Genomic DNA, 57,671 nt, shown 5'->3' with positions numbered 1-57,671 from the left:
GCCACGTCCTGAGTTCGGGGCTCCTGACGGCGTCAGCGCCGCGAATCCGCCACTGAACCGGCTGTCTTGCGGCTGACCGTCTTGCACTGGGGTGCAGCGGTCTGGGAGAGGGACCCCTCTATGCCGACGGTCGGCGTACCACGTCGTCGTCCGTCACCTCGTACACGTCGATGCGCAACAGCTTGCGAACATGCGCCGGAACGCGCTCGACGGCCTTCACGGACGAGGACGGCACCACCAGCGCGTACCGCGTGTGGGGTTCCTGGCTCGTCATCCGCCGCAGCAACTGTCCGTAGGCGATGTCGGCGTCGATTCCCTTCTCACTGGTGCGGCCCTTGGCTTCGCATATCAGCCGCTCATCGCCGCGCACGGCTTCGAGATCGGTCCAACGGTCCGTGGGATCAACCAATGTCCAGCCCTGGGCAAGAAGCCACGTACGGAAGGCGTCGATGACCCGGTCCTCGTCGCTGTGGCGTGCCAGGATCCCCTTCAGCGCAGCCAGGTCCGTCTCCCGGTTACGGCGCAGTCGTCCGCGACCGTCCGCATCGAGGTCGGCCGGCCGGATCACGATCAGCCGCAGTCCGTGCGCGGGAATCTCCGTATCGCGCCGGGCGTCGTACAGCGCTCGCTGCTCGCCCCGGTGGACGCCGCTGACGGTGAGCCTGTCGGGCTTGTCGAAGTGGGGCATGGGCTGGTTGTGCTGGAGTTCCCGGTATTCGACCACGAGTTGGTGGCCGGGCCAGTAGGCGTCGACTGGCAGTTTGGCCCGCCGACCGCCCGCCCCGAGGTCACCCTGCAGCCAGTCGAACTTGTGCTGGGGCAGTGCGGTCTCGCCGAGCACCTGGTTGCACAAGCCGACGACGTACGCCTCATCACTGTCGTCTCTCGTTCCCATGAGCGCGCATCATGCCAGCGTTCGCAGTCGTCGAGGCGGGTCCTTCGAGGCGGCTGTCACACCGGAACGAACGGATCTCAGAGATCGTCTTCATCGACGGGCTCGGGTTCGCGGATGTAGGCGAGGTCAAACACGTAGCGTTCGGTGACGGGGCAGTCGTTCCACGCCTGGGTCAGGTGGTCTTCGAAGGTGTTGTCCGTGGGGTGGTCGAGGCTGCTCTCGTAGTAGTCCGCGGTCGCCTGGCGGCCGACCCACCAGGCTTGGCCTTCGTAGACGCCAGGGCGGGGCAGGGTCATTTCCCCCGCGGGCCCGTACTCCAGTTGGTTGACGACGAGGACGCCGGTTTCGGACTCGATACTCACGGAGACTTGGCCTTCCGCGTCGGCGGGCGGGGCCGGCGGGGTGTCCCAGACGCGGATGGCGACCTCGACGTCGATGTCGGGTTGCAGACTGCGGAGGTACAGGTGGTAGCCGTTGCCGGCCACCACCTGCCTGCGGGCAGCGGCCATGGCGTCGTCGTCGCCGATGTAGGCGTCGGCGTCGTAGACCTCCACGACGCGGCGGGCGGGTGTGGCCTTGCAGCTGTATTCGGCCAGGAGCGCCATGATGCCGCTGCCCTTCTGCTAGTTGGTGATCTTCATGTAGAAGGCGTCGCCGTCCAGGATCCGGTTGAGGGTGTACATCTGGTCGAGCCTGCGACCGCCGGTCTCATTGTCGGCGCCGTCGATCAGCCGGACGGAGAACCGGTTGTCACCCTTGGTGGAACCCTCCTTCGTGGAGGCGAAGGGGTACTCGTCGCACTGAAGGTCGGTTCCCGCGTAGTCGCCCCATACCTTCCCGCATTCCTTGATCGAGCGGGTGCGGTTGTTCTTCTGCTTCTCCTTGTCGACCAGCCGGTGCAGCGGTTCCTTGACCCCTGGAACGCTCTTACCGGGCCAGGAGGGGAAGGTCCGCTCGGGGCGGTTCAGGGCGTCGTAGATGTGCAGGGCGCTTTCGTTGACCGCCGGCTTCTGGCTCATCACGAGTTCCACACGGGCCTTGGTGAAGACCGTTCCCTTGAACGTGCCCGCGATTTTTCCGGCGTAGTCGTAGCGAACGCTCGAGTTGTAGACGCTGCCTCCCCCAGTGAAGGGGGCAGCATTGGGGGAGCTGGCACTCAGGTCCATCGAAACGGTCGAGAGGGCGCGCTGCTGATTGCCCTGATCGTACAGAGCGCCCTTGTCCGGGGAGGTGTACGTGAGGGTCCAGTGAGGCCTGCTGTCCCACACGCCGAGCAACTCGTCACGGGCCTCGGTCTGAGGCGCGGTCACCTTGGGGTCCGGATCGCTGTCGGATGCGTTGATGCTGTGGCGGAAGTGCTGGCCGAGCCGCCATTTCGTGGCATCTTCGCTGGGTATGGGCTGGACCCATATGTTCTCGATGCCGGCGGCGTAGTCGACGCGCCGACTGCCGTCGTAGGCGAAGCCGAGGACCCATTGGTCGAACTTGAGGCGGCCGAGCGTGGTGGTGCCCCTGATGTCCCTCAGGACCAGATCGAAGGGGCGCTTCTGGCAGCTTTCGAAGCGGGACTTGATCCACCCGGTGGCGGTCTTGGCCTGCGCCGCGTAGTAGTTCATGGCTGCGAGTGGGACGACACCTGGCGAATGGTCCGGGCACCCGACGCCGAACCCGGCGCCGTCCCGATCACCACCATGCGACACCCAGCCGCATCGGCAACCGCCGCCGACATCCCCAACCCCGACGCGGGCAGCCCCGCCACCTGGGCAGCCTGACGCGGCTGAGCTCGCGCAGACGAGGGCCCTGGCCTCCATCGCTTTGGAGGCCAGCGCCCTTTTCGCGTTACCAGTGGAAACACGCGACACCCGGGCCAACACCGAAGCATCAGCGCGGCGTTGTCGATCCACCCCGCCATCCAGGAGCGAGCCACCTCCCGCCGTATCCAGCGCAAATTCTGGGCGGGGAAGGGTCCGGAAACGCTAGCCTCGCCCCCCGTCCCACTGCAGTCCTGGAGATCTCATGGCAGGCGAGCTCCCGCGGCTCAAGCGTAAAAGCGCCGAGTCCAAGCCCGAAGTGGCTCCCGAAGAGGTCCTGTACACCGACACGGACCGCAGCGAGGACACCCTGGACCCGGATCTGTCGTCTTGGTGGTGGTACGACTCCGGCTTCCGCCCCAAGGGCCGGAACTGGCCCCTCATCTGGGCATACATCATCGAAGGCGGCGGGTCCACCAAGACCACCAGCGCCACGTCCATGGCCGTCATTGCCGCCCTGGACGGCTACCCAGGCGTTGTCTTCGACCTCGACAGCAACATGTCGTCGACCACCGTCCTCGGCTACGACGAGACCGCCCTCAAGGGCAAGAAGACCGCGATCGACCTGTTCTACGGCAGGGCCACCCTGGACGAGGTCGCGCTGCCCGCCCGCTACCGCATCGGCGACGGCGACGACTCCGAAGAGGACTTCGAGCCCATCGAGAACCTGCGCGTCGTGCCCGGCAGCCCCGCCATGGCCGACGCGGACCGCGCCATCGCAGAGGACGCGGACCGCAACGACTGGTTCGCCGAGATCCTGCACTCCTACAAGGGCGACGAAGCGGTCTTCTACCTGGACTTCCCGGCGAGCTACGGCAAGATGCCTTCCTCCGTGCTGCGCATGCTGGACGAAGAGGACTCCGTTATCCCGTCGATCAAGGCCGACCCCAAGGCCGTCAAGCTGGTCAAGCGGCTCACGGACGAACTGGAGCGAGTCCGCGACAAGAACCGCGGCAGCCGGTCCGTCCCCGGCCGGCCGACACTCAAGCGCTTGATCCTCACCGGCACGTCGCCGCTGACCTGGAAGGACCAGGTGGCAGCCCGCCGCGGCACGGCCGCGGCGGAGGCGATGTACAGCTCCGTGCTGTTGCCCTACATCCGGTACTCGGCAGACGCCGAGAAGATCTACGAGGACGCGGTTCCCCTGCCGATCCTCCTGCCCGACTCGGTGGCCTCCGTGGACTACCGGGAGGTGACGAGGTGCATGTGGACTGTCCCGTATCTCAACGAGTGTGGATGCGACTACTGCGAGGATCCGTGACCGCCTCGACGGCCTCTGCAGTGACGGGGACTGCACCGTCTGGTACCCGCGTGACGGCCGCCCTGAGCTCTCACCCGCCCAGTTCGCCACCGTCTGCGTGCTGCAGTACATGATGAACCTGTCCGCCTTCCGCGACCGACTCGCCGAAGGCGACCGCGCCGACCGGCTACTGGGCCTCGCACTCACCCGGATCCGACGGGCCGGCCTGCTCAACGGGGCGCGTCACGCAGCGCACCGACCCCGCCCACGTCCTGTCCGCCGCACGGGAGCTGACCCGCCTGGACCTGGTGACCGAGGCGGTCCGCGCCGTGCTGGAAGAGGGGGCCCGCGACGCACCAGAGGTGCTGGATGAGTTGGTCACCGCCGAATGGGCCCAACGCTACGGCCGGCCGGTTCGCCTGTGCTCCCAGCCCAGCCACCCCGTCGCCCGCCTGGAGCAGGTGGGCAACGAAGCCCGCGAACTGCTGCAACGCCCTGACGACCGGTTCCCTCGGGTGGCACGGTGCCGGCAGCCCTTGCCGATCTCCCGCGGGCTTGCACGGTGTCCCCTTCTGCATGGGGCGACCACAGCGCGCTGTCGTTCGACGTCTTCGGGAACCGGCGTACCCGGTGGCCGTACCGGGCATGGTGAACCGCCCGGCCATACCAGCGCCGCGCAAGTGTCCCTTCCCGTAAGCGACTTAGAAGTCATCTCATTTGGTGAGTCTGCGGTAGCAGATGAGGGTGCAGGCGATGCTGGTGAAGGCGAGGAAGTGGTCGGCCTTGCGTTCGTAGCGTCGGTGGAGGCGGCGGCAGCCGGCGAGCCATGCCATCGTGCGTTCGATGATCCAGCGGTGGCGCCCCAGCCGTTGTGAGGACTCGACTCCCTTGCGGGCGATGCGGTGGGTGATGCCGCGCTTGCGTAACCATCGCCGCAGGTGGGCGTAGTCGTAGCCCTTGTCGGCGTGGAGTTTGCCGGGCCGGCGCCGTCGTCGGCCTCGGCGCGAGCGGATCGGCGGGATGCCCTTCACGAGCGGGATCAGGGCCTGGCTGTCGTGCAGGTTGGCCCCGGAAATGGCGACAGATATGGGCAGACCTGTCCGTTCGGTGATCAGGTGGATCTTCGATCCGTACTTGCCCCGGTCGACAGGATTCGGACCCGTCAGGTCCCCCTTTTCAGGGCCCGCATGTTCACCGAGTCGACCGCGCACCGCGACCAGTCCAGCTCACCGCGGGCACCGAGTTCGTCGAGGACCAGGCGGTGGAGCCTGGCCCACACCCTTGCCTTCGTCCACTCGGCGAACCGCCGGTGGGCGGTCGCTCCGGAGGGGCCGAACGACGCCGAAGGCAGCTGCTGCCAGGTACAACCCGACGTAGCCACGAAGACGATCGCGGCCAGTACTTCCCGGTCGCCGTGCCGACGCCGACCACCGCCCTGCGGCCGCGACGGCGCCTCCGGCACCACCCGCTGGAACAACTCCCACAACTCGTCCGGCACCAGCCGCTCAACGATCCCCACCATGACCCACAGAATACCGAGTCATCCAAATGAGATGGCTTCTTAGCCGCCCTTCACTCGACCTATGCTGCGGGTCACATGAAATGCGCCTCGTCATTTGAGGCGGTCGTGGGCTGGAGAGGCAAAGTGACGTCCGAGGGTCCGGTAAAGGAGTGCGTGGCCTCGATTTAGGGGCGCGCGGAGGCGCGCAACCCCCGAATTGGTCTAGATAAGAAACAAACCCCAGGCCACTGACCTGGGGTTTCATTATGGAGCGGGTGACGAGAATCGAACTCGCGCTCTCAGCTTGGGGAGCTTGGGGAGCTTGGGTCTCTTGGGGCGGTTGCTGCGCTGACCTGCGGCGGAGTGCTGTTGTAGCCCGGTTTGCACCCACATCCAGTCCCCGCTGTTCCCCGTGGTTCCCCGCCGGATCTGGCACGCGAATGGCACGGCCTCTTCGCCCCGGAGTGTCTGAGCCTCAGCCGACGACAGTCAGCCACGACGGCGGGCGGAGCCATTGTCAAGACTTGTAGATCGAGTCGTTCGCGTCGGTGATGCTGTCGCTCGGGTCGAGGAGGTAGGCACCCCTCGCGACGCCTCGCAGGATGCTGTCGGCGGTTGCCTCAGAGGTCAGGGTGGTGGAATCCAGGACATGGGCCTCGTAAGCGGCCAGGTTGCTGAACTGGCCGTGCAGTGAGCGAACCGGCTCGGGGTCGGTCAACGCGTCGCCGGCCCGGCTCGTTGCCCGTTCCAGTGTGGTGTGTTTGTCCGGCCGAAGGATGACGTAGCTCAGCGGCAGGGCCCGCTCCCGGGCCGTCACGCGGAAGAAGTCGATGAACCAGGGCCCGACGATGCCGTCGCAGATCACCTGGTAGCCGCCCTCGGCGTAGCCGAACGCTGCCGAGACCAGTACCTGCAGAACCACCTGGTTCTGCTCGTGCGCTTCGGGCAGGTAAGGCGCGATCCAGCCCCGCTTGATAGAGCGCCAAAAGTCGTCACTGTGCAGGTGAACGCTGGGGGTCAGGTGATCGGCCAGCAATTGCGCCACGGTGCTCTTGCCGGCTCCGGGCGGCCCGGTCAGGACGATCACCTGACCGTGGTGAGGAGATGTCCGAGAGAGGGGCGGCGGGTTCATGCCGCCACCGTGCCAGGTTCGACCAGCACACCGCTTTCGAATTTGGCTCCCGCGCGAACAAGGGACACCAGGTGGGCGCCGGTGATCGCGCCTCCAGCGGTCGGATCGGAGGTCACCGCACATCCAAAGCTACGACCGCCGACCCGGCGAACCTGTGCGGTCACAGCACTGGAGATGAACGAAGCCACCGGCAGCTGGTCTGAGCGGGTTCGCGGACCCATTCTGCTGTTACTCACTTTCGGGTGACGGCCCGGAATCCCAGCAGGGTGGCGCACCATGGCGGAGAGAGGCCCTGCCCCAATCCCCGCAAGACCTCCCGCGACCTGTGGGTACGTCAACGCGACCATATGCGACATAAGTGAGCGTTGCATTTGAGGGTAATGGAAATGTGGTCAGCAGGTAACAGAGGTCATGTTCTGCCCGTGGGTGTCCGGTGGTGTGGACAAGGTGTGTGTGCGGCCAGCCGGTCGCCGACGCACACCACACCGGATCCCGGGGCCTGTTCAGGCTGTCGGGGATGGTGTCCGCACCCTGAGGGGGACTCATGTCCGCTTCCGCTTCCGCTTCTGTCACCGCCCGCAGCCTCGTCGCCGCCGCGCTCGCCGCCGGCGCCGTGGTCTCCATGGTCACGCTGCCGGCGTCGGCCGCCGACCACGCCCGTCCTGAGCGGTCGAGGGTGACGATCTCGGACGTCCAGTACAACTCCCCCGGCCACGACGACGGCTCCAACCGCTCCCTGAACCGGGAGTGGGTGGAGATCACCAACAACGCCCGCCGCAGCGTCAACCTCGACGGCTGGACCCTGAAGAACGAGGACGGCAAGACCTACACCTTCGAGGACTACCGCCTGGAAGGCCGTACCACGGTCCGTATCCACACCGGACGCGGCCGCGACACCGACACCGACCTCTACCAGGACAGCCGCCGCTACATCTGGGACAACCGCGACACCGCCACCCTCCGCAACGACCGCGGACGCTACATCGACAGCGACTCCTGGGGCCACCACCACGGCGGCGGGCACCACAACAACGGTGGCGGGCACCACAACAACGGCGGCGGGCACCACAACAACGGTGGCGGGCACCACAACAACGGTGGCGGGCACCACAACAACAACGGTGGCGGCCGCCACCACTGACCCCACACCACGCGCACACCCTGACAACAACACGGGCGCGCCCGGCCACCCACGGCCGGGCGCGCCCCTGTCAGTGCAGCCGATGGCCACACTCTGGCCCTTGCGCGGTCAGCCGCATGGCCTTTGACACAGCTCGCACCACTCCTCAGACGCTGGGTAGTCGGGCGGACCTCCGGGCATGGGGCAGGCGAAGAGGGCAACGACTCCGGTCCGGTATCGGCTCTGCCGGCCGCATGGTGGGGTCGACGGCCGGACCGGAGCTACCACCGACTACTCGTAGGTGGTCGCAGCTCGTAGAGCTCGTGTCTGCTGCCGACGTGATCAGCAGAAGCGGTCATGAGAGGCACCCTACTTGGCATGCCTGCGGTAAGGCCGAGCCTGATGAGCACCGGCTTAGAGCTCGTAACACGATCTTGCTGGCGTACCGCAGCAGGTCGGGGGCACTGGGTTGAGTAGGTTGCCGCTGCCGAGGCCATACACGTGCTACGCCGGAGTCATGCTGGGATGAAGCTCGGCCACCAGGGTGGGACGTTGCCCGGGCACAACGGGGCGGGGTAGGAGTCCGGCATGCCGAGCCATGTGACAAGGAACCAGGTGAACCACAGGGTGAAGATGAGCCCTGCAGTCAGGGCTGTCCTGCGATGACGTTTTCCTAGGGTGCTGTGCAGGACCACCCACGGAACCGCAGCAGCGATCCATATGAGAGGGACAAGAAACAGCAAAGTCATGCCGTTGGTCACGCCGTTGCCGATGTCACAAGCAGCCCATGCATTCCCAATGGCAGCAATGGACACCACCGCAGTCAGCCCACCGAAGAGGACACCAAAGCCAGTTCCTCTGAACCAGCGGCTCGGAGGACTCGACGGCGCTGCTCCCACGATCATCTCCCCTCCTCGCCGTAGATGCGGAGAGTACCAACGTGCTGAAGCAGCCTGCTGGTGTCCTGGCCTGCCCTGACACCGGTCAGCCGTTCTTGAGCTTACGAAGCCGTCGCCAGCTGCCACCGTCGCCCAGGTCGATGCCCTCGCCGAGGCGGTGGGGATGCGGTGGCGGCTCATGGTCCATCTCGGCGCGTACGGGCCGATGCGGCCCGAGGAAGTGGCCGGCCTCCGCCGCCGGGACGTCGACCTCTCGGGACGTCGGAGGGCTTCCGGTTCTACGACCTCCGGCACACGGGGCACACGCTCTCCACACGCTCCGGGGCCACGCTCAAGGGCACCATGGTGCGTGCCGGCCAGTCCTCGGAGAAAGCGGCGCTGATCTACCAGCACTCCGATGACGAGCGGCAAGAAGAGGTCGCCGCCGAGCTGGACGCGACCGTGCGGAAGGCTATGGCTGCGGCCAAGGGGAAGGAGCGCGACCAGCCTTCTGGCACGAATCTGGCACGCGGCGAGTGATCGCAGCGGGCAGCAAAACGGCCCAGGTCTTTGACCTGGGCCTTCTTCATGGAGCGGGTGACAAGAATCGAACTCGCGCTCTCAGCTTGGGAAGCGACGGCGCTTGAGGAGCCGGATAGCGTCTGACCTGGTCATACGTGATCTGGAATGGCAGCCGGGAGCGCACGGTCGCACCGTAGTGCACGGAGCAGTTGCGTGCGCCCAGCTGACCCCTCAGCTGCTGCCCGGGCGCGCACCTTTTCCCGGGACCCTCGGGGTCTTCTTGCGCACCCCGGCCGCGTGTCGCCGGGCCCGGCAGGTGGTGGAACCCGGTCCGCCCTTCTTGCCGTTGACGACCTGGCGATGCCGGTCCACCGACCGTCACGCACCCGGCCTTCGGCAGATGCCAACGCCGTATGGCCTGCCGAACGGTCGTAGGCCGGCCGACCATGCCTAACGATCGTAATATTATGAATATCAGGTCACTGACCAGCCTTGAAGGCGAGGCAACGGCCTTACGGAGTGATGGAGGAAGCTCGTGGCGCGCTATGCCAAGGAGCACAAGCAGGTTACGCGGCGACGGATCATCGAGCAGGCCGGCCACCGGTTCAAGCGGGACGGGATCGACGGATCAGGCGTCTCCACCCTGATGGCGGACGCCGGGCTCACCAATGGAGCCTTCTACGCCCACTTCGATTCCAAGGACGATCTCGTCGCCCATGTCGTCGCGGCCGAACTGCGCTCACAGGTGGCGAGTTACGACACGTTGCGGCCAGGTCGCCTCGGACTCGAGGACCTGGTTCGCGAGTATCTGTCACCCGGACACCGCGACCAGCCGGGCACCGGATGTCCCTCCGCCGCCCTGCTCGACGAGATCGGCCGCTGCGAAGGCGCGACCAAGCAGGCTTACACCGAGGGTGCGAGCGCCATCCTGGACGAGATCGCCGCCCGGCTGGCACCTGGCGATCCGAAATCCGCTCGCGGCAAGGCCATCGGGCTCTACACCATGATGGTGGGAACGCTGCAACTGTCCCGCGCTCTCTCCGACCAGAGCTTCGCTGACGAGGTTCTGGAACAGGGAATCGAGAACGCTCTCACGTTCATGAGCTGAGAGTGAGTCGGTGGGCGGTGGGCGGTGGGCGTCCGCTCACGCGTCGGCGCTGAGCCCTTACGCCCGCTCGAAAAACTCGAGGGCTGCCGACACGAACTGCTCGTGGAACTGGAAGATGCCGCCATGGCCGGCGTCGGGGTAGATCACCAGCTCGGCGTTCGGCAGTCGCCGCGCCAGATCCGCCGAGTTCGATGTCGGAACCATCCTGTCGCTCTCGCCGTTGGCGACTAGCACTGGCTGGTGAACGCGGGACAGATCGTGGGGCCGCTCCAGGCCCCAGCGGTGAATGGCCTTGAGCTGGGCGCCGTACGCGGTGAGGGAGATCGCCTTGTCCCGGCCTTCGGTGCGCTCCTTCAGCCGGGCCAGGAACTCCTTTCCGGCTCGACGCCCGTTGGCGGTGCGCGTGAAGAACAGGAACTGCTTCGGGTCCTGGAGGGTGAACAACGCCCGGAGGGTGTCGAGATGCGACACCCGCGTCACGTTCTTGATGCCCTCGCCGCCCGCCGGACCGGTGCCCGCGAGGATCAGCCTGCGGACGAGTTGCGGATCGGTCTGCACGATCACCTGGGCGATCATGGCGCCCATGGAGAAGCTGAGGATGTCGACGCGATCGAGCCCGAGCGCCTGGATGAAGGTGACGGCGTCCTTCGCCATCTCCTGAATGGTCTTCGGAGTCGATCCGGTGGTGGCGCCGACGCCCCTGTTGTCGAAGGTGATGACCCGGTGCTTGGCGGCTATGCCGTCCACGACACGGGGGTCCCAGTTGTCCAGGACCGCGGCGAGGTGGGTGATGAAGACCACCGGGACGCCGGTCCTGGGACCGAGGTCACGGTAGGCGAAGGTGACGCCCCCGGTGGTGAGGGTGCGGTTCGGTGCGTTCTTGTACGAGGTCACCACGTCGCCTCGTACGCCTTGTGCGTCGTTCACGGCTGTGCCCTTCGGTTGGAAAGTGCGCGCAGTTCCCCGGGTCGCCTGGCTGCGGCTGCGATCTGCTGGTCGTCAATTGAAGTATGACCGTAATTTCATCGGGTGCAAGTCACCGGGGCGGTCGCCCTTGTCCCAGGGGGTGGCGTCGACACGGCTCGGCACCCATGGATGAAGCGGGTCGAGCGGGGCAGGCCGCTCGGGCCATCCCCGCGAGGCGGCACCTGTCCCGGTGGGCCGTCGGCCGTCACCTCCCGGCGGGTGCACTCGCCTCCCGACGCGAGGGCCGAGTTGCGATCCATCGACCCGGTCCTTAATATTATGTTCGTAATTTAATTTCTCGGCGCGTGCCTCCCCAGAGAGCATCCAGCCGTCGAACAGACGCCGGATCGAGAGCTCCCGCTCCTCATGCGCACGATGTGCGGCGGCCCGGGGCTGCCTGCGGCAGGAAACGGAGACGACGATGAGGGCCTTCCTGGTCGACCACTACGGCAGCCGGGCCGGGCTGCGCGCCGGTGAGGCGCCGGACCCGGAGCCGGGCGCGAACGACGTACTGGTCCAGGTTCGTGCCGCGAGCATCAACCCGCTCGACCGGATGATCCGGGACGGGAAGATGAAGACGGTCCTGCCGTACCGCGTCCCGTTCATCCTGGGCAACGACCTGGCCGGGACGGTGGTCAGGGTGGGTGCGGCCGTCACGCGGTTCACGGTGGGCGACGAGGTCTACGCACGGCCCGACAAGGACCGCATGGGCACCTTCGCCGAGCTCATCGCGGTGCACCAGGACGACCTGGCGATCAAACCGGCCACACTCAGCATGGAGGAGGCCGCCTCCCTCCCCCTGGTCGCCCTGACCTCGTGGCAGGCGCTGGTCGAGCGAGCCCACGTCCAGCCGGGCCAGAAGGTCCTCATCCATGCCGGCTCCGGCGGCCTGGGCACGATCGCCATCCAGCTGGCGAAACAGCTGGGTGCGCAGGTGGCCACCACCACGAGCACGGCCAACATCGACGTGGTGAGGAGTCTGGGCGCGGACGTCGTCGTCGACTACAGGACGCAGGCATTCGAGACCGTCCTGCACGACTACGACCTGGTCCTCGACGCGCTCGGTGGAAAGACCCTGAAAAAGTCTCTGGACGTACTCAAACCGGGCGGAAAGATCATCAGTGTCGCGGGCCCTCCCGACGCCGCTTTCGGCAGGGAGCTGGGCGCGAATCCGATCATCCGGCTGGCGATGTCGGCACTGAGTTACCAGACCCGACGACGCGCCCGGCGACGTGGCGTCACCTATTCCTTTCTGTTCATGAAGGCCAGCGGAGACCAACTTCGTGAACTCACCGGGCTCATCGACACCGGGAAGATCCGACCCGTCGTCGACACTGTCTTCCCATTCGAATCGACCCCGGAAGCGCTGGAGTACGCCGCGGCAGGGCGCGCGAAGGCCGGAAAGGTCGTCGTCAGGATGCCGTGAGGGACCCCTGTCCTTCCCTGCCTGCGCCGACGAGAACTCTGCGAAAACCGCACGCCGTTGTGAACATGAGCAAGTCCCAGAAGCACATGATGGCAACGAAACGACCTGTAGTGCTGGTGACAGGCGTGTCCTCCGGCACCGGAGAGGCCACGGCCCTCGCCCTTGCCGAAGCGGGTTTCGAGGTGATCGGAACCAGCCGGAACACCTCGAAGGTCACCCCCCCCGCGACGGCGTGACCTTCCTCGACCTCGACGTGAGCAGTGACGCCTCGGTCGCCACGCTCGTCGAGCAGGTCATCGATCAGTTCGGCGGGATCGACGTCCTGGTCAACAATGCCGGTATCGGCTCGGCGGGCGCCACCGAGGAAAGCTCCCTGGCGCAGCACCAGCACGTCTTCGACATCAATGTCCTCGGCGTCATCCGCATGACGAAGGCCGTCCTGCCCCACATGCGCGCCCAGGGCTGCGGCCGCATCATCAACCTGTCGTCGATCTACGGCTTCATGCCCCAGCCCTTCATGGCCGCCTACATCGCGTCCAAGCACGCGGTCGAGGGCTACTCCGAGTCCGTGGACCACGAGGTCCGTGAGTTCGGCGTACGGGTCCTGCTCGTCGAGCCCGGCGGGACCGACACCGCGTTCGAAGGCAACCTCGTACAGCCCGACACTCCGCTGCCGGTCTACGTGCAACAGCGGCGCCTCGTCGACCGAGTGGTCGCCGAGGCGGTCACCGGCGGCGACGCCCCCACCGTCGTCGCCCGCGCCGTCGTCACCGCGGCCACCGCACACAAACCACGGCTGCGCTCCACCGCCGGCCCGGCCGCCCGGCGCATCAGCCTGCTGCGCCGCATCGCTCCCACCCGACTCTTCGACCAGCAGATCCGCACATTCAACAAGCTGGCGGCCTGATACCCCAGCCGCCCATCGGAGCGGATCACGCTCCGGCCCCGATCCCGTGAAGCCTCGACCAGGTGACTCCCAGCCGGATCCGCCGACGAGCCGCCGAGCTTGGGAAGCGAGCTTCGGCCGGAAGAACGCCGTCTCGGGAACGCCTGCCCGATCGGCTTCCCCGGCCGAGGTCCAGCAGGCCCGCTGACGGTAGACCTCAGGCTGTCCCAACGAGCCCGCGGCGGCCTGGGCCACGAGAGAGGTGTCCGGCGTGCCCTCCACGTGCCCGATCTTCGTGCGCCCAGTGGCCTGTTGCTGCGGAGAAACCCTCGCCAACGCACAAGCCCCAGGCCACTGACCTGGGGCTTCAAGAAGAGCGGGTGACGAGAATCGAACTCGCGCTCTCAGCTTGGGAAGCTGATGTTCTACCATTAAACTACACCCGCGTAAGACGCCGGTCGGTGCCGGTGTCGGAACGCATCGTTACTTTACCTCATGTCGGGCCCCGCGCGCTGAAGGCGTGGGGCCCGGTTGTGTTCGTGGGGTGGGGACAGGGCTGCGGGGCGCGGGAGTTGGGGCGTACGGTGGAGGCGCGGAAGAGGGTCCGGGTGGGCCTTCGGCGGGATCGGAGTGCCGCCTGGAGGGCCGTCCCAAGTATCCCGTAATGTGGCGGTTCGTCGTCAGGTCGACGTAGGTCGACAGCCAGACGCGCCTCTTGGGGAAGGGACACTTGGACTTGATGGAGCGCACCGTCGTCCGCTGTGCCGATGGGCACATGTTCAGCACCGCTTCGTTCCCGATGCAGCAGGCCGAACGCCTCGGCCCCGGTCGGCTCATGCGCTGCCCGCGCTGCGCCCGGCTGCGCAGTGTCGTACCGGTGGCACTGCAGAAGCGGTGACGGAAGCAGCAACAGCAGTAGCGAGCGGTAGCAGGCCGTAGCAGGAGAAGTGGCGGAAGCGGCCGGTCGCGGTCGTGGACGCTGTGGAAGCGGGCAGGGCAGGGACAGGCGCGCGGGTACGTCCGGCTGGTTAGGGGCGGCCCGCGCGCCTTGCGTATCCTCGGGGCGTGCTTCTCTCAGACAAGGACATCCGGGCCGAGATCGACTCCGGACGGGTACGCATCGATCCGTACGACGAATCCATGGTGCAGCCGTCGAGTGTCGACGTGCGTCTCGACCGGTTCTTCCGGGTGTTCGAGAACCACCGGTACCCCCACATCGATCCGTCCGTCGAGCAGGCCGACCTCACGCGGCTCGTGGAGCCCGAGGGCGACGAGCCGTTCATCCTGCACCCGGGCGAGTTCGTGCTCGCGAGCACCTACGAGGTCATCACCCTCCCCGACGATCTCGCCTCGCGGCTGGAGGGCAAGAGTTCCCTCGGGCGGCTCGGGCTCGTCACCCACTCCACCGCCGGGTTCATCGATCCCGGCTTCTCCGGGCACGTGACCCTGGAGCTGTCGAACCTCGCGACGCTTCCGATCAAGCTCTGGCCGGGCATGAAGATCGGGCAGCTGTGCCTGTTCCGGCTCAGTTCGCCGGCCGAGTTCCCCTACGGCAGCGAGCGCTACGGCTCCCGCTACCAGGGGCAGCGCGGGCCGACCGCCTCCCGCTCCTTCCTCAACTTCCACCGGACCCAGGTATGAGCACCGGGCGGTCGGCCGGGACCGGCGGCGACGCGCCCGCACGCGAGAACCTCACCTACGAGGCGTTCGGCACCGCCGTACGCGAACTCGCGCAGACCGTCGCCGACGACGGGTACGAGCCCGACATCATCCTCTCCATCGCCCGGGGCGGCGTCTTCGTCGCGGGCGGGCTGGCCTACGCCCTGGACTGCAAGAACATCCACCTCGTGAACGTGGAGTTCTACACCGGCGTCGGCACGACCCTCGACATGCCCGTCATGCTCGCGCCGGTTCCGAACGCGATCGACTTCTCCGACAAGAAGGTCCTGATCACGGACGACGTCGCCGACACGGGCAAGACGCTCAAGCTGGTCCACGACTTCTGCCTCGACGCCGTGGCCGAGGTCCGGTCCGCGGTGATCTACGAGAAGTCGCACTCGCTCGTGAAGTGCGAGTACGTGTGGAAGCGGACGGACGACTGGATCAACTTTCCGTGGAGCGTCCTGCCTGTGGTCCGTAAGGCGGGGGAGCCTGTCGTGCCGTCGAAGGAAGCGCTCTGACCTGGCTTCTGTCCGGGCCGCGGACGTCACTTCACAGCGAGGTTGTCCTCGGACGACGTTGACGGCCCGGTGGCGTTGTTGCGCGGGCACCGCGACCTCCTTCGACACGCCGATCGCCACCGGCTACGACGACTTGCCAGAGCTGCTTCCCCACCTGATCCCCTGTCTCCTTGGGGCGTCGAGCGGGCTGACATGGGGTCAGGTACCAGGGTTCGATCAGGGTTTGATCAGGGGTCATCCCTGATGAGACGGGCAGCCGGTGCGGATGAGACTGGTGGCCGGGCCGGTACGTCGCCGGTGCCCACGCCACGGTTTTGGGGAGCCCCATCATGCACAGCTCTGCCCGTCGGACCCGTCGGACCCGCCTGACCCGTTGGACCGCCACGGCCGCCTGCGGAAGCCTGCTGACAGCCTTGGCCGCCGGAGTGGCCGTTCCCGCCTCCGCCGCCGCTTCGGGCCCCACGCACGCCACCGCCCCGGCGTCCTTGCCGGGGCTGGATCCGGTCGCGCTCAAGGCGGCCATCGGCGGGCTGCCGAACGCGGACGTCACCGGTGCGCTGCTGCGGATCACCGGGCGCGCGGGCCACTGGTCGGGCACGTCGGGTGTGGGCGATCTGGAGACCGGCCGGGGCGTGCCGCCCGACGCGCACATCCGGATCGGCAGTATCTCCAAGGTCTTCACCGCCACGATCGTCCTCCAGCTCGCCGCCGAGCACCGGATCGATCTGGACGAGCCCGTCCAGCGGTATGTGCCGGGTGTCCTGCCCGCCGGTCTGCCGCCCGTCACGGTCGGCCAGTTGCTCAACCACACCAGCGGTCTTCCGCGGGGTGCCGACAGCCCCGACTTCGGGGACGACAGCCCCGAATGGTTCGCCGCCCACCGTCTGAAGAGCTTCACGCCGCAGCAGGTGATCGACCTGATGGCGGGCCAGCCCATGCAGTTCACGCCGGGCACCGCACAGCAGTACAACGGGATGAACTACTACGTGGCCGGCCTGCTGGTCGAGAAGGTCACCGGGCACGGCTTCGCCGATGAGATACGGTCCAGGATCACCCGGCCTCTCGCCCTGCGCGACACCTATGTCCCCGACGCCCGGGATCCGCGCCTGCCGAGCCCGCACTCCCATGGCTACCTGATGACCAAGGCCGCGGACGGCACCACACGTCCGGTGGACGTCACCGACCAGAGTCCCTGGCCCTGGGCCGAGGGCGGCATGATCTCCACCCCGGCCGACCTCGACCGTTTCCTGACCGCCCTCTTCCGGGGGCGCCTGCTTCCGCCGGCCCAGCAGGCCGAGCTGTTCACCGTTCCCGACGTCCCCAGTGTCCGCAACAGCCAGTGCCGTACCGAGACCGATGCCGGCCGGGCCTGCATGGCCATGGGGCTGATGCGGGTCAAGGCGTCCAACGGGGTCGTGGTCTGGGGCAAGACCGGCTCCCGTCCCGGCTACACCAGTGGGGTGTTCTCCACCCGCGACCTCTCCCGCAAGATCGTCTACTCCCTCAACCCCACCGGCTTCGACGGCGCCGAGATGCGGTACATACAGCAGATCGCCGCCGCCTCCTTCGGCCCCGTGGTCCCGGCCGGGGGCTGACCCTCGACGAGGCCGTGGCGTCGAGGAGGGGTGGGCCCCGATCCGGGCGGCGGGACGCGGGGCCGGGAGTGTGGGGCCGGCCGACGCCGCCCGGAAGGACCGGGAGGGCAGAGGGTGCGAGGGGTCAGGGGGCCGGGCGGGGGCGGACGCCCCAGGGCTCGAAGTCGTAGATGGTCTCGTTGATGCGGAGGCCGTCGACGGCGCCGATCCACATGAAGTCGCGGCCCTTGCCGACCGCGGCGCTGTAGATGGTCGCCGGTTCGCCGCCGTCCTGGAGCGCTGCCATCACCGCGTCGAAGTCGCACAGGTCCGACTGCTCGCAGTTGGTCTGGACGCCCGCGGCGCCCGTGAGGAACCAGGTGCCGGTCTCGGTGGCGTCGAGGTAGTCGGTCCAGCGGTTGGTCACCGGGGCGGCGGCCGGTACCCACACGAGCGTGGAGTAGGTGATGCCGGCGTTCGGGGCGGCCAGGTTCGGGTCGATCTCGAACCTGATGTTCGGCATGTTGGTCGGGCCGCCGTAGTCGACGTTCTCGCCCGTCTGGAACACATGGAAGCCGACCTCCTTGAGGCTCGACACCGGCCTGCTGAAGAAGTCGACCTCATTGCCGAAGTCGACCTTCTCGTTGGTGGCGGGCGTGGTGGTGGTGCTGCCCGCCACCTCGATGCCCAGGCTGCCCCGGCCGTACGGCGGTCTCCCCTCCGGGCCCAGCACGCCGAACGAGCCGAACGGGCCGTTGCGCAGCTCGGCGACGGGGGAGCCGATCGTGTTGCGGGTGATCACGCCCCAGTGGTCCGAGCGGCCCTGGTGGCCGTCCCCGTGTTCGTCCCCGTCGCCGTTCCCGTCGGCGGTGGCGGTCCCGGGGAGGATGGCGGCGGACAGGGCGACGAGCAGGGTGGTCAGGAGCACCGTTCCCCGGCGGATGCCAAAGCGAGCTTTCACACGCACTCCTTGTGGAGGTTTGAGTGGTTCAGGTCGCGATGACGTTATCCGACGGTATGTAAATTAATGATGATGATGTGGCTCTTATATGAGTATTTGGTCCGTTTGGGCATGCGGTCCGTTTGGGCATGCGGTCCGGTTTGGGTATGCGGTCTGTTCGGGGAAAGCGGCAGGGCCCCGGCGCGGTGACCGCGTCGGGGCCCTGTTCGTGAGCGTCGGGAGATGTCCCGCCTAGAAGGTGCCCAGCTTGATCAGCGACAGGATCGCCACCAGCTGGATCGCCGACGCGCCCAGGGCCTTCGGCCACGCGAGGTCGTGGGACTTGGCGACCATCAGGGTCAGGAGGGCACCGGCGGCGACCCAGGTGATCCAGCCGAGGATCTGCACGAACGGGGCGTCACCGCCCGCGAACATGGCGACGACCAGGCGGGGCGCGTCCGTGACGGACATGATCAGCATCGAGAGGCCGACCGTGGGCTGCCAGGCGCCGTCGCCGCCGAGCTGGCGGGCCAGGGTGTGGGTGACCACGCCCAGGACGAAGGTGCTGACCACCATCGTCACGGCCGTGACGAGGACGATCGGCACGGCGTTCGAGAGCGTCGCGTTGATCGCGTCCTCGCGGGCGCCGTCGAAGCCGAAGACGGCCAGCAGGCCGTACAGGAACGTCACGATCAGGGTGGGGCCCCACACCGCGTAGTCGCGCATCACCAGGAACGTCTGGTTCGGGCTGGTGACGATGCCCTTGAGGAGCGCCTTCCACGGCAGCCGCGGGCCGAGCGGGGCCGCCGGGGCGTTGCCCGCCCGGTAGGTGTCGCCCTGCTGGTACGGGTCCTCGCCGACGGAGAACATCTGCGTGTGCCCCGGGTTGTTGGCCGCGTACGGGTCGACGCCGCCCTGGGGGTGCCCGCCGCCGTCGCCGAAGTACTCCGGCTCGCCGTGGTTGCCCTGGCCTCCGTGGTTCCCGCGTCTTCCCTGGGCGCCGGGGTGCCCGCCGCCGGGCGTCTGCGGCCAGCCGCCCTGACCGCCGCCCCGGCCGCCGCCGTGCGGTGGCCCCGGGGGCGTCTGGGGGTAGCCGTACGACGGGCCGCCGGCCTGCGGGGCCTGCTGTCCGTACGGAGGGTTGTGCGGTCGCGCTTGAGGAGCGCCGTTGTCCCGGCCGCGTCCGATCCTGAATCCAGCCACGTCATCGAACGTACCTGGTCCCGGGCGGCAGCGTGCCGGGCCGGGGCCGACCGGCCCGGCTTTGCGGCCGAGCTGTGACATCCCCTAAGGGATCGTCAGGGACGCGTAAGGGGTGCGGGCGGACGGCCCGTTGCGCGGGTTCGCGCAGGTCGGCCCGGCCGCCCGCCGACACGTCACCCGGCGCCCCCACCAGCGCCTCACTGCTGCCTCACCACTGTCCCCCCGGGATGTCAGTGGCTGCTCAGGTACCTCCCGTACGACAGGGCCGAAGCCGGGGAGGGCAGGCCGAGGTTCTTCGGGGTGAGGGCGCGGGAGTGTGTCACGGAGGCCCTCGGGAAGACCCAGACGCCGCCGGAGCCCGCGTTCTCGCCCGGCGCGCCGACGGCCATGTCCGGGACGCCGTCCTTGTCGTAGTCGCCGGTGGCGAGGGCGGTGCCGAAGGCGTCGTTCTTCTCCGCCACGCCGGGGACGCGGGGACGGTCCTGGTGGTACGGGACGGACGTCGCCTCGCCGAACCGGTCGACGATGCCGCCCTCGTGGCCCAGCAGCAGGGTGGCCGCGCCGGCTGCCTTGCGGGTGCCGATCGCCTCGCCGGGTGCGCCCGCGACCAGGTCGTCGCGGCCGTCGCGGTTCCAGTCCAGTACGGCGAGGGAGGCGCCGAAGCGGTCGCCGGGCTCGGCGACGCCGTACACGCCGATGGTGTCCTGGTTGAGGGTCTGCGAGCGCAGGCCGAAGGACTTCTTGTCGCCGTAGAGGAGGTGGATGCCACCGCCCTTGGCGTACGACTCGGGGCCGCACGGGTCGTCGATGTTCTCGTCGGCGATCTCGCGGCACTCGCCGAGGGCCAGGTCGTCCAGGCCGTCGCCGTCGAAGTCGCCGACGGCGAGTGCGGAGGCGGCGCCGTTGTCGGAGTTCCAGATGTTGGCCATGCGCCGCTCGGACTCGTCCCACGACCACAGCCGGACGTGCGACTGCGTGAAGGGGGCGTCGACCGTGTGGTAGGCGAGGGCCAGGTCGTCGACGCCGTCGGCGGTGAAGTCGCCGGTGGCGAGGACCGGGGCGCGGCCGCCCATCGGCGTGGTGAGGACGGTGGTGATGACGTCGTTCTCGCCGTTGTCGACGACCGCGTGCACGGCCACCGTGTCCCGGCCGCCGACCACCAGGTCCCTCTGGTGGTCACCGGTGAGGTCGGCCGCGGCCACCGACATGCCGTACGCCGACTTCGCCGACGGGCCGACCATGGTGTTGGACCCCGGGCCCGTGCCGCTCTTGGCGCCGCCGACGACGATGATCACGCCGGCGTCGGTGCCCGGTCCGTTGTCGAAGTCCTCACCGGGGGTGCCGACGATCAGTTCCGCCATGCCGTCGTTGCTGAGGTCCTGCAGCAGGACGGACGCGCCGAAGCGGTCGCCGGTCTCCGGTGAGCCGGGGACCTCGGCGGTGGCCTGGCTGACCCGGATGCTCCCGTGCGCGCCCAGGCCCTTCTTGCCGCCCCAGACGAGGTTCACGTAGCCGGCCTTCGCCTTGCCGTTCACGGTCGCGTCGGGCATGCCGACGGCGAGGTCCGCGTAGCCGTCGCCGTTGAAGTCGCTGGTCACGGCGGTGGGGGTCGGGGCGGGTTCGGTGCGCGGGGCCGCGGCGGCGGTCGTGGCGAAGGTCAGGGCGAGGGCGGCCGTGGTGGCGGTGGAGGCCGCCACGGTGGCGGCGGCCAGGGCGTACGTCCGTCGGTGCGTCCGTCTGTGCACGGGTGGCTCCAGGTGGGTGGCCGAATGTCGAGGGTGTGGCTCGTTCACCTGTGTGACACCTGGAGGCCGTGCGGGGTTGTGCGCGCGGGGCCGGAAGTCTCGCCGCCCCGTGCGGATTTTCGCGGCAGGGGTTGGGCCCGGCCGGAGCCGGGCCTACGACCGGAGCCGGGCCTACGACCAGAACGCGGCTTCCTTGTCCAGGTCCTCTTGGCACTCGTCGATGTCGGTGATCTTGTCGCCGACGATGCGGAAGACCAGGCAGCCGTTCTGCTCGATCCGGCTGCCGCCGCGTTCGGCGGTGTAGCGGTGCACGGAGACGGCGTGGCCCCGGCCGTCCACGCAGATATGGCTCAGCTCGACGCGGAACGTCCCGTCGGTCTCCTCGAAGAGCCGCTGGTAGACGCCGATGATCGCGTCCTGGCCCTTGTGGTCGCCCGACAGGAGGTGGCTGCCGGGGATGTGGTGCGTGCAGTCCGAGGCCATCAGGCCGCGCAGGGTGTCCAAGTCGCCGCGGGTGAAGGCTTCGTAGCCCTTGCGGACGAGCGTCGCGTTCGGATGTTCGGCCATGGGGATCGCCGGCTTTCCACTGCTTGTGACGGTTTCCTGCTGTGGGGGTCATTGTCTCGCGCGGCCGGGGGCCTTCGCGAGCGCGCGCGAAGGCCCCCGGCCGGTGCGTCGACCGTGCCTGCCGCACGGGCGGCCGGCGGCGGTTACTGCAGCATCCCCCGGATCGTGTCGCCGTCCACGGCCGTCGCGCCGGTGGTGGTGACACCCTTCGACGAACCCCGCAGAACCAGGGAACCGTTCTCGGCGAGCACGTACAAGTCGGCCCTGCCGTCGCGGTCGGTGTCGCGGAGGCGGATCGTGTGGCCGAAGTACTCGCCGGCGGTCACGGCGCCGGGGACACCCGCCGTGCCGCGGGTGAGGAACTGGGAACCCTTGGCCGTCAGACCGGACGGGCCGCCGTAGAGGACGTGGACGGCACCCGCCCCGTCCTTCCCGCCCACGCCCTCGCCCGGGGCGGCCACCGCGAGGTCGCGGTAGCCGTCGCCGTTCACGTCACCGGCGGTGACCGAGTCGCCGAAGGCGTCGTACGACTCCGGGGTGTCGGCGATGCCGGACGTGGCCTGGGTGAAGCGGGCCGACGCCGACGGGCCGGAGGCGGAGCCGTACCAGACCGTCACGCGGCCCTTGGACCGGTCGTAGACCGGTGTGCCGATGGCGATGTCGCCGTACCCGTCCTTGTCGAAGTCGGCGATGACGCCGTCGCCGCCGCGTTCGGCCTGGCCGCCGTTGCCGTTCACGCGCTCCAGGCGGAGGGTCTTGCCCGGGGAGAGCTTCGTGCTGCCGCCCTTGATGAACCAGGCGTCGGAGGCGATGTACTCCGGGGTGACGACGTCGCCGATGACGACCAGGTCGGTCTTGCCGTCCTTGTCGATCTTGCCGGAGACGACGGCGGTGGAGTAGAAGCTCGACGTGTCCTTGTCGAGGACCGTGACCGCGCCCTTCACGCCCGACCTGGTGAACGCGCCCCGGTAGACGTACGTCTTGCTGTCGCGGACGAGGGCCAGGTCCGGGGAGCCGTCGCCGTCGAAGTCGCCGGTGGCGAAGTCCCGGGCCTCGCCGGAGACGCCCTTCGGGCCCTTGAACGGGACGGTCGTGCCGCCGGACAGGCCCTTCGGGCCGCCCCAGAGGACGGTGACCGTGCCTTTGTCCTTGTACGTGCCGACGTTCTCGCCGTTGGCGGAGACCGCGAGGTCGCCGTAGCCGTCCTTGTCGAAGTCCGCCGCCGTGCGGATCTCCCCGAAGAAGTCGTCCGTCTCGTCGGCGCCGGGGACGCCCGCGCTCGCCTGGTCGATGAACTGGGTCTTCGTTCCGGGTCCGTCGGCCGTGCCGAAGGTGACGAGGACGCCGCCGCCCTTGCTGAAACGGGTTTCGGTGCCGTACGAGAAGACCGCGGTGTCGCGGTGACCGTCGCCGTTGAAGTCGTCCGCGTACTTCGCGGGCGCGGCGGCGGCTGGGCCCGCGGAGAGGGAGAGCGCGAGAGGGGTCACGGTGGCCGCCACGAGCGTCGCGGCCAGCGTGGCACTACGGAATCGCATGCATGTCCTTCGAAGGGGAGAAGAGAGGGAAGAGCGAGGAGAGGGAAGGGCGGGGCTACTGGGCGAGCTGCGCGCCGAAGCTGTACGCGGTCTCCTCGAGCCCGACGTTCGTCGCCGTGATGCTCCTGGCGCCCTTGGTGGTGAGGCCGGAGGCCGTGCCCTTGAGGACCAGGAGGGCGCCCCGGGTGTTCTCGCCGGGGGCCGCGACGACCAGTTCGGCCCTGCCGTCGCGGTTCAGGTCGATCAGGCGGACGGCGCCGCCGAAGCCGTCCTGGGTCTCGGGGGTGCCGGGGACGCCCGCGGTGGCCTGGTGGTAGGACCGGGCGCCCTTGGTGGTCAGACCGGCGGCCGAGCCGTACAGGACGGTGACCGAGCCGGCGAACGGTGTGCCGCCCACGCCCTCGTACCGCGCGCCGACCGCGAGGTCGGCGTACCGGTCGCCGTTGATGTCGCCGACGGAGAGCGAGCCGCCGAAGAAGTCGCTCTCCTCTCCCGTGCCCGGCACGCCGGGGGTGTCCTGGTTGACGACCGTCGGGGTCTGCGTGAGGTCCGGGCCGCCCTTGCCGCCGTACCAGATCTCCACCTGGCCGCCCAGGTGGCCGGTGCCCTCCTGGAGCGCCGGGTCCTCGGGGTTGGCGAGGACGAGGTCGCCGTAGCCGTCGCCGTTGATGTCGCCGACCGTGACGCGGCCGTCGCCCTCGGCCTTCGGCATGTCGACGACGGTGGTCTTCCCGCCCTTGTACGTGTGGTACCTGACCCGGCCGCCGGGGTCGGCGGCCGTGAACTCGGTGTAGACACGCTCGGCGGCCCTGTCCCCGGTGAGGTCGCCCGCGCCGACGTCGCGCGTGGAGCCGACGGTCTTGACGTAGCTCGCGCTCGCCGCCGCGCCGGTGGTCCTCTTGAACGGGCCGTGGTAGATCCGGGTCTGCCGGAGGCCGGTGACGGTGAGGTCGGGTGAACCGTCACCGTTGAAGTCGGCCGCCGCGAGGCCGTGGCCGTAACCCTGCTCGGCGGCGATGTCGGAGGGCTGGGGCAGCGCGGTGCCGCCCGAGAGGCCCTTCCTGCCGCCCCACAGGATGGTCACCTGGCCCACGTACGTGTCGACGCCGACGCCCTCGCCGGTCGCGCCGACGGCCAGGTCCGCGTACCCGTCCTTGTCGAAGTCGGCGGAGGCGAGGCTGGCGCCGAAGGAGTCCTGCCGCTCGGCCTTGCCGGCCACTCCGCTCGTGTTCTGGGTGATCACGCTCCGGTTCGCTGCCGAGACGCCCGACTTCGAGCCGTAGAGCACGATCACCGCGCCGGCCGACGACGCGCCGTCGACATCGGTGCCCGGCGCGCCCACCGCGAGGTCGCGGTAGCCGTCGCCGTTGTAGTCGTCCGCGAACCTGGCGACCGCCGCGCTCGCGGGAGCGGCCAGGGCGAGCGGCGTCAGTCCGGAGGCGAGGAGGGCCGCGGCCAGGAGGAAGGGGCGAGTGCGCATGGGGACTCCAGGAGGGAGGAGGGCCGTGGCGGGCGGGGCGCGCCCTTCGCGGGCAGGACCCGCACCCTTGCCGGATGCGGGTCCTGCCCGGCGGACCGGTGCGTCAGTTGGCCGCGTTCGCGCCGAAGACCGGCTGGCCGGCCGTGGAGACGCCGACCGCGGACGGGGCGAGGGAGCGGGAGCCGGTGGTGGTGATCTTCGTGCCGTTGGAGGGCAGGTAGAGCAACGAGCCGTTGTAGTCGTTCTCGCCGTACGCGCCGGCCGTGAGGTCCGCCTTGCCGTCGCCGTTGACGTCGGTGAGCTTCACGTCGCTGCCGAAGTGGTCCTCCGTCTCGTCCGAGCCGGGGACACCGGCCGTGGACTGGGCGAAGTACTGGTAGCCGGACGTGGTGTTCAGGCCGGACTCCGCGCCGTACAGGATCGTCAGGGCGCCCGCGTCGACGACCCCGCCGAGGTTCTCGCCGGGGGCCCCGGCCACCAGGTCGGTCCTGCCGTCGCCGTTGATGTCGCCGAGGGACAGCTCGCTGCCGAACCAGTCGCCGCGCTCGGAGGAGCCGGGCACGTTGCCGGTGTTCTGCGTCACCGCGACCGTGGTGGCCGGGCCGTCGGCGGAGCCGTAGGCGATGTGCACCTTGCCGCCGGTGGAGGACTCGGGCACGGAGGGCTCGCTGCCGTCCTTCGACGGGTCCCAGTCCTGGCCGGTGACGATGTCGCCGAAGCCGTCGCCGTTGATGTCGCCGATGCCGGTGATGATGCCGCGCTTCAGCTCCTGCGCTCCGGCCGCACTGAGGCCGGAGGCGGTGCCGGGCACGTACCAGTTGGTGTTGTAGCCCCAGTCGGTGTCGGTCTCGAAGCCGTTGACGACGAGGTCGGTCCGCTTGTCGCCGTTGACGTCGCCCGCGCTCATCACCAGGGTGCCGGTGTTGCCGCCGGAGCGGATGTCGGTGGTGAAGCTGTAGCGGCCGCCGGCCGTGCCGGACTTGGTGATGCCGCCCTTGAAGACGTAGACGCGGTTCGAGGAGGAGCCGACCGCGAGGTCTTCCGTGCCGTCGCCGTCGAAGTCGCCGGACGCGAGGGCCGTGCCCCACTCGTCGTGCGAGGAGGCGGCCGGGTCCTTGACCGTGGTGGCGCCGGACAGACCCTTCGCCGAGCCCCAGACGATGAGGACCGTGCCGCCGTCGGTGTCGCCGTCGACGTCCTCGCCCGGTGCGGACACGGCGAGGTCGTCGAAGCCGTCGCCGTTGTAGTCGCCGTAGGCGCTGACCCAGCCGAAGCCGTCGTTCTTCTCCGCGCTGCCGGGGACACCGGTGGTGTTCTGGCTGATGGTGGTGCGCTTCGACGAGGTCACGCCGCTCGCCGAGCCGTACAGGGCGACGATCTGGCCGGCGCCGCTCTTGCCGCCGACGGTGGCGTTGCCCGCCGAGTACGCGACATCGCCGAAGCCGTCGCCGTTGAAGTCGGCCACGGGGTGGTGGACCGAGTCGGCCGCCGTCGCCGTCGCGGCCGAGAAGGTGAGCAGACCGCCGGTCAGCGCGGCCGCCGAGGCCGTCGCGAGGGCGAGTCGCAGGTGCTTGTGCATGCGGGAATCTCCTGCCGCATGCGGGACGCCTGGCAGACGTCCCGCAGTCAAATGGGGTGCTTTCTGTCCGTGTTCGCCCGGAGTTCGCCTGAGCTTCACGTGAAAGTTGGCGAACAAGAGACCGGTGAGGCGGCAGGAGGGTTGTACGGGAGTTCGAGAAAGTTTTCGCATGCGGTGCACGCGGTGCACGCGGTGCACGCGGTGCACGTGGTGTGTGCGGTGCGTGCGGTGTGTGCCTACGGTCAGTCGGCCGCCTCGCCGCCGAGGTTCGGCGAACCGTGGGTCGACACACCCACGGCGGACGGGGCGAGGGTGCGCACGCCGGTCGTGGTGATCCTCGTGCCGTCGGAGAGCAGCTGGACCACGGACCCGTTGCCGCCGTTCTCGCCGGGCCTGCCGACCGTCAGGTCCGCCCTGCCGTCGCCGGTGACGTCGGTGAGCTTCACCTCGGAGCCGAAGCCGTCGTACGTCTCGTTCGTGCCGGGGACGCCGGCCGTGGCCTGGGTGAAGTACTGGAAGCCGGACTGCGTGTCCAGACCGGCGGCCGAGCCGTGGAGGACCGTCACCGCGCCGGTGTCGACGACCCCCGACAGGTCCTCGTCGGGCGTGCCCACCACCAGGTCCTGGAAGCCGTCGCCGTCGATGTCGCCGAGCGAGACCTCGGAGCCGAAGCCGTCGCCGCGCTCGGAGGTGCCGGGGACCCGGCCGGTGTCCTGGGACACCGCCGTGGTCGAGGCCGTCACCGGTCCGGCGGCCGAGCCGTAGGTGATGTTGATCTTGCCGCCGAGGACGGAGCCGGGCGCGGAGAGTACGTCGGGGTCGTCGATCGGGTCCCAGTGCTGGCCTGTGACGATGTCGCCGTAACCGTCGCCGTCGATGTCGCCGATGGCGCTGACGAGGCCGGGCTTCAGTTTCCGGGCCGAGGCGACGGACAGGCCGGTGGCCGTGCCGGGTAGGTAGAAGTTGACGTTGTGGCGCCATGCGCCGCCGGTCACGATGCCGCTGACGATCAGGTCGGTCCGCCGGTCGCCGTTGACGTCGCCCGCGGTGAGGTCGAGCGCGCCCGTGAACTCCTCCGACCTGATGGGTGCCTTGACGGTGCGGTACGAGCCGGGCTTGCCCGACCTGGCGATGCCGTCGCCGAACACATGGACCGTGCTCGACGCGGTGCCGACCGCGAGGTCCTCCGTGCCGTCGCCGTCGAAGTCGCCCGCCGCCAGCGACTTGCCCCAGCCGCCGTGCGCGGAGGGTGCCGGGTCCGCCAGTGCCGTACCGCCGGACAGGCCGCGCGGTGAACCCCACACGATCGTGACCGTGCCGGTGTCCCGCACGCCTGCGGTGTCCTCCGTGGACGCGGACACCGCGAGGTCGTCGAAGCCGTCGCCGTCGAAGTCGCCGTACGCGCCGACCGAGCCGAAGCCGTCGCCGACCTCGGCACTGTCGGGGATGCCGGGCGTGTTCTGGCTGATCGTGGTGCGGTCCGCGGCCGTCACCCCGCGCGGCGAGCCGTACAGGGCGACGATCTGACCGGCGTCGGCCTTGCCGTCCACCGTGGCGACGGCGGCCGAGTACGCGACGTCGCCGAAGCCGTCGCCGTCGAAGTCGGCCACGGGGTGGGGGACCGGGTCGGCGGCCGTGGCGTTCGTGGCCGAGAAGGTGAGCAGACCGCCGGTCAGCGCGGCCACCGAGGCCGTCGCGAGGGCGAGTCGCAGGTGCTGGTGCATGCGGGATCTCCTGCGGCTTGCGGGACGTCCGGCAGCGGGCGCCACCGGCGATGGGGTGCCCGTTCCGTCCCGTGCGCCTGGGTGCGGCAGGGGCCGGGAGAGCGTCGGCGAACAGGAGACCGCCGAAGGGGTGAGGGGGTTGTACGTGAACTCGGGCGACAGACAGCGGGGTTGGGCGGGCCGCGTGCGCCGAACGTTCTCCGGCACTCGTGCGTCTGCGGTGCGAGGCCACGACAGACGTGCCGTCGAACGGTGGGAGACATGATGCTGAGCGGTACCCGTGCACGGATCGCCCTGACCGTCCTTGCGATGACACCCCTGGCCGTCGGGTGCGCGGCACTGGAGACCGGGGGCACGAGTTCGGCCTCGTGCGTGTTCGCCGTCGACTACGACGACCGGACCTACGTCGACGCCGGCAAGGTCCGCCACACTCTCGGCGCCGAGGTGGGCACCGCACGGGACTCGGTCTGCGAGGACCAGGGCGGCGGCGAGGAGGACCGGGTGGCCCCCGGGGACCTGGGGGACTACACGGCCTACGCCATCAAGGGCGTCGACACCGAGGACGCGATCGCGGTCCGCGACTCCCCGGAGGGCGAGGTGCGCGTCGTGGTTCGCATGGGCGGGGACGGAGGGGTGAGGGAGACGGCCGAGCGCCTCTTCGGGAAGGACGCGCGGGGCGGTGACGGCGAGGGCACCGACGTGAACGACGAGCCGGGGGACGACACGGGCGACGGCGGTTCGGACAGCGGCGACGGCGGCGGCGCGGACGTGGGGAAGTGTGCGCTCGTCGTGGAGTACGGGAACGAGGAGTACATCGGCCGGGGCGACGCGAGGATCGAGCTGGGGGCCCGGGCCGGGCTCGCCCGTGCGGTGCCCTGCTGGGACACGCCCGGCGAGGTCGACCCCTCGGCCGAACCGCAGGCGTACCGGGCGTACGAGATCAAGGGGCTGGACCCGGCCGACGCGATCGCGATCCGCTTCTCGGCGGACGAGAAGCCGTTCTTCATGGTCCGCGTGGGCGACGACCTGCCGCCGGAGGTCGAGGCCCTGCTCGCGGCCGAGGAGGGGTAGCGGCGCGGGCACGAGCCGTACGTCCTTCTGAGCAGTCCGTCCTTCCGAGCAGCACGTCCCGAGCAGCACGTCCCGAGCCGTGCGTGCCGAGCCGTGCGTGCCGTGCCGTGGCGTGGCGGTGCCCCCGGTCCGAGCGGACCGGGGGCACCGTACCGAACTGCCGTGCGCGGAGCGCTACTCGACCGGCTGCGGCTCCGGCTCGCTCTCCGCGTCCGTCGAGCCCGCCGGGGGCTCGTCCTCGTCCGGGACGGGTGTCTTGACGGACTCCAGCAGCAGCTGGGCGACGTCGACGACCGTGATGGACTCCTTGGCCTTGCCGTCGTTCTTCTTGCCGTTGACCGAGTCGGTCAGCATGACGAGGCAGAACGGGCAGGCGGTGGAGACGATGTCCGGGTTCAGGGACAGGGCCTCGTCGACGCGCTCGTTGTTGATGCGCTTGCCGATCCGCTCCTCCATCCACATCCGCGCGCCACCGGCACCGCAGCAGAAGCCGCGCTCCTTGTGGCGGTGCATCTCCTGCTGGCGCAGGCCCGGGACGGCCGACATGATCTCGCGCGGGGGCGTGTAGATCTTGTTGTGACGGCCCAGGTAGCACGGGTCGTGGTAGGTGATCAGGCCCTCGACCGGGGTCACCGGGATCAGCTTGCCCTCGTCGATGAGGTGCTGGAGCAGCTGGGTGTGGTGGATGACCTCGTAGTCGCCGCCGAGCTGCGGGTACTCGTTGCCGAGCGTGTTGAGGCAGTGCGGGCAGGTGGCGACGATCTTCTTCGCCGACTTCGGCTTCGCGGACTCGGGCACGACCTTGCCCTCGTCGTCCGTCTCCTCGCCGAAGGCCATGTTCAGCGCGGCCACGTTCTCCATGCCGAGCTCCTGGAAGAGGGGCTCGTTGCCGAGGCGGCGGGCGGAGTCACCGGTGCACTTCTCGTCGCCGCCCATGATGGCGAACTTCACGCCCGCCATGTGGAGCAGTTCGGCGAAGGCCTTGGTGGTCTTCTTGGCGCGGTCCTCGAGGGCGCCGGCGCAGCCGACCCAGTACAGGTACTCGACCTCGGACAGGTCCTCGATGTCCTTGCCGACGACCGGGACCTCGAACTCGACCTCCTTGAGCCACTCCAGGCGCTGCTTCTTCGCCAGGCCCCAGGGGTTGCCCTTCTTCTCCAGGTTCTTGAGCATCGTGCCCGCCTCGGACGGGAACGCGGACTCGATCATCACCTGGTAGCGGCGCATGTCGACGATGTGGTCGACGTGCTCGATGTCGACCGGGCACTGCTCGACGCAGGCGCCGCAGGTGGTGCAGGACCACAGGACGTCCGGGTCGATGACGCCGTTCTCCTCGACGGTCCCGATCAGCGGGCGCTCGGCCTCGGCCAGGGCCGCGGCGGGCACGTCCTTCAACTGCTCCTCGGACGCCTTCTCCTCGCCCTCCATGCTCTTGCCGCCACCGGCGAGCAGGTAGGGGGCCTTGGCGTGCGCGTGGTCCCGCAGCGACATGATCAGCAGCTTCGGGGACAGCGGCTTGCCGGTGTTCCAGGCCGGGCACTGCGACTGGCAGCGGCCGCACTCGGTGCAGGTCGAGAAGTCGAGGATGCCCTTCCAGGAGAACTGCTCCACCTGGCTGACACCGAAGACGTCGTCGTCACCGGGGTCGGTGAAGTCGATCGGCTTGCCGCCCGAGGTCATGGGCTGGAGGCCGCCGAGCGCCGTCGCGCCGTCGGCGTTGCGCTTGAACCAGATGTTCGGGAAGCCGAGGAAGCGGTGCCAGGCGACACCCATGTTGGTGTTGAGCGACACCGTGATCATCCAGATCAGCGAGACACCGATCTTGATCATCGCGGTGAAGTACACCAGGTTCTGCAGGGTGCTCGGGTCCAGGTCCCGGAAGGCCGTGACCAGCGGGTACGAGGCGAAGTAGCCGGCCTCGTAGTGGTCCACGTGGTGGATGGCGCCCTCGAGACCGCGCAGGGTGTAGATCGCGAGGCCGATGGTGAGGATGACGTACTCGACGAAGTACGCCTGCCAGGCCTTGGAGCCCGCGAAACGCGACTTGCGGCCGGCCCGGGAGGGCAGGTTGAGCAGCCGGACGGCGATCAGCACCAGGATGCCGAGGATCGTCATCACACCGATGAACTCGATGTACATCTCGAACGGCAGGAAGCCGCCGATCACCGGCAGCGTCCAGTCGGCCTGGAACAGCTGGCCGTACGCCTGGGCGAGGGTGGGCGGCAGCGTCAGGAAGCCGATCGCGACGAACCAGTGGGCGAAGCCGACGATCCCCCACCGGTTCATCCGGGTGTGGCCGAGGAACTCCTTGACCAGGGTGATCGTGCGCGCCTTCGGGTCGTCCGTGCGGCTGCCCGCAGGCACCGGCTGACCGAGCTTCACGAAGCGGTAGATCTGCGCCACGGCTCGGGCGATGAGCGCAACGCCGACCACGGTCAAAACCAGCGACACGATGATCGCGGCGAGTTGCATTGGGGGCTCCTCGGGCCTGCGAGGGTTTTCCTCCGGGGTGCCTGCCCGGCTCCTCGGAGATCATGAGAGGTCATTACTAAGCGGTAACTTATGCAGTCCGTCTGAGACTACCCAGTTCTCCAGCCGCACTGTAGCCAGGGGGGCGGTGATCTGCGTCGCTGAGGGTTGCCTGAGTGCGGGCCTGTCGCGCGGAGGGTGGTACCGGGGTGAGGGGACGGGGGCCTGCGCCGGGTCCGGCGGCGGACGCGGGGCCGAGGGTGGTGTGGGCGCGCTGTTTCAAAACGATCGTGTTATTCATGAGAAATTGTGACATTCGCACCTAACGTGGACCCGTGCTGTACGGAATCCTCGCCGCCGCCTCCGCCCTGTTGCTGACCGCCGTGCTCTCGGCGGCCGTACGCCTGCCCGCGCTGCGGCTGGGGATCGTGGAGCGGCGGCGCGGACGCCGGGTGCCGGTGCTCGGCGGAGTCGCGGTGATGGCCGGGGTGGGGGCCGTGGCGTGGGTGGGGGAGTGGAGCGGGGTCGCTCCGCTGGGGCAGGAGGCAGGCCGGCTGATCGTCGCGGGCGCCGGTCTGGGGCTGCTCGGCCTGGTCGGTGACGTGTGGCGGCTGCCGCCGGTGCTGGCGGCGGCGGGGGTCGTCGCCGCCGCCGCGCTGGTGGTGCCGTACCACGAACTGGGCGTGCTGGGCGGGGTCTCCGGGATCGCCTGGATCGCTCTCGTGGTGCACGGGTTCAAGGGGATGACGCGGTCCGACGGGGCGCTCGGGGTGGTCGGTGCCGTCACCGCGTTCGCGCTGAGCGGGTGCGCGGCGGCCGAGGTCATGGACGGTCTGGCGACGCTGTTCAGCGTGCTGGCGGCCGCGCTCACCGGGTTCCTGATGCACAACTGGCCGCCCGCGCGGGTCGTGCTCGGCACCTGCGGGGCGCTCTTCGTGGGCTTCGTGCTCGCGGGGGGCGTCCTGCACGTGTACGCCGTCGGGTACGGGGCGGGTGTCGGGGCGCCCTTCGCCCTCACGGCCGTGGCGACCGTCGACGCGGTCCTCGTCCTCGTCTCGCGGAAGCGGGCGGGGCGGGAACTGTGGCGGGGCGGGCCGGACCATCTCGCCCACCGGCTGCGGAGGATCGGTCTCACGCCGCCGGGGGTGGTCGTCGTGCTGGGGATGCTCGCGGCGGGGTCCGCCGGGGTGGGGCTCGCCATCCACATGCTGTGGACGGAGCCGGGGACCGCGTGGTGGGTGGCGGGGGCGGCCGGGCTGGTCGTCCTCGGGATGCTCTTCGTGCCGGTGGGGCCGCCGCGGGGTGCGCGGGCCGGTGCGGGGGCCGGTACGGGGGTTGTTCCGGCCGCCGCTGGTGCCGTCGCCCGGCGTGCGCGGGCCACCGGCGCCCGGGCGGTGCCGACGGGCGTCCACCGGGTGCCGGGCGCCGCCGCCCGTCGGTCCATCCCGGGGGGCCGCGCCCCCGGCCCCTCGCCCCGGCCGAGCCGCCTCGGCCGCCAGGAAGCGGCGGAGCTGGGGCGGCGGGGGTGGGTGGGGTAGGTGGAGTGGGCGGAGTAGGTGGGGTAGGTCGGGTAGGTGGGGTACCGGCTCCCCTGGCCCCGGCTCCCCTGGCTCCCGGCCCCGCCCGGCTGTCATCACCCTTGTGCACACAGCCGCCACCGTCCCGTATTCGCAGGTCAGCGCGTGGTTGCGTATAAGGAAAACATAAGAGTTGAGCCTACTCGACTCAGCTCTGTTGACCCATCGGGAGCCGTCGTGCACACTTGAGTCCGTTCCACTCAAGTCATTGTTGGAGGAATTGAAATGGCACGTGCGGTCGGCATCGACCTGGGCACGACTAACTCCGTCGTCAGCGTTCTTGAAGGCGGCGAGCCCACCGTCATCACCAACGCAGAGGGCGCCAGGACCACGCCGTCCGTCGTCGCCTTCGCCAAGAACGGTGAGGTGCTCGTCGGCGAGGTCGCCAAGCGCCAGGCGGTCACGAACGTGGACCGGACCATCCGGTCCGTCAAGCGTCACATGGGCACGGACTGGAAGATCGAGCTCGACGGGAAGCACTTCAACCCGCAGCAGATGAGCGCCTTCATCCTGCAGAAGCTGAAGCGCGACGCCGAGGCGTACCTGGGTGAGAAGGTCGCGGACGCGGTCATCACCGTCCCGGCGTACTTCAACGACTCCGAGCGCCAGGCGACGAAGGAGGCCGGTGAGATCGCGGGGCTGAACGTGCTCCGTATCGTCAACGAGCCCACCGCCGCCGCCCTCGCCTACGGCCTCGACAAGGACGACCAGACGATCCTCGTCTTCGACCTCGGCGGCGGCACCTTCGACGTGTCGCTCCTGGAGATCGGTGACGGCGTCGTCGAGGTGAAGGCCACCAACGGTGACAACCACCTCGGTGGTGACGACTGGGACCAGCGCGTCGTCGACTACCTGGTGCAGCAGTTCCGTGCCGGCCACGGCGTGGACCTCGCCAAGGACAAGATGGCCCTGCAGCGTCTGCGCGAGGCCGCCGAGAAGGCGAAGATCGAGCTGTCCTCCTCCACGGAGACCTCGATCAACCTGCCCTACATCACGGCTTCCGCCGAGGGCCCGCTGCACCTGGACGAGAAGCTCACCCGGGCCCAGTTCCAGCAGCTGACGGCCGACCTGCTGGAGCGCTGCAAGACGCCGTTCCACAACGTCATCAAGGACGCCGGCATCGCCCTCTCCGAGATCGACCACGTCGTTCTCGTCGGCGGTTCCACCCGTATGCCCGCCGTCGCCGAGCTGGTCAAGGAACTGACCGGCGGCAACGAGGCCAACAAGGGCGTGAACCCGGACGAGGTCGTCGCCATCGGCGCCGCGCTGCAGGCCGGTGTCCTCAAGGGTGAGGTCAAGGACGTCCTGCTCCTCGACGTGACCCCGCTGTCCCTCGGTATCGAGACCAAGGGCGGCATCATGACCAAGCTCATCGAGCGGAACACGACGATCCCGACCAAGCGGTCCGAGATCTTCACCACCGCCGAGGACAACCAGCCGTCCGTGCAGATCCAGGTCTACCAGGGCGAGCGCGAGATCGCGGCGTACAACAAGAAGCTCGGGATGTTCGAGCTGACCGGTCTGCCGCCCGCCCCGCGCGGTGTCCCGCAGATCGAGGTCGCCTTCGACATCGACGCCAACGGCATCATGCACGTGACCGCGAAGGACCTGGGCACGGGCAAGGAGCAGAAGATGACCGTCACCGGCGGCTCCTCGCTGCCGAAGGACGAGGTCGACCGGATGCGCCAGGAGGCCGAGAAGTACGCGGAGGAGGACCACGCCCGCCGCGAGGCCGCCGAGAGCCGCAACCAGGGCGAGCAGCTCGTCTACCAGACCGAGAAGTTCCTCAAGGACAACGAGGACAAGGTCCCGGGCGACATCAAGACCGAGGTCGAGGCCGCCGTCGCCGAGCTGAAGGAAGTCCTCAAGGGTGAGGACACCGCCGAGATCCGCACGGCCACCGAGAAGGTCGCCGCCGTCTCGCAGAAGCTCGGCCAGGCCCTGTACGCCGACGCCCAGGCCGCGCAGGCCGCGGGTGGCGAGGCCGGCGCCGGCGCCGGTGACGCCAAGGCCGACGACGACGTCGTGGACGCCGAGATCGTCGACGAGGACCGTGAGCGCAAGGACGGTGCCGCGTGACGGAGGAGACCCCGGGCTTCGACGAGCAGCAGCCGCAGTCGGCTCAGCCGCAGCAGCCTGATGTCCCCTCCGGCTCTGACGACGCCGAGCCGAAGGCCGCCTCCCAGGAGGGGGCGGCCCCGGCCGGGGACGCGGCTGCGACAGCCCAGGTGGCCGGTCTGACGGCACAGCTGGACCAGGTGCGTACGGCGCTCGGTGAGCGCACGACGGACCTCCAGCGCCTCCAGGCCGAGTACCAGAACTACCGCCGACGGGTCGAGCGCGACCGGATCACGGTCAAGGAGATCGCCGTCGCGAACCTCCTGACCGAACTCCTGCCCGTGCTCGACGACATCGGCCGGGCGCGGGAGCACGGCGAACTCGTCGGCGGCTTCAAGTCCGTCGCCGAGTCGCTGGAGACGGTCGCGGCGAAGATGGGCCTGCAGCAGTTCGGCAAGGAGGGCGAGCCCTTCGACCCGACGATCCACGAGGCCCTGATGCACAGTTACGCGCCCGACGTCACCGAGACGACGTGCGTGGCGATTCTCCAGCCGGGGTATCGCATCGGCGAGCGCACCATCCGCCCCGCGCGGGTGGCCGTGGCCGAACCGCAGCCCGGTGCGCAGACCGCGAAGGCAGAGGAGGCCGAAGGTGCCTCCGGTGCCGACGACAAGGAGAGCGGTGGCCCGGACGAGGGCTGACGCAGGCGGCCTGCGGGACGAGCGGAAGGAGGGACGTCGCGGATGAGTACCAAGGACTTCATCGAGAAGGACTACTACAAGGTCCTCGGCGTCCCCAAGGACGCCACCGAGGCCGAGATCAAGAAGGCGTACCGGAAGCTCGCCCGCGAGTTCCACCCGGACGCCAACAAGGGGAACGTCAAGGCCGAGGAGCGCTTCAAGGAGATCTCCGAGGCCAACGACATCCTCGGTGACCCCAAGAAGCGCAAGGAGTACGACGAGGCCCGCGCCCTCTTCGGCAACGGCGGGTTCCGCCCGGGGCCGGGCGCCGGCGGCGGCTCGTTCAACTTCGACCTGGGCGACCTCTTCGGAGGCGGCGCCCAGGGCGGGGGACAGGCGGGCGGCTTCGGCGGGGGCATCGGCGATGTCTTCGGCGGCCTGTTCAACCGGGGCAGCTCCGGCACCACGCGGGTGCAGCCCCGGCGCGGCCAGGACATCGAGTCCGAGGTCACGCTGAGCTTCACCGAGGCCATCGAGGGGGCGACCGTCCCGCTCAGGATGTCCTCGCAGTCTCCCTGCAAGGCATGTTCCGGCACCGGCGACGCCAACGGCACACCCCGGGTGTGCCCGACGTGCGTCGGCACCGGCCAGGTCGCGCGGGGCTCGGGCGGCGGCTTCTCCCTGACCGACCCGTGCCCGGACTGCAAGGGCCGGGGCCTGATCGCCGAGGACCCCTGCGACATCTGCAAGGGGTCGGGCCGCGCCAAGTCCTCCCGCACCATGCAGGTCAGGATCCCGGCGGGCGTCTCCGACGGCCAGCGGATCCGGCTTCGGGGCAAGGGCGCGCCCGGGGAACGGGGCGGACCTGCGGGCGACCTGTACGTCGTCGTGCACGTCGACCCGCACCCGGTGTTCGGCCGCAAGGACGACAACCTCACGGTGACCGTCCCGGTGACCTATGCCGAGGCGGCCCTGGGCGGTGAGGTCCGGGTCCCGACCCTGGGCGGACCGCCGGTCACCCTGAAACTGCCTCCGGGCACCCCCAACGGCCGTACGATGCGGGCCCGGGGCAAGGGCGCCTTCCGCAAGGACGGTACTCGCGGGGACCTGCTGATCACCGTCGAGGTGAGTGTTCCGAAGGACCTGTCGGGGAAGGCTCGTGACGCCCTGGAGGCGTATCGCGAGGCGACCGCGGACGAGGACCCGCGGGCGGAGCTGTTCCAGGCCGCGAAGGGAGCATGAAGGTGATGGACGGCCGCCGTAGACAGAACCCGTTGGGCAGAGCGTACGAGCTGACGGAAGAGACACCGGTGTACGTCATCTCGGTGGCCGCCCAGCTGTCCGGTCTGCACCCGCAGACCCTGCGCCAGTACGACCGCCTGGGTCTGGTCTCCCCGGACCGCACCGCCGGGCGCGGCCGTCGCTACTCGGCCCGTGACATCGAACTGCTGCGCACCGTCCAGCAGTTGTCGCAGGACGAGGGCATCAACCTGGCCGGCATCAAGCGCATCATCGAGCTGGAGAACCAGGTCGCGGCCCTCCAGTCGAGGGTCGCCGAGATGGAGGCCGCCCTCGACGGCGCCGCCGCGACCATGCGCCAGCGCGAGGCCGCGGTCCACGCCTCGTACCGACGCGACCTGGTGCCGTACCAGGAGATGCAGCAGAGCAGCGCGTTGGTGGTGTGGCGGCCGAAGGGGCGTCCGGCGCCGTCGGACTGACCATCCCGCGTACACGGAAGATTTTTTTGTACGCGGAAGGGCCCGGAGGTTCACCTGAACCTCCGGGCCCTTCCGTGTCGAGTGTCGGGTCCCGGGGCCAGTTCGGTCGGGGGCGGTTGGTGAGGCTGCCGGGCGGCTCGCGTGAGCCGAACAGAGCCTAGGATCAAGTGATGTTGACAGCGCGCTCATCCGCCGAAGCACATCTGTACATGGACCTGCATCGCTGTGAGTGCGGGTCGGGCGAGTTCGACCGTCGGCATCGCCTGGAGCTGCGCGGCGATGCTCTGTTCGCGGTGTACGAGGGTGCTTGTGCGCCGTGCGGACGGACCCGCCGTTTCGAGTTCCGTATGACGGAAGAGATTCCGCCGCCCCCGCCGGCCTTCGGTGGGGCAGAGCCTTCGCAGATCATCGATCCCGCGGAGTTCGAGGAAGTGGCGGGCCGACTCGCCGAATCCGCGGGAATTCAGCTCCTCAACACCCCTGAGTCGGAGCACCACAAGTTTCGGGGAGCGATAGCCTACGTCGTCGCGGCGTACGAGGAGATGCTCAAGTTCCTTCCTCCGGACCAGGATGCCATTCCGGCCGGCGCGTTCGTGTCGGAGGTGGGTAGGGCCCGCTACCGGCATGATCCCCGGAACTACGAGCGCGGCATGTTGGAGATGAACGTCCGCGACGCCCGCGCGGTCCTCGACGACATCGACGAGGTCAGCGCCAAGGGCGCAGCCGCCACCTCCGGCGCCTGAGGGAGTTGATTTCCTTGCCAGTTGTGAACAGCGAGCCGGTATCCGGACCCAAGGTCCGCACGACACCGCGGGAGTTGGCGACGGAGCTCGCCGTACTGACCGAAGTGGACTGGCGGAAGGTCTGGCCAGGAGCAGGTGGTGGCTACCGGCCCGACCCCGCGTGGCTCGCCCAGTTCGACTGGCAGGTGATCGACTTCCAGTGGCGCACCAACGACTGGGGGCCGATAACGGTGCAGACCCGCACCGGCAAGCGGCATGACCTGGTGACCACGACGTCCCACTCGCGGGATTACGCCCGGGCCTCTCATCGGCTGTGGTCCGGCGGCGATCCTGACCGGCACAAGGGGGTGCACACCAGGGAAGCGGCTGAGGCGGCCACGGCGTGGGCCGACTACCTGGCGGCCGCTCGGAGTGTTCTCGGCGCGCCCACGTGGGACGGCGCCTGGGACGGTGCCGGATTTCCGGTCAGCTTCGGCCGGAGGTTCGGAGCCGATGACGAGCGGCGGCGGTACAACCCGTACCGGCTGGCCGTGTGGAATCCGCAGGAGCCCGGGGCCGCGGTGATCGCCCTCGAGATTTTCGCCGACGCCTTCGGCCGGCACTCCGTCGACCTGAACCTGCACGACCCCGCGCGTATCGTCCTGGACGACAGTGACGCCGAGGTGGAGAAGGTCGTCCAGGTCACCAGGAGAGGCACGGCCCCGGGCGCCCCGCGAATCCTCGGCGATCCGGACCCGGTGGACATGCCGGACACGACCTGGCAGGACGTGGGCACACAGCTGCGAGCGGTCGCGAGCTGGGACTGGGACGCGATCTTCGGCGCCCACGAGTGGAACCGGGCATTCTCCTCGGTCGACGAACTGGAGCGCTGGGCGCGAAGGATCGGCTGGACCGTGTCCGGCGTCGACACATCACAGTGTGTCTCCGTCACCACCGGGGAAGACCTCACGCTGTGGCTGCCACCGGTGCTCCGCTACCCCGCACGCGTGAACTGGCTGGAGGCCAAGCTCTGGAGGATCAGCTCCGAGCCCTCCTCGCGCCACCACACGAACGTGCTCGACCCCGCGGCAACCCTGTGGACGGACTGCGTGGCTGCGGCCACCGAGATCCTGGGCGAACCCGGGTACTGCGGCGACCCGAACGGACGGGGGTACCCGAAGGAGTGGAAGAGCCGGAGCCATGGCCTGAGTCTCAAACTCGACACCCGCTGGGTGGCGATCTGGCCCTCAGCGGGCGAGCCCGCTCCCGCCATCGGGCTCTTCATGCGCGGCGGATTCCTGGAGCGGGGCTACGAGAGCGAAGCCGCACAGCTCGACCTGCGGATCTGGCGCCCGGCCACGCCCCGCCCCATCTGACCACCGCGCCGCGTGGCCGGACGGATCAGATCTCGGGTGGGCGGCAGGTGATGTTGATCAGCGGTGTTCGCAGTTCGCCCGGTTCGGGTGCGAGGCCCAGGTTCACCTTCAGGACGGTGATGCGGTCCTCGGCATGGCGCTCCCGCCAGATCGTCATCCGGTACGGGCTCATGTGCTCCAGCCGGAGATCGCGGGGCATGAGCCAGTGGTGTTCGTGCCAAGGCTCGGGGAAGTCCGCATCGTCCCAGGCGCCCGAGTACTCCGGTTCACCGAGGAGGGGCCGGAGAGCCGCTTCGTAGGCGCTCCAGGCGTCGACGGCACGGTCGAGGACGGCGTCGTTCTCGGTGGTGTTGTCGGCGCTCAGACCCCAAGGGGTCCAGCTGACGAAGTGCACCGGCGCCCAACCTCGCTCCTGGACGGGATAGAGCGCCATGCCCTGCCCGGTGGGGCTGCTGACGTCCAGGACCCATTCGGCGGACCGCGGCGTCCAGCCGAACTGGGCGCACCAGTCCTCCAGCGGCCGGCCCGGAGCGGGCGGCCCCGCCCACACCGTGGGCCAGTGCACGCGCTCGAGTGCCCGGAACTCGTCGACCAGTTGGGCGGGAGTCCGGTTGCGTCGTGCCGTCGCCACTACCTGTCACCCCTCTCGGAAACCCTTCTCGAAGTCTGAGTCAACGGTGATCCCCCGCGTGGTGGGCGTGCAGTTCGATCCGTGTGCTCGCGAGCCGGGGCTGTTCCTCGGACCCCATGCCGAGCAGCACGGTGAGTTCGATCGAAGGCGACCCCGGGCCGTCGAGGTGCCACAGCGCCAGGCGTCGGGGTCGCTCCGCGCCGCCCCGGGAAGCGTTCCGCGGCACCACGGGGAAGTCACCGGAGTTCAGCGCACCCTGCCACGAGGGCGCTCCCAACTCCGCGGTGACGGCCTCCGCGTAGGCCTGCGAACGCTCGAGGGCCAGGTCCCGCAGCCGTGGGTTCTCGTCGAGTGTCTCTCCGCGGAGCGCCCAGATGGTTGAGCTGATGGATGTGATCGGCTGCCTGGTCCTCCCGTGCCGGACGAAGTGGAAAAGCCCTCCAGGGGCCGTACGCACGTACTGCCGGTGGTTGTGGTGCCAGAGCGGCTCCCAACCGAGGCCTCCGTACCACTGCTTCAGGTCTTCCTCGCCCTCCGGCATCGCGGACCAGCGCCCGGGCCAGCCGCTGATCTCGAGCGCGAGCAACTCGTCGAGCACCTGCCGCGGACTGCGGCCGGCGATCTGGTGGGCCATCGATACGCTTCCCGTCCCGGGTTGTCGGTGTCCTCTCGAACCTGTGGCTACTGCTGCCCCGGCCAGTTCGGCGGCGGCCCCTGGGTCCAGCCGCCCGGAGGCTGCTGGGGCGGGGTCGGCTGCTGGGGCACACCCCAGGCGCGGGGATCGGCCGGCTGACCCGGTGACGGCGACCACGGGGTTCCCGGGGTATGCGGTGCCGCCGGAACATACGGCTGGTGGGGCGGCATCGCCTGAGGAGCGGCGGCGTACGGCTGCTGCAGCGCTGCGGCGTACGGCTGTTGCGCTGTTCCGGGCTGCACCGGCGGGTAGTGATGCTGTGGCTCCGGGTGCGCCTGCTCCGCGGCGATGGCGGGGGCCGGGCTGTGGTGCGGCAGGGCGTCGAAGCGGGGCAACGGCTGTGTGCTCACCCGGTCCAGCAGGACGACATTGGGGTTGCAGTCGGCGGCGTGCACCTGCACGGCTCCGCCGGGCTGCCGCTCCACCACCAGCAGGTTGAACTCGGCGAGCGACTGGAGCTGCGTGGGTTCGAGGGCGTACTCGTAGACGCGCTGCCGCCCGGTCGCCAGGCTTGTGCTGTCGCTGTCACCGGTCGTGTGGGTGGTGGACTCGTTCGTGGTGTGCGTGGTGCTGGTGGAGGTGCCGGTGGTCTCGCTGTAGCTGCCCCCGGAGTTGGCGGAGTCCGAGGTCGAGAGCGGGTTGAACCAGCCCTGGTAGGTGGAGGATCTGCTGCTGCCCCAGTTCCTGCCCTCGGTGACCGAGTGGCTGGTCGTGGTGGATCGGCTGAGGGAGGATCCGAGCGTCTTGGCGACCGACGTGTTGACGGTCCGCCCCTCGGTGTCCGTCAGGGAGTGCAGGACGAAGGAATGGTGGCGGCCCAGGAAGTCCGCGGCGACCGTGGCTTCCTGGTGATTGCCGAGCCGCATGAAGGCGACCGTTCCACCGCCGATGAGTTCCTCGCCCGCCTCCCTCAAATGCGAGTGCACGAACGTGAGTTGTGCTCCGCGCCGCTCGCAGAGCTGGGCTAGGCTCTCGAGATGGCGTCGCTGGAGGCCCTGCTCGCCGAGCACCACGACGACGCCCGGGGCCTCCTCCTGGAACGAGGAGAGCCGCCGCATCACGCTCTGCATGGCGAGGTCGGCCAGCAGTTCCGTGCTCGCCGAACCCGCGCTGAAGTCCAGGGCGACACACGTCAGATAGCCGGGCCCGCGGCCCTCACGGGCCGTCCCCAGCTGCTCCAGCGGGTGGACGAAGGACGCCAGCCGGATGAGGCTGTCCCGCATCTGGTCCTTGTTCTTGTCGGTGAACAGGTCGTCCGCGATGCGGTTGCGCTCCTCCCTGCTCAGCGCCTTGGCGTCGTCGGTCTCACCCACCAGGACCCGCAACCCGGCACCGATCCGCGCAAGGGACACGTCCTCACCCAGAGCGCCGCACAGTTGCGTGAGGATCCGGGTGTACACGGCCCGCTCGGCCCGGCCCGACTCCGGGCTGTCGCCGTGCATGGCCTCGACCAGGGCCTGCACCAGTTCGTGGGGCGCGAGCCCGCCCACGATGCCGCTCTCCGTCATACGACTGGGCAGCAGTTGCACGTCCACAGGGACGCCGCCCGCCTCGGCGAGCACGGACAACTCACGGCACACCAGGGCCTGGGTCAGGTCCAGCACGATCAGTGGCCGGTCGCGCAGCGTCGACGCGCCGAACACGGTGAGGAAGCCCTCCCGCCCGCGCTGGCTGCCCCCGAAGACGTCCAGCCGCCGGGTGTCCGCTCCGAAAGGCAGGGCTCCCCAGGCGTCCAGGCCGGCGACCCACTGCGTCTGCTGTCCCTCGTGGAGCGTCCAGCGCTGGTGCCATGACTGCCAGTCGTGCTGGAACCTTTCCTCCAGCGCCTTCTCCTGGGCGGTGCGGGCGCGGGTGGCGAAGGAGAACCGCAGCGAGGCGTAGAGGGCCCGCGCCACCTGGATGCCGATGACGACACCGCCGAGGGTGAGCATCACCGTGAAGAGGAGGCTCAGCAGGTAGGAGACCACCGCGACGGGGATACCGATCCTCAGCGCGGAGCTGATGCGGTCCTTGCGGTCCAGCCGGGCGGCCTGTACGCGGTTCTCGTAGCTGCCGTCCAGCGCCTGGCGTTGCGGCTCGGCTTCGACGAAGGGCTGACGCAGGGACTCGGGGTCGCGGTAGACCCAGCCGACGCGCTGTCCGGGGTCGAAGAGTCTCAGATACGGGCCGAGCGGCCCGGCCTCGGTGTTCTCGATCGTCATGGGAGGGCTCCAGGCCGGTCAGGCGACGAAGGTCTCGATCGCGCGTATGCGCTTGTGGATCGGCGGGTGCGTGGACATGAGGCGCGCCATCGGCCGCTGCTTCCGGCGGGCGTCGTCGGCCCCCTGCGCGTGCCATCCGGTGAACACGGCGACCAGGAGGGGGCCGTAGCCGATCAGGCCCGCGAACCGGTCGGCCCGCAGTTCGCTCTGTCGCCCGGACCAGGCGAGCAGGAACGGTACGGCGTAGAGGGCCAGCGCGGCCGGGAAGGTGAACAGCAGGGCGATGGCCAGTATCCCGAGGAATATCACGAACAGCCCTGCGAGGATCTCGGAGATCCGGGCGAGGACGCGGATCACGAGCCGCAGGGCACTCATGACGAGCCGGGCGGGTACGGCGTACCAGTGGCCGAGCAGCCCGGCCCACGCGTGGCCGCCGACATGATGGCCCAGCTCGTGCGCGAGTACGGCGGCCAGGTGCTGGGGCGGAAGGTTGCGCATGGCGCCGCGGGTGACCCCGACGATGTGACCTGCGGCGGCGGAGGCGTTCAGTTCGTCGGTGTCCTCCATCCACAGGTCGTACCTGGACCCGTCGATGCCGGCGCGATGGGTGACCTCGTCCCAGATCGGCTGGAGAACGGCGAGTTCGCTGCCCAGGGGTTCACGCATCTTGAAGTACAGCTTCGCCAGGCCGCGTTCGGCCGGCCGGTTGAACACCAGGACGCCCGATGCCAGCCAGGTGACGACGAACGCCACGTCCACACCGCTCGGCATGGACAGCGATACCAGGAACATCACCAGCAGGCTGCCCAGGAAGAGGGGGATGTTGAGCAGCAGGGTGGTCACGGACGTGGAATCGGCACCCCGGCGGACCTCGGGTGTCCCCGCCGGGATGTGGGCAGCGGGAAATGAGACACCGGGGGCGGTGGTGGGCGGGGCCGGGGGAGGCGGTGCGTACTGCTGGTACTGCGTCGTCTGAGGAAGAGCCGACGGCGGCTGGGCGGGCTGTGCGTACTGCGGCTGGGCGGGCTGTGCGTGGGCCGGGGCCTGCGGAGCCGCGTACAGCGGATGGTGGGGTGCCTGGGGCGGCGGCATCTGCTGCGTGGCGTAGGGGGGTTGTGGTGCCTGCGGAGGCGCCGGGTAGTGCTGCTGGGGATGCTGCTGTTGCTGGTACGGCGGCGGTGCGAACTGCTGGGGTGGAGCCGCCTGGTAGGGCGGCTGCGCCGGAGGCGGATGCGCGGGGCCCTGCGCGTACGCCTGCGGAGGGTGGGCCGGGCCGCCGTACTGCGGCATGGTCGGCGGCGCACCGGGAACCGGGTACGCGGGCGGTGCCTGGTGCGGCCCGCCGTGGGGAGGTTGACCAGCGCCGACCGGCCGGCTCGGTTGGTGCGGATCGACAGGATGGGTCACGTGAGAGGTCCGCCCTGGGGAGAATGCGTGCCGAAGAGGCAGTCACATATGGACAGTTGAGAAATGACCGTCCCGAGGGCGGCAGCACGTACGCCTCTGATGATTGAACTCGCCCCCGTGACCGCCGAAGCGGACAGCCAGTCATTATTCGCAGCCGAAACATGCTGCACGAATTCGTCCCCCGAGTCCAGTTGGAACCACGGGAAACGACGTCACAGTTGCAAGGCTTGGCCTGGGGCGCGGCCGGGCCTAGGGTGTAGCCGCAAGATCGACAACGGGGGAGACGTTGCCAACCGCACTGCTTGCGCATGATCCTGGTCAAGTGGGAGCCGACGTCCCTTTCTTCGCGGCGTCGGACATCTCGGGCATCAAGGGTGGTTCGCTCGTTCGCTGGAGTGAAGCCGGCCGAGGGGCGGTCTGACCCCATGGACACCACGTCGTACGCCGGCGCATGGCAGCGCTTCGTCGGCATGGAGGCATGTCTGCTGCGCGAGGTTCCGCGCCGGCGCCTCACGGACGACCGGCCGGGCGGCCCCGGTGACGACCTGCACGCGCAGCGGTTCGCCGCACTGGTCTCCGCGCATCACGCACGACGCCCCGAGGACCCGACGGGCGGCGCGGTGTGCGTCGGCTGGGCACGCCGGGCGGCGGACCGGCCGATCGACGTGATGGTCGGGGGGAGCAGCCTGCTCGGCGGTGGTGCCGACGCGGAGGGCGGCACCACGCTGCTACGGCTCCCCGCCGGCGCGCGTGGGCTGGCCCGGCCGACGGGGACCGCCGCATCCCTGTTCGCGGACTTCCCGCACTGGAGCGTCGTCGCCGGTGTGACCGACGGGCTGCTCGTCGACGCGGAACCGAACGCCACCGGGACCGGCGCCGCACGACAGCGGCCCAGCCTGGAGGACTGCCTCCTTGCGGTATGGCAGGAGCCCTTCGCCTGGATGGTGTTCGCCGAACCGGTGCCCGCCACCGAACTGGACGATCTCACCGGCGACATCGCCGACGAGCAACGGCGGGCGATGTCCAAGGCGGACGGTTCGCCCGAGTACGCCATCGCGGCGGCCCGATTGGAGCGACGGCACAAGGATCTGGCCAAGGCGACGGCCACCGGACTGTGGCGGATACGCCTGCTGGCGGGTGGCCGCACGCCGGAGGACGCGACCCGCGTCGCCGCGCTGGTCTGCGCGTCCGCGGACCTGGAGGGGCTGCCCTACGCGCTCCGGCCGACCGGGCACGTCGGAGACCTGCCCACGGCGCTCGGCGGAGTTCTCCCCACCCCCCAGGAGTATCCCTTCCACGCAGGATCCGACCTGCTGGCATCCCTGGCACGGCCGCCCGCGCAGGAGATACCCGGCGTACGGTTCGCGCTGCGCCCGGAGTTCGACGTCACTCCCGAGACCACGGGCCGTCCGGCCGCGGCCGACACCCCGCCCCCGGTCCGGCTCGGGTCCGTGCTCGACCGCAACCGCAGCCCGGTGGGCGACCTGGAACTGACCCGCTCCACCCTCAACCGGCACACCTTCGTGTGCGGGGCGACGGGCGGCGGCAAGTCCCAGACCGTGCGCGGTCTGCTGGAAGCGGCGACACATGCGGGCATCCCGTGGCTGGTGGTGGAGCCGGCCAAGGCCGAGTACCGGTTCATGTCGGCGCGGCTCGGCGACACGAGCGAGGTCGTCGTCATCAGACCCGGCGACCCCGACGCGCTCCCGGCCGGCCTGAACCCCCTGGAACCCTCGGCATACGCGAACGGCGAGCGCTTCCCCCTCCAGACGCACCTGGACATGGTGCGCGCCCTCTTCCTGGCCTCCTTCGACCCGCAGGAGCCGTTCCCCCAGGTCCTGAGCGCCGCGCTGACCCGCTGCTACGAGGACCTGGGCTGGGACCTCACCCTCGGCGAACCGCTCCTCCCGGGCACCGAGCCCCGCTACCCCACCCTCGAGGACCTGGAGCACACGGCCCTGAAGGTCGTGACCGACATCGGCTACGGCAAGGAGGTCGCCGACAACGTCCAGGGCTTCATCAAGATCCGCCTGGCCAGTCTGCGCCTCGGTACGACCGGCCGCTTCCTGGAGGGCGGCCGCCCGCTCGACTTCGGTGAACTCCTGCGCCGCAACGTCGTCTTCGAGATCGAGGACGTCGGCGACGACAAGGACAAGGCGTTCCTGATGGGCACGATCCTCATCCGGCTCGTCGAGTACCTGCGCATGGAACAGCGTGTGACCCGGCGACTGTCCTTCCCCTTGCGGCACTTGAGCGTCTTCGAGGAGGCACACCGGCTGCTCCGCCGGGCGGAGGAGGGCGGCGCGAGCGCCCACGCGGTGGAGATGTTCGCGGGTCTGCTGGCCGAGATCCGGGCCTACGGCGAGGGTTTGATCATCGCCGACCAGATCCCCTCCAAGCTCCTTCCGGACGTCATCAAGAACACGGCGGCGAAGGTGGTCCACCGCCTGCCGGCCCAGGACGACCGCGAGGCGGTCGGCGCGACCATGAACATCACGGCGGCCCAGTCCGAGTACCTGGTCACCCTGCGGCCGGGCGAGGCCGCCGTCTTCACGGACGGCATGGACTACCCGCTGCTGGTCCGGATGCGGGACGGAACGGACCGCGAGGACGCGGGGGCGATCCGGCCTGCGTCGGCGGCCGCGCTGACGGGCGAGCGCAGTCGGGCGTGCGGCCCCTGCTGCACTCCGGAGCCGTGCACTCTGCGTGATCTGCGCAGGGCGCAACGGCTGATGGACCAGCCGGAGCTGCGGATCGCGCTGTGGGCGGAGATGGCGGTGGCGGCGCATCTGCTGGGGTGGACCACGCCGTTGCCTGGTGAAGCGATGCGGCGGGAACTGGAGGTGTACCGCGGGCGGGTCCTGGACTGTGCCATCGGTCAGGCAGTGGACCGCGCGGTGCACAGCCGGGTGGGCGCGCCCGCGGCTCCGGGAGCTCTCGCGGAGCATGTGGCGGGGATGATGCGGGCCCAGTTGGCGGACCAGGACCCCTGTCCCGTGGGCGAACCGAGGTTCAAGGCGCGCAAGGGGACGAAGACTCGGGAGTACTACCACGGGCGATGCACACCCTCCGTGCTGGAGAAGCTCGTCGGTTGCCCCGATCCGTCGGAGGAATGGAGAGAGCGCTTCGGGCGGGCGCTGGGCCGCTTCGAACGAGTGACCAGGAAGCCGCGGACAGGACAGGACGAAGGAGGGAAGCGATGAGTGAGATCAAGGGCGAGGATTCTCACTCGTCGACGGAACACACCTACGAGGGAGCTGACGGTCCGCCGTCCTGGCAGATCGACGAGACGGGCGAACCCGCTGAACCTTCCGAGACCGACGCCGCTCGCGGCCCGTACGAGGGTGGTGATGGGGCGTCGGACGAGGGGGAGCCCGAAGAGCCACCCGAACCGGATCGCCTGGCTGTGGCCACGGACCGCGATGTGGATCTGAGCCGCCTCGGAGTGGATGTCGTCTGGCGCGAAGGCCGGGAACCCCTTTACCGTAGCGACAACCGTGAGCCGGCCGAGGTCTTCGCCAATGGCTTCGAGGCACGTGACCTTTCGAATACGGATCTGCGCGAGTACGTGCGGGAGGACGACCCGTCCGCGTTCGTGAGCACGTCGTACCGCGAGGATATCGGTGATGATTTCGGAGGAAAGTACACGTACGAAATCGATGCGCCCGGTGGGATCGACGTCAACAAGACGCTGGGAGACCATCCGCTCTCGTACGAGGAAGAGGTTGCCTTCCCTGGCGGGGTGCGCGGCGAGTACATCAAGTCCGCTGCTCCCTACGACTACAGAACGAGTGAACTCGGCGAATCCGTTCCCAATCCACACTACATACCAGAGGGTGAGCGTGTCCGAGACAACTGAGATCTTGTACGACAAGGAGATCTCTTTGGTCGCACAAGACGGAGAAAAGACCGGCAGGCTCTTGGCCGAGTTCACGGGATCCGATTACACCGTCCACGTGACGTGGGGCTCAATGTCGTCGCGCCACACGGCGTGGAATCTCTTCCAGGCTTTGGCACAGGTCCGGGGGGACCTGGAGAAGTACGGTCTGCAGCCGGCTGTCGAAGGTGCCTGCATCGATGTCTATCCCAGCCGGATGGCCCTCGAGATGGGGGGCGGTCGTCGGGCCTACCACTGGGCCGGCGGTGGCCGTCCGGTGACCGTGGACATCTTCGACGACGTACCGGTCTCGGATCACGCACGGCTGGCATCGGTCAACGCACAACGGACGGCCCACGAGCAGCGTCAGGGGAACGGCAATGAATGAGGACGGGGCGGTGCGGATTCCTCCGGTGACCGACGAGATGCGTGCGCAGGCCGCCGCTCAGCCGGACGGATGGGTCTACGCCATCGACGCGTACTTCGACCCGAACGGAGAGGTTCCGCCGTACGGCGTGGTCGGTGCCTGGAAGGTTGATTCGCGGGGCCGGCTCACCGGAGAGTTCACGAACAACCCCAACTACCGTCCTTCGCCTCGCACACTCGGGATGGCGGAGCCGACCGACGACGTCGACGCGGCGATTCAGCTGGCGGCGGCCGGCTACGGCTCCGAGGCCGATCTGAAGCGCGCCTTGCTGGACGCCGTCGTATGGGTGACCCGTGACGCGCAGTACGTCTCCCCGGTCGCCCTTCACACGAGTCCTGCCCAGGCGGCGAATTCGGCACGAGAACTGCATCGGACCGCCTTCGGTGAACTCCTGGCGCACCTGCCTGAGGGTGCCGTCCTCAGGCTGAACCCTGGTGGTTCGGCGTCCGTCGACATCCCTGTGGCCGACCTGAGGAGTGCGACGTGAGCACCCTGACCACTGGCCTGCTCGGATCTGCCGGCGGGCGCAACGCCAGGCGGCAGTCGCGTGTATCGGCTGACATGGGTCGACGGGGCGTTCCACTGCGGGCGCGGAGGCGCGCCGCTCGCTGACGGCGGGCGATGTCTTCCCTGTCCAGAACCAGCAGCGCAAGCTCGACCAGATCGGCACGGGCGGCGCGACCGGCCACGTCACCGGCCCCCACTTGCACTGGGAAGTTCTCGTCCCCGGCGTCGACAGCCCCTTCGTCGGCGGCCAGGACACCCCGACTCTGACGACCCGGTGCTGTGGTCCGCCGCGAACGTCCGCGTCCACGGCGGCGGCGTCTCCGGCCTCGGCGCGATGCGCCGGCCGCGCCGATGAGGGAGTGCGGTGTCCGCGCGTCCGGCACGGAGCGTGCGTATGGCCCTCGGCCGCTGAACCATTCGTCGTGGGGCTACGTCTCACCAGGGGAAACGCAGAAGTCGCAGAAGTCGCGGAAGGGGAGGCACGCATGGCCATGGTCGGGCTGTTCTGGATCGCCGAGGACGGTGGGGTGTACGTCGGGGCGCAGCCGGAGGGGTTCGGGCCCGGGGTGCGGCTCACGCGGGACTGGGTGGAGGGGCTCGGGACCGGGCAGAGCGCGGTGTGGGGCTGGTCGGAGATCCGGTCGGTCGCCGTGCGGTACGTACGGGTCCGCTCCAGCGCCCGGCTGCTCGCCACCTCGGCCGTCGACCTCGTCACCAACGCCGTCGTGGGCGGCGGGGACGCCGCGGCCGCGTTCGAGGTGCACCTGGAGACCGCCGACCGGACGGTCGAGCTGAACACCCAGTCCGCGGCCGCCCTCGGCGGCTACGTCCAGTCCGAGTACGACCTCTCCGTCACGTTGCTGGAGCGCATCGTGGCCGGTACGGCGGAGGTGGAGACCCTGGCGGACTGGGGCCGCGCCCACGCAGCCGAAGGCACACCGCGACGCGAGGACCGGGAGGCCCTGCTGCGGGAGTGGAGCGGGGGCTCATAGCCGGGGGGCCGAACGGCGTGTGGGCCCAACCGCCGACGGGTTCACCGGCGTGGGCCTGACCTCGGTGGTCGTGCGCTCTACGGAGGCCATGGGCGTTCACGCCGCCGGCACCGCAGACCCACGAGGCCCCGGCGAGCCCGGCCCGACCGGCCCTGCCGATGCACGACCTGTACGGGCCCGGGGGTGCCCGAGCCGCCCGTGCGTGATCGATCTCGCCGAGGTGGAGCACTACAGGCTGTCCGACGCCGACAACCGGCGGACCCTTCGCGAGCGGATCGTCCCCGGTCCCTCGGCGAGCCGCGTCGGGAAGGAGACGCCCATCGTGGTGTTCCTGATCGGCCGGCCCGGCGCCGGCAGGAGCCGGTCACCGAAGTGGTGGCCCGGCGCCCTGATCCGCCATGACCGTTTCGCGGACGTCGACAGCGACCTCCGCAAGCCGCCCCGGCCGACGCGGCAGACAGCGGCCCCCACCACGACCACCCCTGCCCTCCCGCCCCCACCACGACCACCCCCGCCCCGCCCCTCCCGCCCCCACCACGCCCGGCGTGAGGTCCGCCACCCCCCACCCCCGGGCCCCCGCCCGGACCGGCCCCCGGCACTCCGCCGGCAGGCCCGGCGAACCGGCCCGGCCCCCGGCGCCGGGGCGGCCGGCCGTGGCCGTCCAGAACCCGCGGCCCCCCACCCCGCTGACCTGCCACCCCACCCCCGACGCCGCGGGAGCCCCCCTGCCGCGTACCCCCTGCGCCCCCAACGACCGCCCGCACGGGAGCCGTTGACCGAGAGCGACATTTCGCCCCTGCCGGGGACCCGCGCCCCGGGAAGGGCGGGCGGCGACAGCGGAAGCCCTTTGCCTTACCCTCTTCACACCGAGACCACACAAGGCTGTTGTCATCTCGTTAAGTGATGGGTCCTTGACGCTGAGGTGGTCACCGCGTTGGCTTTCAGCCACATGGGTCGCAGTTGCTGCACCCACGCCCGGAAGGCCCTTGATGTGAACGCCCGTACCACCCGTAATACCCCTGGCACTCGTATACGTCGTCGCACCACCGCCCTGCGCCGCGCCGCCACCGCCCTCGCCGCCTCCGCGGCGGCCGTCTCCCTCGCCGCCTGCGGGGTCGTGGACGTCGGGGACAGCGCGGAGGCCAGCCCCACGAAGGGCGACGACATCACGGTGGGCGTGCTGTTCCCCGACAAGGACACCAAGCGGTACGAGCAGTTCGACTACCCCAACATCAAGAAGAAGATCGCGGAGCTCACCGACAACAAGGGCATCACCAAGTACGCCAACGCGGAGAAGGACCCGGAGACCCAGACCGGGCAGATGAAGCAGATGGTCGAGGACAAGGTCGACATCATCATCGTCGACGCCGTGGACTCCAAGGCCATCGCTCCCGCCGTGCAGTCCGCACACGACGCGGGTATCCCCGTCATCGCCTACGACCGCCTGGCGCAGGGCCCGATCGACGGTTACGTCTCCTTCGACAACGAGCTCGTCGGGCAGGTGCAGGGCCGCTCGCTGGTGGAGGACCTGGGCGACAGCGCCGCCAACAAGATCGTCATGATGAACGGGTCGCCCACCGACCCCAACGCCGCCATGTTCAAGGAGGGCGCGCTCTCCGAGCTGCAGGACAAGGTGACGATCTCCGAGACGTTCGACACCAAGGACTGGGACCCGGTCGTCGCGAAGGCGAACATGGAGAAGGCCGTCTCCAAGCTGGGCGTCGACAACATCGACGCCGTCTACGCCGCGAACGACGGCATCGCCGGCGCCGTCATCGACGTCCTGAAGACCGCCGGTGTCGCCAAGGTGCCGCCGGTCACCGGACAGGACGCCGACCTGGACGCCGTGCAGCGGATCCTCACGGGCGACCAGTACATGACCGTGTACAAGTCGTTCCCGACGCAGGCCGCGGCCGCCGCCGAGATGGCCGTCGCCAAGGTCCAGGGCCGCTCCATCGAGTTCGACGCACTTGCCAAGGACAGCATCGACTCCCCGACCACCAAGAAGATCCCGGCCCAGCTGGTGCCGCCGGTCGCGCTGACCAAGTCGAACATCAAGGACACGGTCGTCGCCGACGGCATCTACACGGTCAAGCAGATCTGCACCTCGGCCTTCAAGGCCCGGTGCGAAGCGGCCGGCCTGGAGTAACCCCCGAAGGCCAGACAGGCCGGGGCCCCGCCCCCGGCCCCGGGCCACCGGAACCCCGCCCAGGGCCCTTCCCGGCCCTCTCAGGCCACCCGCGTGAACTCGATCGTCACCTCCGGCGGCCCCCCGGCCACCCCCCGGTAGACGCCCTTGTGCGGGGTCACGTCGTCGTAGTCGCGGCCCCGGCCGACGACCACGTGGGACTCGTCGGCGGGGACGCGGTTGGTGGGGTCGTAGCCGGTCCAGTCGCCCGCCCAGTACTCGATCCAGGCGTGGCTCTGCCCCGCGACGGGCCGGTGCAGCTCGGCCTCGCGTTCGGGGTGGAGGTAGCCGGAGACATAGCGGGCGGGCAGGCCGAGGGCGCGGAGCATGCCGAGGGTGAGGTGGGCGATGTCCTGGCAGACTCCGGCCCCCTGCTCCCACGCCTGGGCCGCGCTGGTGTGCACCCCGGTCGCGCCCGGCACGTACGCCACGTGGTCGGCGACCATCGCCGAGACCGCCGTCGCCGTCCCGTGCACGTCGAGGCCGGCGGACACCTCCCGGGCCCGGTCCAGCAGCGCGGCCGGCAGGGTCGTACGGCCGGTCGCGGCCAGGTACTCCAGCAGTCGGGAGCCCGCGCTCGCCCGGTGGACCTCCGCCCACCCGGGCGCGTCCGGCAGCGGCTCCGGCGGGGCCGTCTCCACCAGGCTGGTCGCGGTGATCGTCAGGTCGGAGTGGGGCTCGATGAGGTCGAAGCCGGTGACCTGGGTGCCCCAGTAGTCCCAGTACGACCAGGTCGGCGTCGAGGGGTTCACCAGCACCCGGGCGTCCAGGGTGGTCTGGCCCGGCAGGGTCAGCGGGGTCATGCGGACCTCGTTGTGGGAGGAGGCCGCGGGCTGCGCGTACGCGACGCGGGTGATGTGCCGGATGCGCAGGCGCCGGGTCGCCCGCCCACCCGCCCCGGCTGCTCCGGCCGCCTCAGCCGCTCCGGCCGCTCCAGGCAGGTTCATCGTGCTCACGCGCCTTCCTGGGCCCACTCGACGGGCCCCTGGTACGGGAAGAACTTCTCGGCCACCGCCTCCGCCGAGGCCATGCACGCGTGCTGCAGATCCCGCAGCAGCGTCGGCAGGCCCGCCTCCAGGGACTCGGAGTCGAGGTATTCGAGGTGGGTGCGCAGGGCGCCGATCGGACGGCGGGCCGGGTCCTGGCGGGGGCGGCCGAGCGCGGCCAGGCACTCCTCCGCCGTGGTCAGCGCGTGCAGCGCCGAGCGCGGGAAGTCCCGGTCGAGCAGCAGGAACTCGGCGACCTTGGGGCTGTCGCCGAAACCGCCGTGCACCCGCGCGTACGCCTCGTCGGCGCCGCTCGCGCTCAGCAGGGTCGGCCAGTCGGGCGCGTGCGCCGCGTCCAGCACCCGTACCGACAGCAGCCGCACGGTCATGTCCACCCGCTCCAGGCTGCGGCCCAGCACCACGAACCGCCAGCTGTCGTCGCGGCTCATCGTGGAGTCCGCAAGCCCGAAGAAGAGGGCCGCGCGACGCCGTACCAGCTCCAGATACGCGTACGGGCCGCCCGTGCGGCGCGCGGCCGTGCGCTGGTCGGCGAGCGCGTGCCAGGTGGAGTTCAGGCACTCCCACATCTCCGACGACACCGCCTCGCGGGCGCTGCGGGCGTTGAGCCGCGCGGCCCCGAGCGCGCCCTCGATGGAGCCCGTCGAGCGGGCGTCGAAGGCCAGCCGGTCCAGGACCTGCTGCATGTCGCAGTGCACCTCGGGCGCGTCGACGCCGAGGATCGCGTACAGCGAGCGGCAGGCCGCGTCCTCGTCGCGCCAGGGGTCCTCGAGGAGGCGGTGGAGGTAGGCGTCGAGGATGCGGCCCGTCGCGTCGGCCCGTTCCACGTACCGTCCCGTCCAGGTCAGGGCCTCGGCTATCCGGGAGAGGATCACGTCGTTCACTGCTGCTGCGCCCCTTCCTGTACGACCGTACGGGTGCCGTCGGGGTCGAGCTGGCGCGGCGCCTTCTCCGGCAGCGGACCCGGCCCGCCGGTCTCCTCGAAGCGCTGCTCGGCGGTCCCCTCGGCGAGCACCCAGGTGTCCTTGGAGCCGCCGCCCTGGCTGGAGTTGACGATGAGGTTGCCCTCCTGGAGGGCGACCCGGGTCAGCCCGCCGGGCAGCACCCACACGTCGCTGCCGTCGTTCACGGCGAAGGGCCGCAGGTCGATGTGGCGGGGGGCCATGCGTTCGCCGGCGAGGGTGGGGGAGGTGGACAGCGCCACCGGCCGTTGCGCGATCCAGCCGCGCGGATCGGCCCGTACGGCCTCCCGGGTGCGCTCCAGGGTCTCCCGGTCCGCCTTCGGCCCGATGACGATGCCCTGCCCGCCCGCGCCGTCGACCGGCTTGATCACCAGCTGGTCGATCTGGTCCAGGACGGCCTCCAGCTGCCCGGGTTCGTCCGGCCGGAAGGACTCCACGTTCGGGAGGACGGGCTCCTCCCGGAGGTAGTAGCGGATGAGGTCGGGGACGTAGGTGTAGAGGAGCTTGTCGTCCGCGATGCCGTTGCCCACCGCGTTCGCGAGCGTGACGTTCCCCGCCATCGCCGCGCCCATGATCCCCGGGCAGCCGATCACCGAGTCCGGCCGGAAGTGGAGGGGATCGAGGAAGTCGTCGTCGAGCCGCCGGTATACGACATGGACGGGCATCTCCCCGCGGGTCGTCCGCATCCACACGCGGTTGCCCCGGCAGACGAGATCGTGCCCCTCCACCAGCTGCACGCCCATCAGCCGTGCCAGCAGGGCGTGCTCGAAGTAGGCGGCGTTGTTGGGGCCGGGGGTGAGGACGACCACGCGCGGGTCTCCGATGCCGCCGGGCGCGGCGGCCCGCAGCGCGGCGAGCAGCCGTTGCGCGTAGCCGTCGACGGGCACCACGTGCTGCTCGGCGAAGAGGGAGGGGAACACGCGGGTCATCGCGCGCCGGTTCTCGATGACGTACGACACCCCGGACGGCACCCGGACGTTGTCCTCCAGCACGCGGAAGTCGCCCGCCTCGTCGCGTACGAGGTCGATGCCGGCGACATGGATACGGACCCCGCCCGGCGGTTCCACCCCGTGCGCGGCCCGGTGGAAGTGCGGGGAGTTGAGGAGCAGCCGCCAGGGCACGACCCCGTCCTCGAAGGCCCGGCACGGCCCGTAGGCGTCCGCGAGGTACGCCTCCAACGCCCGTACGCGCTGCGCCACCCCGCGCTGGACGAGGTCCCATTCCAGGGCGTCCAGGATCCTCGGCACCAGGTCCAGCGGCCAGGGCCGCTCCTCGCCCGCGAAGGCGTACGTCACGCCCCGGTCGGTGAACGCGCGGGCCATCTGGTCGGCCCTGAACCGCAGTTCGCCCGGCTCGATGGGCCGGAGCGCCGCCAGCACCGGCTCATAGGCGGTCCTGACCTCACCCGGCCGCTCAAACATCTCGTCCCACGCGTCGGCCAACGCGTAGGCGTCAAATATGTCCGCCATGGCCCGACGGTAAGCGCGCTCCGTAACACCCCGGTCACCGACACGTTTCCGCCGTCTTGCGACGGCGATCGCGACCTGCGGAAACGGAGGGTTTGACGTACGGCCGGACGGGGGAGTCGCCGGTTCCGTGATCCGGTGCCCACGAGGAGCGCCCGCCCGCCCCGCGCGAACTTCAGCTTATTGCAGAGCGCACTACCTGAGGGGTGCAGAGAGCAGGACGTACCTTCCGTTATCCGGACGTAAACAGGGCAGGGCTGTGTTGCGGTGTCGGTGCGGGCCGCGCATAGTTGCGCTGCGAACAGGTCGGAACCGGGGGTGACGTGGGTGATGGCCGGGCACGCGACCGAGGAGCATCCGCACGGGGCCGACCGGCTCTGCGCGGCCGGGGACCGCGTGTACTCCCGAGCCGTACGCCGGGGCCGCGTCCCGCGCGAGGACGCCGACGCCGTGCCCTGTCTCCTCGAACTCGCCCTGCTGCACCCCGACCCCGACGACATGGGCTGGCTGGTGCCCACCTCCCCGCAGGAGGTGATGACGCGGCTGCTGCGCGGCGTCCACGCCGAGGTCAGCGCCAGCCAGGCGCGGATGGGCGCGGCGGTCGACGCCGTCGAGTGGTACGCGGGACTGGGCAGTTCGCGGATGCGGACGCCGGCGGAGAGTTCGGCGATCCGGGTGCTCGACGGGCTGGCCCGGATCCGGGCGGCGATCGACGAGGCCACCGACCGCTGCACCGCCGAGGTGCTGACCGTGCAGCCGGGCGGCATCCGCCGCGAGGACGAGCTGCGCGAGGGGCTGCACCGGGCGCTGGCGATGTGCCGCCGCGGGGTGCGGATGCGGGACCTGTACACGCATGTGGCCCGGCACGGGCAGGGCCTGCACAACTACATGGAGATGATGGGGGAGTCGGCGGAGGCCCGCACCCTGGACGAGGTCGTGGAACGCCTCATCGTCTTCGACCGGACGGTGGCCTTCATCCCCGCCAACACCGACCGCACCATGGCCCTGGAGATCCGCCACCCGGCGCTGGTGGAGTACCTGGTCACCGTCTTCGAACGGCTGTGGCGCCTCGGAGTCCCGCTCGCCGCGTCCCTGCCGTCGGCCGGCGTCGCGGGCATCACGCACCGGGAGCGGTCCATCGCGGCGCTGCTGGCGGAGGGCCACCAGGACGCGGTGGTCGCCGAGCGGCTGGGCATCAGCGTCCGCACCTGCCGGGCCCACATCGCCCGCCTCTCCGAACGCCTGGGCGCGGCCAGCCGCACCCAACTGGGCGTCCGTATCGCCGCGGCCGGCCTGGACGGCCCGCCCCGCACTCCGCCACCGGACGCCCTGGCCGCGCCCACGGAGTCCTCCACCGCCCGGTGAGCCGGCCGCCTAGTGTTCCGTGCCGTCCTGCTTGAGGATCCCGGACTCCGCGATGCGATAGCCGAGCTGCGCCCGGCTGCCGCTGCCGAGTGCCGTCGCCAGCTTGGCTATGTGGGCGCGGCAGGTGCGGACGTTCATGCCGAGGCGCCGGGCGATGGCCTCGTCGACGTGACCCTCGACGAGGAGTTTGGCGATGGAGTGCTGGATGTCGGTGATGCCGTCGGGGGCGGTCTCGTAGGGGGCGCCGGCGTTCAGGGGGACCGAGCG

The 57,671-nt window shown here is 69.8% G+C and carries 47 protein-coding genes, 1 tRNA gene and 3 pseudogenes (2 of these 51 running past the window's edge); 25 read left to right on the top strand and 26 right to left on the bottom strand.

The genetic code is table 11. The features are described 5' to 3' along the window. The 4 genes and pseudogenes from SCAB_RS20405 to SCAB_RS20390 all read right to left on the bottom strand — a co-directional run. A pseudogene (locus SCAB_RS20405) lies at positions 1-8 on the bottom strand (IS1380 family transposase); its annotated part reaches 400 nt to the left of the window's first position; the annotation flags it as partial. 110 nt (positions 9-118) lie between these two features. Beyond that, positions 119-895, bottom strand: a complete 777-nt coding sequence (locus SCAB_RS20400) for a hypothetical protein (protein ID WP_013001968.1) — start codon at positions 893-895, stop codon at positions 119-121. Between the two features lie 77 nt (positions 896-972). After that, positions 973-1,500 (bottom strand): hypothetical protein, encoded by a 528-nt coding sequence (locus tag SCAB_RS20395; protein ID WP_013001967.1) that lies wholly within the window; start codon positions 1,498-1,500, stop codon positions 973-975. 18 nt (positions 1,501-1,518) lie between these two features. Continuing rightward, a complete protein-coding gene (locus tag SCAB_RS20390) occupies positions 1,519-2,511 on the bottom strand; it encodes a NucA/NucB deoxyribonuclease domain-containing protein (RefSeq protein WP_013001966.1) in 993 nt (330 codons plus the stop codon). 400 nt (positions 2,512-2,911) lie between these two features. Here SCAB_RS20390 and SCAB_RS20385 point away from each other — a divergent pair, with 400 nt between their 5' ends. Continuing rightward, positions 2,912-3,967 (top strand): ParA family protein, encoded by a 1,056-nt coding sequence (locus SCAB_RS20385; RefSeq protein ID WP_106437283.1) that lies wholly within the window; start codon positions 2,912-2,914, stop codon positions 3,965-3,967. A 692-nt stretch (positions 3,968-4,659) separates the two neighbouring features. Here the strand turns inward: SCAB_RS20385 and SCAB_RS45945 are convergent. Both SCAB_RS45945 and SCAB_RS20365 read right to left on the bottom strand, forming a co-directional pair. After that, positions 4,660-5,468, bottom strand: a protein-coding gene (locus tag SCAB_RS45945) for an IS5 family transposase (protein WP_397962632.1) whose coding sequence is annotated in 2 segments (ribosomal slippage) — positions 4,660-5,120 and positions 5,120-5,468 — 810 coding nt in all. Because the reading frame shifts where the segments join, the coding sequence is not laid out codon by codon here. A 496-nt stretch (positions 5,469-5,964) separates the two neighbouring features. Beyond that, positions 5,965-6,534, bottom strand: a complete 570-nt coding sequence (locus SCAB_RS20365) for an AAA family ATPase (RefSeq protein ID WP_013001962.1) — start codon at positions 6,532-6,534, stop codon at positions 5,965-5,967. A 589-nt stretch (positions 6,535-7,123) separates the two neighbouring features. On the opposite strand from SCAB_RS20365, the gene SCAB_RS20360 reads away from it, so the two are divergent. Further along, entirely contained in the window at positions 7,124-7,720 is a 597-nt protein-coding gene (locus SCAB_RS20360; protein ID WP_013001960.1) for a lamin tail domain-containing protein, read from the top strand. A gap of 494 nt (positions 7,721-8,214) precedes the next feature. Here the strand turns inward: SCAB_RS20360 and SCAB_RS48585 are convergent, their stop codons facing one another. Next, positions 8,215-8,604, bottom strand: a complete 390-nt coding sequence (locus SCAB_RS48585; RefSeq protein WP_078580160.1) for a hypothetical protein — start codon at positions 8,602-8,604, stop codon at positions 8,215-8,217. 76 nt (positions 8,605-8,680) lie between these two features. Between SCAB_RS48585 and SCAB_RS45080 the strand changes: the two are divergent. Further along, positions 8,681-9,117: pseudogene (locus SCAB_RS45080) on the top strand (hypothetical protein); the annotation flags it as partial. 517 nt (positions 9,118-9,634) lie between these two features. Then, complete coding sequence (locus tag SCAB_RS20350; protein ID WP_013001958.1) at positions 9,635-10,207, top strand: TetR/AcrR family transcriptional regulator; 573 nt, start codon at positions 9,635-9,637, stop codon at positions 10,205-10,207. A 57-nt stretch (positions 10,208-10,264) separates the two neighbouring features. Here SCAB_RS20350 and SCAB_RS20345 read toward each other — a convergent pair whose 3' ends face one another. Beyond that, positions 10,265-11,134 (bottom strand): alpha/beta fold hydrolase, encoded by an 870-nt coding sequence (locus SCAB_RS20345; protein WP_013001957.1) that lies wholly within the window; start codon positions 11,132-11,134, stop codon positions 10,265-10,267. Positions 11,135-11,594: 460 nt separating this feature from the next. Here SCAB_RS20345 and SCAB_RS20340 point away from each other — a divergent pair, with 460 nt between their 5' ends. Both SCAB_RS20340 and SCAB_RS20335 read left to right on the top strand, forming a co-directional pair. Then, the gene (locus SCAB_RS20340; protein ID WP_013001956.1) at positions 11,595-12,599 is read left to right on the top strand and encodes an NADP-dependent oxidoreductase; all 1,005 of its coding nucleotides are present in this window, start codon (positions 11,595-11,597) and stop codon (positions 12,597-12,599) included. An 89-nt stretch (positions 12,600-12,688) separates the two neighbouring features. Continuing rightward, a pseudogene (locus tag SCAB_RS20335) lies at positions 12,689-13,506 on the top strand (oxidoreductase). A gap of 354 nt (positions 13,507-13,860) precedes the next feature. Here SCAB_RS20335 and SCAB_RS20330 read toward each other — a convergent pair. Next, positions 13,861-13,931 (bottom strand) — tRNA-Gly (locus SCAB_RS20330). 329 nt (positions 13,932-14,260) lie between these two features. Here SCAB_RS20330 and SCAB_RS49070 point away from each other — a divergent pair. From SCAB_RS49070 to SCAB_RS20315, 4 genes are all read left to right on the top strand, one after another. Beyond that, complete coding sequence (locus SCAB_RS49070) at positions 14,261-14,383, top strand: hypothetical protein (protein ID WP_267886425.1); 123 nt, start codon at positions 14,261-14,263, stop codon at positions 14,381-14,383. A gap of 167 nt (positions 14,384-14,550) precedes the next feature. After that, complete coding sequence (gene dcd, locus SCAB_RS20325; RefSeq protein WP_013001952.1) at positions 14,551-15,126, top strand: dCTP deaminase; 576 nt, start codon at positions 14,551-14,553, stop codon at positions 15,124-15,126. Next, positions 15,123-15,665 carry a phosphoribosyltransferase gene (locus SCAB_RS20320; RefSeq protein ID WP_013001951.1) on the top strand — a complete coding sequence of 181 codons (543 nt, stop codon included), beginning with the start codon at positions 15,123-15,125 and terminating at the stop codon, positions 15,663-15,665. Before dcd ends, SCAB_RS20320 begins: the two co-directional genes overlap by 4 nt. Before the next feature lie 329 nt (positions 15,666-15,994). Further along, positions 15,995-17,260 carry a serine hydrolase domain-containing protein gene (locus SCAB_RS20315; protein WP_049875748.1) on the top strand — a complete coding sequence of 422 codons (1,266 nt, stop codon included), beginning with the start codon at positions 15,995-15,997 and terminating at the stop codon, positions 17,258-17,260. A 124-nt stretch (positions 17,261-17,384) separates the two neighbouring features. Here the strand turns inward: SCAB_RS20315 and SCAB_RS20310 are convergent, their stop codons facing one another. The 8 genes from SCAB_RS20310 to SCAB_RS20275 form a co-directional block, all read right to left on the bottom strand. Further along, the gene (locus SCAB_RS20310) at positions 17,385-18,200 is read right to left on the bottom strand and encodes a hypothetical protein (protein ID WP_231885096.1); all 816 of its coding nucleotides are present in this window, start codon (positions 18,198-18,200) and stop codon (positions 17,385-17,387) included. 231 nt (positions 18,201-18,431) lie between these two features. Further along, positions 18,432-19,463: a Yip1 family protein gene (locus SCAB_RS20305; protein WP_086022877.1), complete on the bottom strand. Its 1,032-nt coding sequence runs from the start codon at positions 19,461-19,463 to the stop codon at positions 18,432-18,434. A 149-nt stretch (positions 19,464-19,612) separates the two neighbouring features. Then, entirely contained in the window at positions 19,613-21,127 is a 1,515-nt protein-coding gene (locus SCAB_RS20300) for an FG-GAP repeat protein (protein WP_013001947.1), read from the bottom strand. A 171-nt stretch (positions 21,128-21,298) separates the two neighbouring features. After that, positions 21,299-21,694: a nuclear transport factor 2 family protein gene (locus SCAB_RS20295; RefSeq protein ID WP_013001946.1), complete on the bottom strand. Its 396-nt coding sequence runs from the start codon at positions 21,692-21,694 to the stop codon at positions 21,299-21,301. A 143-nt stretch (positions 21,695-21,837) separates the two neighbouring features. Beyond that, positions 21,838-23,229, bottom strand: a complete 1,392-nt coding sequence (locus SCAB_RS20290; protein WP_013001945.1) for an FG-GAP and VCBS repeat-containing protein — start codon at positions 23,227-23,229, stop codon at positions 21,838-21,840. Between the two features lie 55 nt (positions 23,230-23,284). Then, positions 23,285-24,709, bottom strand: coding sequence for an FG-GAP-like repeat-containing protein (locus SCAB_RS20285; RefSeq protein ID WP_013001944.1), 1,425 nt, complete (start codon positions 24,707-24,709; stop codon positions 23,285-23,287). Positions 24,710-24,812: 103 nt separating this feature from the next. After that, entirely contained in the window at positions 24,813-26,288 is a 1,476-nt protein-coding gene (locus SCAB_RS20280; protein ID WP_013001943.1) for an FG-GAP and VCBS repeat-containing protein, read from the bottom strand. A gap of 242 nt (positions 26,289-26,530) precedes the next feature. After that, positions 26,531-28,012 carry an FG-GAP and VCBS repeat-containing protein gene (locus SCAB_RS20275; RefSeq protein ID WP_013001942.1) on the bottom strand — a complete coding sequence of 494 codons (1,482 nt, stop codon included), beginning with the start codon at positions 28,010-28,012 and terminating at the stop codon, positions 26,531-26,533. Between the two features lie 261 nt (positions 28,013-28,273). Here SCAB_RS20275 and SCAB_RS20270 point away from each other — a divergent pair, with 261 nt between their 5' ends. Then, positions 28,274-29,083, top strand: a complete 810-nt coding sequence (locus SCAB_RS20270) for a DUF6281 family protein (protein WP_013001941.1) — start codon at positions 28,274-28,276, stop codon at positions 29,081-29,083. Between the two features lie 174 nt (positions 29,084-29,257). Here the strand turns inward: SCAB_RS20270 and SCAB_RS20265 are convergent, their stop codons facing one another. After that, entirely contained in the window at positions 29,258-31,555 is a 2,298-nt protein-coding gene (locus SCAB_RS20265) for a (Fe-S)-binding protein (RefSeq protein WP_013001940.1), read from the bottom strand. Between the two features lie 332 nt (positions 31,556-31,887). Here SCAB_RS20265 and SCAB_RS20260 point away from each other — a divergent pair, with 332 nt between their 5' ends. From SCAB_RS20260 to SCAB_RS20230, 7 genes are all read left to right on the top strand, one after another. Further along, positions 31,888-33,090: an MraY family glycosyltransferase gene (locus SCAB_RS20260; protein ID WP_013001939.1), complete on the top strand. Its 1,203-nt coding sequence runs from the start codon at positions 31,888-31,890 to the stop codon at positions 33,088-33,090. Positions 33,091-33,354: 264 nt separating this feature from the next. Beyond that, on the top strand, positions 33,355-35,208 hold the full coding sequence (gene dnaK / locus SCAB_RS20255) for a molecular chaperone DnaK (protein ID WP_005483619.1): 1,854 nt from the start codon (positions 33,355-33,357) through the stop codon (positions 35,206-35,208). After that, entirely contained in the window at positions 35,205-35,888 is a 684-nt protein-coding gene (gene grpE / locus SCAB_RS20250) for a nucleotide exchange factor GrpE (RefSeq protein WP_013001938.1), read from the top strand. Before dnaK ends, grpE begins: the two co-directional genes overlap by 4 nt. A gap of 42 nt (positions 35,889-35,930) precedes the next feature. Further along, positions 35,931-37,109 carry a molecular chaperone DnaJ gene (dnaJ, locus tag SCAB_RS20245; protein WP_013001937.1) on the top strand — a complete coding sequence of 393 codons (1,179 nt, stop codon included), beginning with the start codon at positions 35,931-35,933 and terminating at the stop codon, positions 37,107-37,109. Between the two features lie 5 nt (positions 37,110-37,114). Further along, positions 37,115-37,585, top strand: coding sequence for a heat shock protein transcriptional repressor HspR (locus tag SCAB_RS20240; RefSeq protein ID WP_037727690.1), 471 nt, complete (start codon positions 37,115-37,117; stop codon positions 37,583-37,585). 170 nt (positions 37,586-37,755) lie between these two features. Next, complete coding sequence (locus SCAB_RS20235) at positions 37,756-38,328, top strand: hypothetical protein (RefSeq protein ID WP_013001935.1); 573 nt, start codon at positions 37,756-37,758, stop codon at positions 38,326-38,328. A 23-nt stretch (positions 38,329-38,351) separates the two neighbouring features. Continuing rightward, the gene (locus SCAB_RS20230; RefSeq protein WP_013001934.1) at positions 38,352-39,683 is read left to right on the top strand and encodes a hypothetical protein; all 1,332 of its coding nucleotides are present in this window, start codon (positions 38,352-38,354) and stop codon (positions 39,681-39,683) included. A 25-nt stretch (positions 39,684-39,708) separates the two neighbouring features. On the opposite strand, the gene SCAB_RS20225 is transcribed toward SCAB_RS20230, so the two are convergent. From SCAB_RS20225 to SCAB_RS20210, 4 genes are read right to left on the bottom strand one after another with little or no spacing between them, the layout of a single operon-like run. Beyond that, positions 39,709-40,314 carry a hypothetical protein gene (locus SCAB_RS20225; protein ID WP_013001933.1) on the bottom strand — a complete coding sequence of 202 codons (606 nt, stop codon included), beginning with the start codon at positions 40,312-40,314 and terminating at the stop codon, positions 39,709-39,711. Positions 40,315-40,354: 40 nt separating this feature from the next. Continuing rightward, positions 40,355-40,948, bottom strand: a complete 594-nt coding sequence (locus SCAB_RS20220) for a hypothetical protein (RefSeq protein ID WP_013001932.1) — start codon at positions 40,946-40,948, stop codon at positions 40,355-40,357. 47 nt (positions 40,949-40,995) lie between these two features. Next, positions 40,996-43,209, bottom strand: coding sequence for a hypothetical protein (locus SCAB_RS20215; protein ID WP_013001931.1), 2,214 nt, complete (start codon positions 43,207-43,209; stop codon positions 40,996-40,998). Between the two features lie 18 nt (positions 43,210-43,227). Further along, positions 43,228-44,499 carry a M48 family metalloprotease gene (locus SCAB_RS20210; RefSeq protein ID WP_231885095.1) on the bottom strand — a complete coding sequence of 424 codons (1,272 nt, stop codon included), beginning with the start codon at positions 44,497-44,499 and terminating at the stop codon, positions 43,228-43,230. Positions 44,500-45,041: 542 nt separating this feature from the next. Here SCAB_RS20210 and SCAB_RS20205 point away from each other — a divergent pair. From SCAB_RS20205 to SCAB_RS20175, 6 genes are all read left to right on the top strand, one after another. Further along, positions 45,042-47,819 (top strand): ATP-binding protein, encoded by a 2,778-nt coding sequence (locus SCAB_RS20205; RefSeq protein WP_013001929.1) that lies wholly within the window; start codon positions 45,042-45,044, stop codon positions 47,817-47,819. Continuing rightward, complete coding sequence (locus SCAB_RS20200) at positions 47,816-48,475, top strand: scabin-related ADP-ribosyltransferase (RefSeq protein ID WP_013001928.1); 660 nt, start codon at positions 47,816-47,818, stop codon at positions 48,473-48,475. Before SCAB_RS20205 ends, SCAB_RS20200 begins: the two co-directional genes overlap by 4 nt. Before the next feature lie 4 nt (positions 48,476-48,479). Then, positions 48,480-48,881, top strand: a complete 402-nt coding sequence (locus SCAB_RS43795) for a hypothetical protein (RefSeq protein WP_148274215.1) — start codon at positions 48,480-48,482, stop codon at positions 48,879-48,881. Next, the gene (locus SCAB_RS20190) at positions 48,874-49,407 is read left to right on the top strand and encodes a type VII secretion system-associated protein (protein ID WP_231885094.1); all 534 of its coding nucleotides are present in this window, start codon (positions 48,874-48,876) and stop codon (positions 49,405-49,407) included. Before SCAB_RS43795 ends, SCAB_RS20190 begins: the two co-directional genes overlap by 8 nt. A 505-nt stretch (positions 49,408-49,912) precedes the next feature. Then, positions 49,913-50,419 (top strand): hypothetical protein, encoded by a 507-nt coding sequence (locus tag SCAB_RS20185; RefSeq protein ID WP_013001925.1) that lies wholly within the window; start codon positions 49,913-49,915, stop codon positions 50,417-50,419. Between the two features lie 991 nt (positions 50,420-51,410). After that, entirely contained in the window at positions 51,411-52,568 is a 1,158-nt protein-coding gene (locus tag SCAB_RS20175) for a sugar ABC transporter substrate-binding protein (protein ID WP_046774200.1), read from the top strand. Between the two features lie 80 nt (positions 52,569-52,648). Here the strand turns inward: SCAB_RS20175 and SCAB_RS20170 are convergent, their stop codons facing one another. The 3 genes from SCAB_RS20170 to SCAB_RS20160 are packed head-to-tail and all read right to left on the bottom strand — an operon-like array spanning position 52,649 to position 56,042. Next, positions 52,649-53,563 (bottom strand): transglutaminase family protein, encoded by a 915-nt coding sequence (locus tag SCAB_RS20170; protein WP_013001923.1) that lies wholly within the window; start codon positions 53,561-53,563, stop codon positions 52,649-52,651. Continuing rightward, entirely contained in the window at positions 53,560-54,495 is a 936-nt protein-coding gene (locus tag SCAB_RS20165; protein ID WP_013001922.1) for an alpha-E domain-containing protein, read from the bottom strand. Before SCAB_RS20165 ends, SCAB_RS20170 begins: the two co-directional genes overlap by 4 nt. Then, positions 54,492-56,042, bottom strand: coding sequence for a circularly permuted type 2 ATP-grasp protein (locus tag SCAB_RS20160; RefSeq protein ID WP_037727382.1), 1,551 nt, complete (start codon positions 56,040-56,042; stop codon positions 54,492-54,494). Before SCAB_RS20160 ends, SCAB_RS20165 begins: the two co-directional genes overlap by 4 nt. A 327-nt stretch (positions 56,043-56,369) precedes the next feature. Here SCAB_RS20160 and SCAB_RS20155 point away from each other — a divergent pair, with 327 nt between their 5' ends. Further along, positions 56,370-57,404, top strand: coding sequence for a helix-turn-helix transcriptional regulator (locus tag SCAB_RS20155; RefSeq protein WP_046773865.1), 1,035 nt, complete (start codon positions 56,370-56,372; stop codon positions 57,402-57,404). Positions 57,405-57,413: 9 nt separating this feature from the next. On the opposite strand, the gene SCAB_RS20150 is transcribed toward SCAB_RS20155, so the two are convergent. Continuing rightward, on the bottom strand, positions 57,414-57,671 hold the final stretch of the coding sequence (locus SCAB_RS20150; RefSeq protein WP_086022876.1) for a helix-turn-helix domain-containing protein. 735 nt of this gene lie beyond the right edge of the window; 258 of the gene's 993 nt are visible here — the last part of the coding sequence; its start codon lies off the right edge, out of view; it ends in the stop codon at positions 57,414-57,416.

Source organism: Streptomyces scabiei 87.22 (genome assembly GCF_000091305.1).
Lineage (GTDB): Bacteria > Actinomycetota > Actinomycetes > Streptomycetales > Streptomycetaceae > Streptomyces > Streptomyces scabiei.
The sequence above is the reverse complement of the archived record's forward strand: the minus strand, read 5'-3'. Positions and strand labels throughout refer to the sequence as shown.

Excerpts from the sequence above, each read along its gene's own strand:
- dnaJ (WP_013001937.1), top strand. The coding sequence starts at position 35,931 with ATGAGTACCAAGGACTTCATCGAGAAGGACTACTACAAGGTCCTCGGC.
- SCAB_RS20360 (WP_013001960.1), top strand. The coding sequence starts at position 7,124 with ATGTCCGCTTCCGCTTCCGCTTCTGTCACCGCCCGCAGCCTCGTCGCC.
- SCAB_RS20270 (WP_013001941.1), top strand. The coding sequence starts at position 28,274 with ATGATGCTGAGCGGTACCCGTGCACGGATCGCCCTGACCGTCCTTGCG.
- dnaK (WP_005483619.1), top strand. The coding sequence starts at position 33,355 with ATGGCACGTGCGGTCGGCATCGACCTGGGCACGACTAACTCCGTCGTC.
- SCAB_RS20400 (WP_013001968.1), bottom strand. The coding sequence starts at position 895 with ATGGGAACGAGAGACGACAGTGATGAGGCGTACGTCGTCGGCTTGTGC.
- SCAB_RS20265 (WP_013001940.1), bottom strand. The coding sequence starts at position 31,555 with ATGCAACTCGCCGCGATCATCGTGTCGCTGGTTTTGACCGTGGTCGGC.
- SCAB_RS20305 (WP_086022877.1), bottom strand. The coding sequence starts at position 19,463 with ATGTCACAGCTCGGCCGCAAAGCCGGGCCGGTCGGCCCCGGCCCGGCA.
- SCAB_RS20320 (WP_013001951.1), top strand. The coding sequence starts at position 15,123 with ATGAGCACCGGGCGGTCGGCCGGGACCGGCGGCGACGCGCCCGCACGC.
- SCAB_RS20240 (WP_037727690.1), top strand. The coding sequence starts at position 37,115 with ATGGACGGCCGCCGTAGACAGAACCCGTTGGGCAGAGCGTACGAGCTG.
- SCAB_RS49070 (WP_267886425.1), top strand. The coding sequence starts at position 14,261 with ATGTTCAGCACCGCTTCGTTCCCGATGCAGCAGGCCGAACGCCTCGGC.
- SCAB_RS20280 (WP_013001943.1), bottom strand. The coding sequence starts at position 26,288 with ATGCACAAGCACCTGCGACTCGCCCTCGCGACGGCCTCGGCGGCCGCG.
- SCAB_RS20155 (WP_046773865.1), top strand. The coding sequence starts at position 56,370 with ATGGCCGGGCACGCGACCGAGGAGCATCCGCACGGGGCCGACCGGCTC.
- SCAB_RS20200 (WP_013001928.1), top strand. The coding sequence starts at position 47,816 with ATGAGTGAGATCAAGGGCGAGGATTCTCACTCGTCGACGGAACACACC.
- SCAB_RS20315 (WP_049875748.1), top strand. The coding sequence starts at position 15,995 with ATGCACAGCTCTGCCCGTCGGACCCGTCGGACCCGCCTGACCCGTTGG.
- SCAB_RS20210 (WP_231885095.1), bottom strand. The coding sequence starts at position 44,499 with ATGCCGCAGTACGGCGGCCCGGCCCACCCTCCGCAGGCGTACGCGCAG.
- SCAB_RS20395 (WP_013001967.1), bottom strand. The coding sequence starts at position 1,500 with ATGGCGCTCCTGGCCGAATACAGCTGCAAGGCCACACCCGCCCGCCGC.
- SCAB_RS20215 (WP_013001931.1), bottom strand. The coding sequence starts at position 43,209 with ATGACGATCGAGAACACCGAGGCCGGGCCGCTCGGCCCGTATCTGAGA.
- SCAB_RS20390 (WP_013001966.1), bottom strand. The coding sequence starts at position 2,511 with ATGAACTACTACGCGGCGCAGGCCAAGACCGCCACCGGGTGGATCAAG.
- SCAB_RS20275 (WP_013001942.1), bottom strand. The coding sequence starts at position 28,012 with ATGCACCAGCACCTGCGACTCGCCCTCGCGACGGCCTCGGTGGCCGCG.
- SCAB_RS20220 (WP_013001932.1), bottom strand. The coding sequence starts at position 40,948 with ATGGCCCACCAGATCGCCGGCCGCAGTCCGCGGCAGGTGCTCGACGAG.
- SCAB_RS20295 (WP_013001946.1), bottom strand. The coding sequence starts at position 21,694 with ATGGCCGAACATCCGAACGCGACGCTCGTCCGCAAGGGCTACGAAGCC.
- SCAB_RS20385 (WP_106437283.1), top strand. The coding sequence starts at position 2,912 with ATGGCAGGCGAGCTCCCGCGGCTCAAGCGTAAAAGCGCCGAGTCCAAG.
- SCAB_RS20205 (WP_013001929.1), top strand. The coding sequence starts at position 45,042 with ATGGACACCACGTCGTACGCCGGCGCATGGCAGCGCTTCGTCGGCATG.
- SCAB_RS20185 (WP_013001925.1), top strand. The coding sequence starts at position 49,913 with ATGGCCATGGTCGGGCTGTTCTGGATCGCCGAGGACGGTGGGGTGTAC.
- SCAB_RS48585 (WP_078580160.1), bottom strand. The coding sequence starts at position 8,604 with ATGATCGTGGGAGCAGCGCCGTCGAGTCCTCCGAGCCGCTGGTTCAGA.
- SCAB_RS20285 (WP_013001944.1), bottom strand. The coding sequence starts at position 24,709 with ATGCGCACTCGCCCCTTCCTCCTGGCCGCGGCCCTCCTCGCCTCCGGA.
- SCAB_RS20290 (WP_013001945.1), bottom strand. The coding sequence starts at position 23,229 with ATGCGATTCCGTAGTGCCACGCTGGCCGCGACGCTCGTGGCGGCCACC.
- SCAB_RS20235 (WP_013001935.1), top strand. The coding sequence starts at position 37,756 with ATGTTGACAGCGCGCTCATCCGCCGAAGCACATCTGTACATGGACCTG.
- SCAB_RS20160 (WP_037727382.1), bottom strand. The coding sequence starts at position 56,042 with ATGGCGGACATATTTGACGCCTACGCGTTGGCCGACGCGTGGGACGAG.
- SCAB_RS20190 (WP_231885094.1), top strand. The coding sequence starts at position 48,874 with ATGAATGAGGACGGGGCGGTGCGGATTCCTCCGGTGACCGACGAGATG.
- SCAB_RS20340 (WP_013001956.1), top strand. The coding sequence starts at position 11,595 with ATGAGGGCCTTCCTGGTCGACCACTACGGCAGCCGGGCCGGGCTGCGC.